The organism is Pseudomonas sp. stari2, from assembly GCF_040760005.1.
GTDB lineage: Bacteria > Pseudomonadota > Gammaproteobacteria > Pseudomonadales > Pseudomonadaceae > Aquipseudomonas.
In genome coordinates, this window is sequence record NZ_CP099760.1 from 1 (window position 1) to 55,294 (window position 55,294).

At 60.3% G+C, this 55,294-nt stretch carries 57 protein-coding genes and 1 pseudogene (1 of these 58 cut by a window edge); 28 read left to right on the plus strand and 30 right to left on the minus strand.

All coding sequences use genetic code 11. The annotated features are described in order from the left end of the window. Together rep and NH234_RS00010 are read left to right on the plus strand one after the other, a co-directional pair. Complete coding sequence (gene rep, locus NH234_RS00005; RefSeq protein ID WP_085731399.1) at positions 1–2,010, plus strand: DNA helicase Rep; 2,010 nt, start codon at positions 1–3, stop codon at positions 2,008–2,010. A gap of 57 nt (positions 2,011–2,067) precedes the next feature. Continuing rightward, entirely contained in the window at positions 2,068–2,640 is a 573-nt protein-coding gene (locus tag NH234_RS00010; RefSeq protein WP_007920398.1) for a xanthine phosphoribosyltransferase, read from the plus strand. 69 nt (positions 2,641–2,709) lie between these two features. Here NH234_RS00010 and NH234_RS00015 read toward each other — a convergent pair whose 3' ends face one another. From NH234_RS00015 to dadA, 6 genes are all read right to left on the minus strand, one after another. Continuing rightward, the gene (locus NH234_RS00015) at positions 2,710–4,632 is read right to left on the minus strand and encodes an acetyl-CoA hydrolase/transferase C-terminal domain-containing protein (RefSeq protein ID WP_367255208.1); all 1,923 of its coding nucleotides are present in this window, start codon (positions 4,630–4,632) and stop codon (positions 2,710–2,712) included. Positions 4,633–4,768: 136 nt separating this feature from the next. Then, positions 4,769–5,185: a c-type cytochrome gene (locus NH234_RS00020; protein ID WP_041071964.1), complete on the minus strand. Its 417-nt coding sequence runs from the start codon at positions 5,183–5,185 to the stop codon at positions 4,769–4,771. Between the two features lie 182 nt (positions 5,186–5,367). Further along, positions 5,368–5,916: a cupin domain-containing protein gene (locus NH234_RS00025; RefSeq protein ID WP_003229444.1), complete on the minus strand. Its 549-nt coding sequence runs from the start codon at positions 5,914–5,916 to the stop codon at positions 5,368–5,370. 89 nt (positions 5,917–6,005) lie between these two features. Beyond that, on the minus strand, positions 6,006–7,079 hold the full coding sequence (alr, locus tag NH234_RS00030; protein ID WP_367257261.1) for an alanine racemase: 1,074 nt from the start codon (positions 7,077–7,079) through the stop codon (positions 6,006–6,008). 96 nt (positions 7,080–7,175) lie between these two features. Continuing rightward, positions 7,176–7,529: a RidA family protein gene (locus NH234_RS00035; protein ID WP_039765240.1), complete on the minus strand. Its 354-nt coding sequence runs from the start codon at positions 7,527–7,529 to the stop codon at positions 7,176–7,178. Next, the gene (gene dadA / locus NH234_RS00040; RefSeq protein WP_367255211.1) at positions 7,501–8,805 is read right to left on the minus strand and encodes a D-amino acid dehydrogenase; all 1,305 of its coding nucleotides are present in this window, start codon (positions 8,803–8,805) and stop codon (positions 7,501–7,503) included. The genes NH234_RS00035 and dadA overlap by 29 nt, the downstream gene beginning before the upstream one ends. A 154-nt stretch (positions 8,806–8,959) precedes the next feature. Between dadA and NH234_RS00045 the strand changes: the two genes are divergently transcribed. Further along, entirely contained in the window at positions 8,960–9,448 is a 489-nt protein-coding gene (locus tag NH234_RS00045; protein WP_003177284.1) for an Lrp/AsnC ligand binding domain-containing protein, read from the plus strand. Positions 9,449–9,452: 4 nt separating this feature from the next. Here the strand turns inward: NH234_RS00045 and NH234_RS00050 are convergent, their stop codons facing one another. Then, a complete protein-coding gene (locus NH234_RS00050; RefSeq protein WP_007954485.1) occupies positions 9,453–9,806 on the minus strand; it encodes a YkgJ family cysteine cluster protein in 354 nt (117 codons plus the stop codon). A gap of 145 nt (positions 9,807–9,951) precedes the next feature. Between NH234_RS00050 and NH234_RS00055 the strand changes: the two genes are divergently transcribed. Beyond that, positions 9,952–11,262, plus strand: coding sequence for an NAD(P)/FAD-dependent oxidoreductase (locus NH234_RS00055; protein WP_367255214.1), 1,311 nt, complete (start codon positions 9,952–9,954; stop codon positions 11,260–11,262). Positions 11,263–11,318: 56 nt separating this feature from the next. Here the strand turns inward: NH234_RS00055 and NH234_RS00060 are convergent, their stop codons facing one another. Continuing rightward, positions 11,319–11,564 (minus strand): DUF1127 domain-containing protein, encoded by a 246-nt coding sequence (locus NH234_RS00060; protein WP_119426800.1) that lies wholly within the window; start codon positions 11,562–11,564, stop codon positions 11,319–11,321. A gap of 179 nt (positions 11,565–11,743) precedes the next feature. On the opposite strand from NH234_RS00060, the gene NH234_RS00065 reads away from it, so the two are divergent. Beyond that, on the plus strand, positions 11,744–13,171 hold the full coding sequence (locus tag NH234_RS00065) for a PLP-dependent aminotransferase family protein (protein WP_367255216.1): 1,428 nt from the start codon (positions 11,744–11,746) through the stop codon (positions 13,169–13,171). A 6-nt stretch (positions 13,172–13,177) separates the two neighbouring features. Here NH234_RS00065 and NH234_RS00070 read toward each other — a convergent pair whose 3' ends face one another. From NH234_RS00070 to NH234_RS00085, 4 genes are all read right to left on the minus strand, one after another. Beyond that, entirely contained in the window at positions 13,178–13,714 is a 537-nt protein-coding gene (locus tag NH234_RS00070) for a hypothetical protein (protein ID WP_085731392.1), read from the minus strand. Between the two features lie 14 nt (positions 13,715–13,728). After that, on the minus strand, positions 13,729–16,149 hold the full coding sequence (locus tag NH234_RS00075; RefSeq protein ID WP_367255219.1) for a fimbria/pilus outer membrane usher protein: 2,421 nt from the start codon (positions 16,147–16,149) through the stop codon (positions 13,729–13,731). Beyond that, positions 16,149–16,856, minus strand: a complete 708-nt coding sequence (locus tag NH234_RS00080) for a fimbria/pilus chaperone family protein (protein ID WP_085731390.1) — start codon at positions 16,854–16,856, stop codon at positions 16,149–16,151. Before NH234_RS00080 ends, NH234_RS00075 begins: the two co-directional genes overlap by 1 nt. A gap of 170 nt (positions 16,857–17,026) precedes the next feature. Next, complete coding sequence (locus NH234_RS00085; RefSeq protein ID WP_367255221.1) at positions 17,027–17,692, minus strand: DUF1120 domain-containing protein; 666 nt, start codon at positions 17,690–17,692, stop codon at positions 17,027–17,029. A 376-nt stretch (positions 17,693–18,068) separates the two neighbouring features. Here NH234_RS00085 and NH234_RS00090 point away from each other — a divergent pair, with 376 nt between their 5' ends. Beyond that, complete coding sequence (locus NH234_RS00090) at positions 18,069–19,604, plus strand: phospholipase D family protein (protein ID WP_367257262.1); 1,536 nt, start codon at positions 18,069–18,071, stop codon at positions 19,602–19,604. 21 nt (positions 19,605–19,625) lie between these two features. Here the strand turns inward: NH234_RS00090 and NH234_RS00095 are convergent, their stop codons facing one another. Beyond that, positions 19,626–20,771 carry an MFS transporter gene (locus NH234_RS00095; RefSeq protein WP_367255223.1) on the minus strand — a complete coding sequence of 382 codons (1,146 nt, stop codon included), beginning with the start codon at positions 20,769–20,771 and terminating at the stop codon, positions 19,626–19,628. Between the two features lie 184 nt (positions 20,772–20,955). Beyond that, positions 20,956–22,449, minus strand: coding sequence for an aldehyde dehydrogenase (locus NH234_RS00100; RefSeq protein WP_085708877.1), 1,494 nt, complete (start codon positions 22,447–22,449; stop codon positions 20,956–20,958). 236 nt (positions 22,450–22,685) lie between these two features. On the opposite strand from NH234_RS00100, the gene NH234_RS00105 reads away from it, so the two are divergent. Then, a complete protein-coding gene (locus tag NH234_RS00105) occupies positions 22,686–23,048 on the plus strand; it encodes a cupin domain-containing protein (protein WP_085708876.1) in 363 nt (120 codons plus the stop codon). Between the two features lie 73 nt (positions 23,049–23,121). Here the strand turns inward: NH234_RS00105 and rpmG are convergent, their stop codons facing one another. Together rpmG and rpmB are read right to left on the minus strand one after the other, a co-directional pair. Beyond that, positions 23,122–23,277 (minus strand): 50S ribosomal protein L33, encoded by a 156-nt coding sequence (gene rpmG / locus NH234_RS00110; protein ID WP_003177274.1) that lies wholly within the window; start codon positions 23,275–23,277, stop codon positions 23,122–23,124. An 11-nt stretch (positions 23,278–23,288) separates the two neighbouring features. Further along, on the minus strand, positions 23,289–23,522 hold the full coding sequence (gene rpmB / locus NH234_RS00115) for a 50S ribosomal protein L28 (RefSeq protein WP_003229474.1): 234 nt from the start codon (positions 23,520–23,522) through the stop codon (positions 23,289–23,291). 446 nt (positions 23,523–23,968) lie between these two features. Here rpmB and NH234_RS00120 point away from each other — a divergent pair, with 446 nt between their 5' ends. Beyond that, positions 23,969–25,555, plus strand: coding sequence for an ABC transporter substrate-binding protein (locus tag NH234_RS00120; protein WP_367255227.1), 1,587 nt, complete (start codon positions 23,969–23,971; stop codon positions 25,553–25,555). Between the two features lie 36 nt (positions 25,556–25,591). Here the strand turns inward: NH234_RS00120 and radC are convergent, their stop codons facing one another. Continuing rightward, positions 25,592–26,266: a DNA repair protein RadC gene (gene radC / locus NH234_RS00125; protein ID WP_367255230.1), complete on the minus strand. Its 675-nt coding sequence runs from the start codon at positions 26,264–26,266 to the stop codon at positions 25,592–25,594. Between the two features lie 135 nt (positions 26,267–26,401). On the opposite strand from radC, the gene coaBC reads away from it, so the two are divergent. The 4 genes and pseudogenes from coaBC (at position 26,402) to argB (ending at position 30,633) form a co-directional block, all read left to right on the plus strand. Then, complete coding sequence (gene coaBC / locus NH234_RS00130; protein WP_085708873.1) at positions 26,402–27,610, plus strand: bifunctional phosphopantothenoylcysteine decarboxylase/phosphopantothenate--cysteine ligase CoaBC; 1,209 nt, start codon at positions 26,402–26,404, stop codon at positions 27,608–27,610. A gap of 5 nt (positions 27,611–27,615) precedes the next feature. Next, complete coding sequence (dut, locus tag NH234_RS00135) at positions 27,616–28,071, plus strand: dUTP diphosphatase (RefSeq protein ID WP_007954445.1); 456 nt, start codon at positions 27,616–27,618, stop codon at positions 28,069–28,071. Positions 28,072–28,333: 262 nt separating this feature from the next. Further along, positions 28,334–29,710: pseudogene (locus NH234_RS00140) on the plus strand (phosphomannomutase/phosphoglucomutase); the annotation flags it as partial. A gap of 17 nt (positions 29,711–29,727) precedes the next feature. Next, on the plus strand, positions 29,728–30,633 hold the full coding sequence (gene argB / locus NH234_RS00145) for an acetylglutamate kinase (protein ID WP_065258175.1): 906 nt from the start codon (positions 29,728–29,730) through the stop codon (positions 30,631–30,633). 70 nt (positions 30,634–30,703) lie between these two features. Here argB and pyrE read toward each other — a convergent pair whose 3' ends face one another. Beyond that, complete coding sequence (gene pyrE / locus NH234_RS00150) at positions 30,704–31,348, minus strand: orotate phosphoribosyltransferase (RefSeq protein ID WP_011336558.1); 645 nt, start codon at positions 31,346–31,348, stop codon at positions 30,704–30,706. 82 nt (positions 31,349–31,430) lie between these two features. Between pyrE and NH234_RS00155 the strand changes: the two genes are divergently transcribed. Continuing rightward, entirely contained in the window at positions 31,431–32,210 is a 780-nt protein-coding gene (locus NH234_RS00155; protein WP_007920349.1) for an exodeoxyribonuclease III, read from the plus strand. 80 nt (positions 32,211–32,290) lie between these two features. Here NH234_RS00155 and gltS read toward each other — a convergent pair whose 3' ends face one another. The 3 genes from gltS to rph all read right to left on the minus strand — a co-directional run bounded on the left by gltS (position 32,291) and on the right by rph (position 35,005). After that, complete coding sequence (gene gltS / locus NH234_RS00160; protein WP_367255233.1) at positions 32,291–33,499, minus strand: sodium/glutamate symporter; 1,209 nt, start codon at positions 33,497–33,499, stop codon at positions 32,291–32,293. Between the two features lie 385 nt (positions 33,500–33,884). After that, positions 33,885–34,253 (minus strand): DUF4870 domain-containing protein, encoded by a 369-nt coding sequence (locus NH234_RS00165; protein WP_085731380.1) that lies wholly within the window; start codon positions 34,251–34,253, stop codon positions 33,885–33,887. A 29-nt stretch (positions 34,254–34,282) separates the two neighbouring features. Further along, complete coding sequence (gene rph / locus NH234_RS00170; protein ID WP_003229494.1) at positions 34,283–35,005, minus strand: ribonuclease PH; 723 nt, start codon at positions 35,003–35,005, stop codon at positions 34,283–34,285. Positions 35,006–35,273: 268 nt separating this feature from the next. Between rph and NH234_RS00175 the strand changes: the two genes are divergently transcribed. The 6 genes from NH234_RS00175 to NH234_RS00200 all read left to right on the plus strand — a co-directional run bounded on the left by NH234_RS00175 (position 35,274) and on the right by NH234_RS00200 (position 40,583). Further along, positions 35,274–36,137: a YicC/YloC family endoribonuclease gene (locus tag NH234_RS00175; RefSeq protein ID WP_085731378.1), complete on the plus strand. Its 864-nt coding sequence runs from the start codon at positions 35,274–35,276 to the stop codon at positions 36,135–36,137. A 12-nt stretch (positions 36,138–36,149) separates the two neighbouring features. Further along, positions 36,150–36,770, plus strand: coding sequence for a guanylate kinase (gmk, locus tag NH234_RS00180; protein ID WP_085731377.1), 621 nt, complete (start codon positions 36,150–36,152; stop codon positions 36,768–36,770). 168 nt (positions 36,771–36,938) lie between these two features. Continuing rightward, positions 36,939–37,202, plus strand: a complete 264-nt coding sequence (rpoZ, locus tag NH234_RS00185) for a DNA-directed RNA polymerase subunit omega (RefSeq protein ID WP_085731376.1) — start codon at positions 36,939–36,941, stop codon at positions 37,200–37,202. 57 nt (positions 37,203–37,259) lie between these two features. Then, a complete protein-coding gene (gene spoT / locus NH234_RS00190; protein WP_085731375.1) occupies positions 37,260–39,365 on the plus strand; it encodes a bifunctional GTP diphosphokinase/guanosine-3',5'-bis pyrophosphate 3'-pyrophosphohydrolase in 2,106 nt (701 codons plus the stop codon). Positions 39,366–39,389: 24 nt separating this feature from the next. Further along, positions 39,390–39,770 (plus strand): RidA family protein, encoded by a 381-nt coding sequence (locus tag NH234_RS00195; RefSeq protein ID WP_003229509.1) that lies wholly within the window; start codon positions 39,390–39,392, stop codon positions 39,768–39,770. Positions 39,771–39,842: 72 nt separating this feature from the next. Next, the gene (locus tag NH234_RS00200; RefSeq protein ID WP_367255238.1) at positions 39,843–40,583 is read left to right on the plus strand and encodes a hypothetical protein; all 741 of its coding nucleotides are present in this window, start codon (positions 39,843–39,845) and stop codon (positions 40,581–40,583) included. A gap of 73 nt (positions 40,584–40,656) precedes the next feature. On the opposite strand, the gene NH234_RS00205 is transcribed toward NH234_RS00200, so the two are convergent. Continuing rightward, a complete protein-coding gene (locus NH234_RS00205) occupies positions 40,657–41,514 on the minus strand; it encodes an SDR family oxidoreductase (protein WP_367255240.1) in 858 nt (285 codons plus the stop codon). Positions 41,515–41,702: 188 nt separating this feature from the next. Between NH234_RS00205 and exbB the strand changes: the two genes are divergently transcribed. The 8 genes from exbB (at position 41,703) to NH234_RS00245 (ending at position 49,660) form a co-directional block, all read left to right on the plus strand. Beyond that, complete coding sequence (exbB, locus tag NH234_RS00210; RefSeq protein ID WP_367255243.1) at positions 41,703–42,656, plus strand: tonB-system energizer ExbB; 954 nt, start codon at positions 41,703–41,705, stop codon at positions 42,654–42,656. Positions 42,657–42,662: 6 nt separating this feature from the next. After that, positions 42,663–43,091 carry a TonB system transport protein ExbD gene (exbD, locus tag NH234_RS00215; protein WP_085731371.1) on the plus strand — a complete coding sequence of 143 codons (429 nt, stop codon included), beginning with the start codon at positions 42,663–42,665 and terminating at the stop codon, positions 43,089–43,091. Further along, a complete protein-coding gene (locus NH234_RS00220) occupies positions 43,088–43,837 on the plus strand; it encodes an energy transducer TonB (protein WP_085731370.1) in 750 nt (249 codons plus the stop codon). The genes exbD and NH234_RS00220 overlap by 4 nt, the downstream gene beginning before the upstream one ends. Before the next feature lie 175 nt (positions 43,838–44,012). Next, complete coding sequence (locus NH234_RS00225; RefSeq protein WP_007954418.1) at positions 44,013–44,942, plus strand: hydrogen peroxide-inducible genes activator; 930 nt, start codon at positions 44,013–44,015, stop codon at positions 44,940–44,942. Positions 44,943–44,951: 9 nt separating this feature from the next. Next, entirely contained in the window at positions 44,952–47,027 is a 2,076-nt protein-coding gene (gene recG / locus NH234_RS00230; protein WP_011336566.1) for an ATP-dependent DNA helicase RecG, read from the plus strand. Positions 47,028–47,106: 79 nt separating this feature from the next. After that, positions 47,107–48,507, plus strand: coding sequence for an aminoacyl-tRNA deacylase and HDOD domain-containing protein (locus NH234_RS00235; protein ID WP_085696810.1), 1,401 nt, complete (start codon positions 47,107–47,109; stop codon positions 48,505–48,507). Positions 48,508–48,644: 137 nt separating this feature from the next. Next, positions 48,645–48,902: a hypothetical protein gene (locus NH234_RS00240; RefSeq protein ID WP_085731368.1), complete on the plus strand. Its 258-nt coding sequence runs from the start codon at positions 48,645–48,647 to the stop codon at positions 48,900–48,902. Further along, the gene (locus NH234_RS00245; protein ID WP_367255247.1) at positions 48,899–49,660 is read left to right on the plus strand and encodes a Fic/DOC family protein; all 762 of its coding nucleotides are present in this window, start codon (positions 48,899–48,901) and stop codon (positions 49,658–49,660) included. The genes NH234_RS00240 and NH234_RS00245 overlap by 4 nt, the downstream gene beginning before the upstream one ends. Positions 49,661–49,696: 36 nt before the next feature. Here NH234_RS00245 and NH234_RS00250 read toward each other — a convergent pair whose 3' ends face one another. Continuing rightward, the gene (locus NH234_RS00250) at positions 49,697–50,080 is read right to left on the minus strand and encodes an SCP2 sterol-binding domain-containing protein (RefSeq protein WP_367257263.1); all 384 of its coding nucleotides are present in this window, start codon (positions 50,078–50,080) and stop codon (positions 49,697–49,699) included. Positions 50,081–50,668: 588 nt separating this feature from the next. On the opposite strand from NH234_RS00250, the gene NH234_RS00255 reads away from it, so the two are divergent. Continuing rightward, entirely contained in the window at positions 50,669–51,037 is a 369-nt protein-coding gene (locus NH234_RS00255) for a DUF6124 family protein (RefSeq protein WP_367255250.1), read from the plus strand. Positions 51,038–51,093: 56 nt separating this feature from the next. Here NH234_RS00255 and NH234_RS00260 read toward each other — a convergent pair whose 3' ends face one another. From NH234_RS00260 to NH234_RS00290, 7 genes are all read right to left on the minus strand, one after another. Next, positions 51,094–51,534: a hypothetical protein gene (locus tag NH234_RS00260; protein ID WP_367255251.1), complete on the minus strand. Its 441-nt coding sequence runs from the start codon at positions 51,532–51,534 to the stop codon at positions 51,094–51,096. A gap of 100 nt (positions 51,535–51,634) precedes the next feature. After that, positions 51,635–52,138: a lysozyme inhibitor LprI family protein gene (locus tag NH234_RS00265; protein WP_367255253.1), complete on the minus strand. Its 504-nt coding sequence runs from the start codon at positions 52,136–52,138 to the stop codon at positions 51,635–51,637. Next, positions 52,135–52,944, minus strand: a complete 810-nt coding sequence (locus tag NH234_RS00270) for a lysozyme inhibitor LprI family protein (RefSeq protein ID WP_367257264.1) — start codon at positions 52,942–52,944, stop codon at positions 52,135–52,137. The genes NH234_RS00265 and NH234_RS00270 overlap by 4 nt, the downstream gene beginning before the upstream one ends. Positions 52,945–52,946: 2 nt before the next feature. Continuing rightward, positions 52,947–53,795, minus strand: a complete 849-nt coding sequence (locus tag NH234_RS00275) for a type IV pilus biogenesis/stability protein PilW (RefSeq protein ID WP_367255255.1) — start codon at positions 53,793–53,795, stop codon at positions 52,947–52,949. Beyond that, on the minus strand, positions 53,782–54,327 hold the full coding sequence (locus NH234_RS00280; protein WP_367255257.1) for a hypothetical protein: 546 nt from the start codon (positions 54,325–54,327) through the stop codon (positions 53,782–53,784). Before NH234_RS00280 ends, NH234_RS00275 begins: the two co-directional genes overlap by 14 nt. A 4-nt stretch (positions 54,328–54,331) precedes the next feature. Next, complete coding sequence (locus NH234_RS00285; protein ID WP_367257265.1) at positions 54,332–54,787, minus strand: hypothetical protein; 456 nt, start codon at positions 54,785–54,787, stop codon at positions 54,332–54,334. 86 nt (positions 54,788–54,873) lie between these two features. Continuing rightward, positions 54,874–55,294, minus strand: partial view of a hypothetical protein gene (locus NH234_RS00290; RefSeq protein ID WP_367255259.1) — the 3' portion only. The gene runs 89 nt beyond the window's last position; only the last 421 of its 510 coding nucleotides appear in the window; its start codon lies off the right edge, out of view; the stop codon is at positions 54,874–54,876.

The following is a 55,294-nucleotide window of genomic DNA, read 5'->3' on the forward strand; positions in this document are numbered from 1 at the left end:
ATGTCCCGACTCAATCCCCGGCAGCAAGAAGCCGTGAACTACGTCGGCGGCCCTCTATTGGTGCTCGCCGGTGCTGGCTCCGGCAAGACCAGCGTGATCACGCGCAAGATTGCGCACCTGATCCAGAACTGCGGCATCCGTGCCCAGTACATCGTCGCCATGACCTTCACCAACAAGGCCGCGCGCGAGATGAAGGAACGGGTCGGCACCCTGCTGCGTGCCGGCGAAGGTCGTGGCCTGACGGTCTGCACCTTCCACAACCTGGGCCTGAACATCATCCGCAAGGAACATGAACGGCTGGGCTACAAACCCGGTTTCTCGATCTTCGACGAAACCGACGTCAAGTCCCTGATGACTGACATCATGCAGAAGGAATACGCGGGCGACGACGGCGTCGACGAGATCAAGAACATGATCGGCGCCTGGAAAAACGACCTGATCCTGCCGGCTGAAGCCCTGGAAAACGCCCGCAATCCCAAGGAACAGACCGCTGCCATCGTCTACACCCACTACCAGCGCACGCTCAAGGCGTTCAACGCAGTGGACTTCGACGACCTGATCCTGCTGCCGGTGAAGCTCTTCGAAGAGCACGCCGACATCCTCGAGAAGTGGCAGAACAAGGTGCGTTACCTGCTGGTGGACGAATACCAGGACACCAACGCCAGCCAGTATCTGCTGGTGAAAATGCTCATCGGCAAACGCAACCAGTTCACCGTGGTGGGCGACGACGACCAGTCGATCTACGCCTGGCGCGGTGCGCGGCCGGAAAACCTGATGCTGCTCAAGGACGACTATCCGTCCCTGAAAGTGGTGATGCTGGAGCAGAACTACCGCTCCACCAGCCGCATCCTGCGCTGTGCAAACGTCCTGATTTCGAACAACCCCCACGAATTCGAAAAGCAGCTGTGGAGTGAGATGGGCCACGGTGACGAGATCCGCGTGATCCGCTGCCGCAACGAGGACGCCGAAGCCGAGCGCGTGGCCATGGAAATCCTCAGCCTGCACTTGCGCACCGACCGCCCGTACAGCGATTTCGCGATCCTCTATCGCGGCAACTACCAGGCCAAGCTGATCGAGCTGAAACTGCAGCACCACCAGGTGCCGTACCGTTTGAGCGGCGGCAACAGCTTCTTCGGGCGTCAGGAAGTCAAAGACCTGATGGCCTACTTCCGCCTGATCGTGAACCCGGACGACGACAACGCCTTCCTGCGCGTGATCAATGTGCCGCGCCGCGAAATCGGCTCGACGACCCTGGAAAAACTCGGCAACTACGCCACCGAACGCAAGATCTCGATGTACGCCGCCACCGATGAACTCGGCCTGGGCGAGCATCTGGACAGCCGCTTCACCGATCGCCTGTCGCGCTTCAAGCGTTTCATGGACAAGGTGCGCGAGCAGTGCGCCGGCGAAGACCCGATTTCGGCGCTGCGCAGCATGGTCATGGACATCGACTACGAGAACTGGCTGCGCACCAACAGCTCCAGCGACAAGGCCGCGGACTACCGGATGAGCAACGTCTGGTTCCTGATCGAAGCCTTGAAGAACACCCTGGAAAAAGACGAAGACGGCGAAATGACCGTCGAGGACGCCATCGGCAAACTCGTTCTGCGCGACATGCTCGAACGTCAGCAGGAAGAAGAGGACGGCGCCGAAGGCGTGCAGATGATGACTCTGCATGCGTCCAAGGGTCTGGAGTTCCCTTACGTGTTCATCATGGGCATGGAAGAGGAAATCCTCCCGCACCGCTCCAGCATCGAAGCCGACACCATCGAAGAAGAACGCCGCCTGGCCTACGTGGGCATTACCCGCGCGCGCCAGACCCTGGCATTTACCTTCGCCGCCAAGCGCAAACAGTACGGCGAGATCATCGACTGCGCGCCAAGTCGCTTCCTCGATGAGCTGCCGCCGGACGACCTGGCCTGGGAAGGCAACGACGACACACCGACCGAAGTCAAAGCCGTGCGGGGCAATAGCGCATTGGCTGATATACGCGCGATGTTAAAGCGCTAGAATTGACCACTTTTTACTAGACCTTCGGCGCACAAAGCGTCAAATGAGGACAGCTTCATGGAAGCATTGCACCAGAAAATCCGCGAACAAGGCATCGTGCTTTCCGACCAGGTCCTGAAGGTCGACGCCTTCCTGAACCACCAGATCGACCCGGCCCTGATGAAGCTGATCGGCGACGAATTCGCCTCGCTGTTCAAGGATTCCGGCATCACCAAGATCGTCACCATCGAAGCCTCGGGCATCGCCCCGGCGATCATGACCGGTCTGAATCTCGGCGTGCCGGTGATCTTCGCCCGCAAGCAACAGTCCCTGACCCTGACTGAAAACCTGCTGTCGGCGACCGTTTACTCGTTCACCAAGAAAACCGAAAGCACCGTGGCCATTTCCCCGCGTCACCTGACCAGCAGCGACCGCGTGCTGATCATCGACGACTTCCTGGCCAACGGTAAGGCGTCCCAGGCGCTGATTTCGATCATCAAGCAGGCCGGCGCCACCGTGGCGGGCCTGGGCATCGTGATCGAGAAGTCGTTCCAGGGCGGCCGTGCAGAGCTGGATTCCCAGGGTTACCGCGTCGAGTCGCTGGCTCGCGTGAAGTCGCTGAAGGATGGCGTGGTGACTTTCATCGAGTAACCCGCAACACCGCAGGACTTCTGTGGGAGCCAGTTTGCTGGCTCCCACAGTTGGTTTTGGGATGGACAGTTATTGCGCAGTGGCCTTCAGCCCAGTGAGCAGCAACCGCTGAAACAGGTCTTCCTTCAGACCTTCCGGATCAGTGAGCTGCATGCGCGCCAAGTGCTCCGGGTACAACACCGCATCCGGCGCATCCAGCGCGGCCTTGCCCAACTCCAGAATCTCCGTCAGCTTGAACTTGCTCTTCAGCCAGTTCAGCGCCCGCAGTAGATCCTTCTCGACCTCAGTGAAATCGCAGCCCAGCGGATACTCCGGAAACAGGTTCGGATGCCGTGCGGCAATCGCCTGCAAGCGGTGCGGGGTGTTGTCGGTAAAGCGCGGATCGAGACGGAAATCCTTCGGCAGCTTGCCGACCTTCTGCGCCTGCTCGATCAAGCCCTGCTGGAAGCGTGAGTCGCTGATATTGAGCAACGCTTCGATCACAACCGCATCCGACTTGCCGCGCAGATCGGCGATGCCGTACTCGGTGACCACGATGTCGCGCAGGTGCCGGGGAATCGTGCAATGGCCATATTCCCAGACAATGTTCGAACTGACATCGCCGCCGGATTCGCGCCAGCTGCGTAGCAGCAAAATCGATCGCGCATCGTGCAGCGCATGGCCCTGGGCGACGAAGTTGTATTGCCCGCCGACGCCGCTGAGCACCCGGCCATCCTGTAACTGATCGGACACCCCGGCCCCGAGCAGGGTCATGGTGAATGCGGTGTTGATGAATCGCGCATCAATGCGTTGCAGGCGTTTGAGTTCTTCCTGACCGTACAGCTCGTTGATGTAACTGATGCGAGTCATGTTGAATTCAAGGCGTTTACTGTGGGGCAGCTCACGCAGTCGCTCATAGAAACTGCGCGGCCCGAGGAAGAAGCCGCCGTGCACCGAAATACCGTCGGTTTGCGCCGCCTCGTCGAGGGTACCGGCATTGGCCTGTTCCTGGGTCTGCACGTCCGGGTAGACCTTGCGCCGGATGATCCCGGCGTCCGCCAGCACCAGCAGGCCGTTGACGAACATTTCGCTGCAACCGTAAAGCCCTTTGGCGAATGGCTCGACCCCGCCTTCGCGTTCGATCAGTTGCGCCCACTGGCTGAGGTTCACATCGGCCAGCAACTCACGGTAGCCGGCATTGTCGGCCTGCCGCGCCAGCAACGCAGCGGTCAGGGCATCGCCCATCGAGCCGATGCCGATCTGCAAGGTGCCGCCGTCGCGCACCAGCGTACTGGCGTGCAGACCGATGAAATGATCCTGAAAGCCGACGGGCATGTTCGGTGTGGAAAACAGCGTGCTGCTGTCCTTCTCGTCGATCAGCAGGTCGAAAGTATCGATGTCGACTTCGGCATCGCCCGGCATGTACGGCAGCTCGGTGTGCACCTGACCGACCAGCAGAATGGTCTCCCCCGCTGCCCGACGTTTGGCGATCATCGGGAACAGGTCGAGGGTGATGTCCGGGTTGCAGCTCAGGCTCACGCGATCGGGATGTTCGCTGCTGCTGGCGAGCAACTGCGCCACCAGGTTCAACCCGGCGGCGTTGATGTCGCGAGCGGCATGGCTGTAGTTGCTGCTGACGTAGTCCTGCTGAGCCGGCGCGCTGTTGAGCAGGCTGCCGGGCTGCATGAAGAACTGTTCGATGCGGATGTTGCCCGGCAGGCTGTCGCGGCGCAGGTCGGCGAGGAATTCCAGCTCCGGGTAATCACCGAACACCCGTTCGACGAAGGGCTCGATGAAGCGCTTCTGCAAACCGTCCCCCAACGCTGGACGGCCGAGACACAGCGCGGTGTAGATCGTCAGTTGCCGTTCGGGCAATCCGGCCAGCCGCCGGTACAGCGCGTTGACGAAGGGATTGGGTTTTCCCAGCCCCAGCGGCAAGCCCATGTGGATATGCGCCGGCAACCGCGCCAGTACGTCGTCCACTGCCTGTTCGATCGAACACAACTGCACCATCTGAAGCCTCCTGCCCGTTCCGTGAATAGGGGTACGACCGAGATTGCCGGTTGTTTGCTGCAATGAACAGCCTCGAGCCTGAATCGCAGGCACAAAAAAACCGTCCGAAGACGGTTTTTTTCGTCAGAAGCGCGGCTTATTTCAGGCCGGACATTTTCTGGATCGCACCCTTCAGCTCGTCATCCGAGCAGTCGGCGCAGGTGCCTTTCGGCGGCATGGAGTTGATACCGGTAATCGCCTTGGCGAGGATGCCGTCGAGGCCGCCCTGATGATCGGCGCGGTCTTTCCAGGCCGCTGTGTCACCGATTTTCGGCGCACCCAGCAGGCCGGTGCCGTGGCAAGCGTTGCAATGTTTGGCAATCACTTCGTCCGGCGTCTTGGCGCCACCACCGCCGCCTGCCGAAGCAGCGACTTCCATCCCCTTGCACTCTTGCCCTTGAACACACACCTGGCCGACAGGCTCGAGGCGTTTGGCAATGTCGTCATTCGTCGCAGCTTGAGCGCTGACAGCCCAGAGGGCCAGTACGGTTGCTGGTGCAGCCAGCATTTTCATAATTAGATTCACGCGTTCACCCTCAATGGTGGCTATTCACGCCTGCGGCCACGGTTCGCAGGCGGGCGCAAGTATAGCGGGTAGCCCGCCACACTGAAACAACCCCAAAGTTAAAGGGGTCTTGTTGCGCATCGGTCAAACAGTTCGGACACCTTTGCCGCAGTGGCCTGGCGTCTCTCGGTTTAAAAATTCGCCGGCGTGGCTGCGCTGATTAGTCGCGCCGGTGCGTCAAACGGATTACGGAATCGATGCGGCTTGGTACTTTCAAAGTAGTAGCTGTCGCCGGCTTCGAGAATAAAAGTTTCAAGGCCCACCACCAGTTCCAGACGCCCTTCCACCAGAATCCCGGTTTCCTCGCCTTCATGGGTGAGCATTTCTTCGCCAGTGTCGGCGCCCGGCGGATAGATTTCGTTGAGAAACGCGATGGCCCGACTCGGGTGGGCACGGCCGACCAGTTTCATGGTCACGGCGCCGTCGGAAATGTCGATCAGCTCGTTGGCCTTGTAGACGATCTGAGTCGGTTTTTCCTGGAGGATTTCTTCGGAAAAGAACTCGACCATGGACATGGGAATCCCGCCCAGCACTTTCCTCAACGAACTGATCGAAGGGCTGACGCTATTCTTTTCGATCATCGATATGGTGCTGTTGGTGACGCCCGCGCGCTTGGCGAGTTCACGCTGGGAAAGCCCTTTGAGCTTGCGGATCGATTGCAGTCGTTCACCGACGTCCAAGGCTTGGGCCTCCTGAGTGTTGTAGAAATATTGAGCGTTATCATGGCGACAGCGTTCAGTATTTACAACACTTGGGCCCGGCCCTGGCTTCAACCCTCGGAATAGAGCCTTGGCACCCGACGCAGGTTGCAGAAAATCTGGTACGGAATGGTGTCCGCCCACTTCGCCACGTCGCTGGCGAGGATGTTCTTGCCCCACAGCTCGACGGTCGAACCCAGACCTGCTTGCGGCACGTCGGTCAGGTCGATGCAGAGCATGTCCATCGACACGCGGCCAAGAATGCGGCTGCGTTTGCCGGCCACCAGCACCGGGGTGCCGGTCGGCGCCTGGCGCGGATAACCGTCGGCGTAACCCATGGCGACCACGCCGATGCGCATCGGTTTGTCGGTGATGAATTTTGCGCCGTAACCCACCGGTTCGCCGGCCGGCAGTTCGCGCACACTGATGACTTTCGATTCCAGGGTCATCACCGGTTGCAGGCGCTCGGCCACGGCGTTGGCTTCTTCGAACGGGGTGGCGCCGTAGAGCATGATGCCCGGGCGCACCCAGTCGCTGTGAATCTGCGGCCAGCCCAGCACCGCCGGCGAGTTGCGCAGGCTGACTTCGGCCGCCAGGCCCTGACGCGCAGCCTCGAATACGGCAACCTGATCGGCACTGCTCTGCTCATGCAGTTCATCGGCCCGGGCGAAGTGGCTCATCAGCACGACTTTCGCCACTTTGCCGCTGGCCAGCAAACGCTGGTAAGCCGCCGGATAATCCTTCGGATGCAAGCCAACGCGGTGCATGCCCGAATCAAGCTTCAGCCATACGGTGATCGGTTTACTCAGGGACGCCTGCTCGATCGCTTCGAGCTGCCACAGCGAATGCACCACGCACCAGAAATCATGCTCGACGATCAGCGCCAGCTCATCGGCCTCGAAAAAGCCTTCAAGCAACAGCACCGGCGCACGAATCCCGGCGGCACGCAACTCCAGGGCTTCTTCGATGCACGCTACAGCAAAGCCATCCGCTTCGACCTCCAACGCCTGGGCGCAGCGCACAGCGCCATGACCGTAGGCATCGGCCTTGATCACCGCCAGTGCCTTGGCACCGGTCACTTCACGGGCGAGACGGTAGTTGTGACGCAGGGCTTCTAGATCGATCAGGGCACGGGCAGGACGCATGGCAGCAGACTTCTTGGCGGTCATGGGAATAAAAACCGGCGCTGGCTGGCGGCGTGAACCGCCAACAGTACCGGGAGAGGGATCTTTACAACAAGGTTACGGCAGCGCGGCAACGATAGAGATTTCCACCAGAATGCTCGGCTTGGCCATCTTCGCTTCGACAGTGGCACGGGCCGGTGCTGCACCTTTGGGCAGCCACTGATCCCACACCGAATTCATGCCGGCAAAGTGCGCCTCGATGTCGTTCAGGTAGATCGTTGCCGACAGCAGATGCTGTTTATCGGTGCCGGCCAGGTCCAGCAGACGCTCGATATTGGCGAGTACGTCGCGGGTCTGTTGTTCGACCCCGGCGTTGAAGTCATCGCCGACCTGCCCGGACAGATACACCGTACCGTTGTGGCTGACGATCTGACTCATGCGCTCATTGGTGAGCTGGCGCTGGATTGCCATGCTTTGCGGACTCCTGGATCTTGTTGCCATAACGGGAAATATCGAGGCCTTCGGCGCTGATCTGCGGCTTTTTCTTCGCCATCAGGTCAGCCAGCAAGCGACCGGAACCGCATGCCATGGTCCACCCGAGCGTGCCGTGACCGGTGTTCAAAAACAGGTTCTTGAACGGGGTGGCGCCGACAATCGGAGTGCCGTCCGGCGTGGTTGGACGCAGGCCGGTCCAGAAACTCGCCTCGGCCAGATTACCGCCCTGAGGATAAAGGTCGTTGACGATCATCTCCAGGGTTTCGCGCCGACGCGGGTTCAGCGAGAGGTCAAAACCGGCGATCTCCGCCATGCCGCCGACGCGGATGCGGTTGTCGAAACGGGTGATCGCGACCTTGTAGGTCTCATCGAGAATGGTCGAAGTCGGGGCCATGGCCGGGTTGGTGATCGGCACGGTCAGCGAGTAACCCTTGAGCGGGTAAACCGGGGCCTTGATACCCAGCGGCTTGAGCAGTTGCGGCGAGTAGCTGCCGAGGGCCAGCACGTAGCGGTCGGCGGTTTCCAGCTTGCCGTCGATCCACACGCCGTTGATGCGGTCACCGGCGAAGTCGAGGCGCTGGATGTCCTGGCCGAAGCGGAATTCCACACCCAGATTCACGGCCATTTCGGCGAGGCGGGTGGTGAAGATCTGGCAGTCGCCGGTCTGGTCGTTCGGCAGACGCAGGGCACCGGCGAGGATATCGGTGACGCTGGCCAGGGCCGGCTCGACGCGGGCAATACCGGCGCGGTCAAGCACTTCGAACGGCACACCGGATTCTTTCAGGACGGCGATGTCCTTGGCGGCGCCATCAAGCTGGGCCTGAGTGCGGAACAGCTGGGTGGTGCCCAGGCTGCGGCCTTCGTAGGCAATGCCGGTTTCGGCGCGCAATTCGTCGAGGCAGTCGCGGCTGTACTCGGACAGACGCACCATGCGCTCCTTGTTCACCGCGTAACGGTTGGCGGTGCAGTTGCGCAGCATCTGCGCCATCCACAGGTATTGGTCGATGTCGGCGGTGGCCTTGATCGCCAGCGGCGCGTGGCGTTGCAGCAGCCATTTGATGGCCTTGAGGGGAACGCCCGGCGCAGCCCACGGCGAGGCATAGCCCGGCGAGACCTGGCCTGCGTTGGCGAAGCTGGTCTCCATGGCCGCGGCTGGCTGCCGATCGACCACCACCACTTCAAACCCGGCACGGGCCAGATAGTAAGCACTGGCGGTACCGATGACGCCGCTACCCAAGACCATAACGCGCATTTTTGTATCCCTCTCGCGGCGTGCCGCGTACGTCTGTTGTTAGAGCAATGATGCGCGCAGTGTAAAAAAGATTCGCCAGTGCTTTTCACTGTATAAGCGCCTATATTTGGCGACAATTCTCGGCAAAAACCCTTTTCACGGAGGCGCATCCCCTATGCGTACCAACACTCAGACCAAACGTGAGCTGGACAAGATCGACCGCAACATCTTGCGGATCCTGCAGGCGGACGGGCGGATTTCATTCACTGAACTGGGCGAGAAGGTCGGGCTCTCCACCACACCGTGCACCGAGCGGGTGCGACGCCTGGAGCGTGAGGGGATCATCATGGGCTACAACGCCCGCCTGAATCCGCAGCACTTGAAGGGTAGTCTGCTGGTGTTCGTCGAGATCAGTCTCGACTACAAATCCGGCGATACTTTCGAAGAGTTCCGACGTGCGGTGCTGAAATTGCCCCACGTGCTGGAATGCCACCTGGTGTCAGGGGATTTCGACTATCTGGTGAAGGCGCGGATTTCCGAGATGGCCTCGTACCGCAAGCTGCTGGGCGACATCCTGCTGAAGCTGCCCCACGTGCGCGAATCCAAGAGCTACATCGTGATGGAAGAAGTGAAAGAGAGCCTGAGCCTGCCGATTCCGGACTGAGCGCTCAGACCAGCACCTGTCGGTTTTCCGCCATGTACTCGAACACCTGCTTCTCGACCCTCGGGTGAATCAGCTCCACCGGCCGCCGGCCGTTGGGGCACGGCAGGGTCTGGGTGGTGCCGAACAACCGACATATCAGTGGCCGCTCGTCATACACCGTGCAGCCGTTCGGCCCCAGGTGCACACAGTTGAGCTCTTCCATGGCCGCGTCCTGTTCGGCGCGGGTCTTGCGCGGGAGGCGGGACATTTCCTCGGGTGAGGTGGTCACCGGCCCGCAACAGTCATGGCAGCCCGGCACGCACTCGAACGTGGGAATCTGCTGACGCAGGGTGCGGATTTTCTGACTGTTGCAGCTCATTGCAGCATTAACCGGGGCGAAATAGGCGGCAATTGTGCCGCAAAAGCCGTGTTCCAGACACCACGGGCCGACCAATGTTGCCCGGCCTCGGGCCTGCGGCTTATGCTCCGTCAAATTTTCTCGACACCCGCTCAGGATGACGCCCATGAATGCCCGCGCCCACACCTCCGCGAGCCAGCACCACGTTGCCTCTTACTACGCCGCCAGCAGCCTGCCGCAACCCGACCATCCGGTGCTGCAAGGTGAACTGATCGCCGACGTGTGCGTGGTCGGTGGCGGTTTTTCCGGGCTGAACACCGCGCTGGAATTGGCTGAACGGGGTTTGGGCGTGGTGCTGCTGGAAGCCCACCGGATCGGTTGGGGCGCCAGCGGCCGCAACGGCGGACAACTGATTCGCGGGGTCGGTCACGGCCTCGATCAGTTCGCCAACGTGATCGGCGCCGACGGCGTGCGGCAGATGAAACTTATGGGCCTGGAAGCGGTGGAAATCGTCCGCCGACGCGTCGAGAAATTTCAGATCCCCTGCGACCTGACCTGGGGTTACTGCGACCTCGCCAACAAACCCTCCGACCTGGAAGGTTTTGCCGAAGACGCCGAAGAGCTGCGCAGCCTCGGTTATCGCCATGAAACACGTCTGTTGCAGGCGAACGAGATGCACACCGTGGTCGGCTCCAGACGCTACGTCGGCGGCCTGATCGACATGGGTTCCGGTCATTTGCACCCGCTGAACCTGGCACTCGGCGAAGCCGCCGCGGCGCAGCAATCGGGGGTGAAGCTGTTCGAGCAATCGGCGGTGACCCGCATCGATTACGGCCCCGAAGTCCGCGTGCACACCGCGCAAGGCTCGGTGCGGGCGAAAACCCTGGTACTTGGCTGCAATGCCTATCTCAACAATCTGAATCCACAACTCAGCGGCAAGGTGCTGCCGGCCGGCAGCTACATCATCGCCACCGAACCACTGAGCGAAGAACAGGCCCACGCCCTGTTGCCGCAGAACATGGCGGTCTGCGACCAGCGGGTGGCGCTGGATTACTATCGTCTCTCGGCGGACCGTCGCCTGTTGTTCGGCGGCGCCTGTCATTACTCGGGGCGTGACCCGAAGGACATCGGCGCCTACATGCGGCCGAAGATGCTGGAAGTGTTCCCGCAGCTCGCGTCAGTGAAAATCGATTATCAGTGGGGCGGGATGATCGGCATCGGTGCCAACCGTCTGCCGCAGATCGGCCGGCTCGCCGACCAGCCGAACGTGTATTACGCCCAGGCCTATTCCGGTCACGGCGTGAATGCCACGCACCTCGCGGGCAAGTTGCTGGCCGAGGCCATCAGCGGCCAGCACAGCGGTGGCTTCGACCTGTTCGCCAAAGTGCCACACATCACCTTCCCCGGCGGCAAGCATTTGCGCTCGCCATTACTGGCGTTGGGGATGTTGTGGCATCGCCTTAAAGAGCTGGTCTGAGATTTCGCTGTGAGATCGTTCCCACGCTCTGCGTGGGAACGATCCTGATACAGATCTCAGATCCGCCAGAACGGCTTCAATCCCTCCTCCAGCGCCTGTTCCCGGGTCAGCCCGACATCCTTGAGCTGCTCCGGCGTCAGCCCCAGCAACGCCTTGCGCGTGTGCAGACGATGCCAGAACAGGCCCCAGCGACTCAGGCCGGACGGCGCGTTGCGCAGCATCTCGTTGCGCGCCCTGTCCTGTTGCCCTGCCTCCAGTTCCTGACTGTGTAACGTCAGCCGCACATCGCTCAAGCCGTTCATTTTTGTCGCTCCTGTTTACTTGGGTAGCCAGAGATTCCATGATGCGCGGGCCGACAAAAGCATTACAGATTCAACACATCTGTATTATTTCCATACAGATTTGCTGTCTCCGGGACTGAATTGTCGATTTACGCCGCATCTGTACTGGTTTTTCGAATCACCTGCATCGAGGCAGTGCCATGACCCTGTATGTGAACCTCGCCGAGTTGCTCGGCACCCGCATCGAACAAGGCTTCTACCGTCCTGGTGATCGCCTGCCGTCGGTGCGCGCCTTGAGCGTAGAACATGGGGTCAGCCTCAGCACGGTGCAGCAGGCCTATCGAATGCTGGAAGACAGCGGCCTGGCCACGCCAAAGCCTAAATCCGGGTACTTCGTGCCGGTCGGTCGTGAGTTGCCGGAATTGCCGGCGGTCGGGCGCCCGGCCCAGCGTCCGGTGGAGATTTCCCAGTGGGATCAGGTGCTGGAACTGATTCGTGCGGTGCCGCGCAAGGACGTGGTGCAGCTCGGTCGCGGTATGCCGGACATCTCGTCGCCGACGATGAAACCGCTGCTGCGCGGGCTGGCCCGTATCAGCCGCCGTCAGGACATGCCCGGTCTGTATTACGACAACATTCACGGCACCCTCGAACTACGCGAACAGATCGCCCGGCTGATGCTCGATTCCGGCTGCCAGTTGAGCGCCAGCGATCTGGTAGTCACCACCGGTTGCCATGAAGCGCTGTCCACCAGCATTCACGCGATCTGCGAGCCCGGCGATATCGTCGCGGTGGACTCGCCAAGCTTTCACGGCGCCATGCAGACCCTCAAGGGGCTGGGCATGAAAGCCCTGGAAATCCCCACCGACCCGCTCACCGGCATCAGCCTCGAAGCCCTGGAACTGGCGCTGGAGCAATGGCCGATCAAGGTCATCCAGCTCACGCCCAACTGCAACAACCCCCTCGGCTACATCATGCCGGAGTCGCGCAAACGCGCGCTGTTGACGCTGGCGCAGCGCTTCGACGTGGCGATCATCGAGGACGACGTGTATGGCGAACTGGCCTACACCTATCCGCGTCCGCGCACGATCAAATCCTTCGACGAGGATGGCCGCGTCTTACTGTGCAGTTCGTTTTCCAAGACCCTCGCGCCGGGGCTACGTATAGGTTGGGTCGCGCCGGGCCGATACCTCGAGCGGGTGCTGCACATGAAATACATCAGCACCGGCTCTACCGCACCGCAACCGCAGATCGCCATCGCCGAGTTTCTGAAAGCCGGGCACTTCGAACCGCATTTGCGGCGGATGCGCACTCAATATCAGCGTAATCGCGACGTGATGATCGATTGGGTGACGCGATACTTCCCGGCCGGTACCCGCGCCAGCCGCCCGCAGGGCAGCTTCATGCTTTGGGTCGAATTGCCGGAAGGTTTCGATACCCTGAAACTGAATCGTGCGCTGCACGATCAGGGCGTACAGATTGCCGTCGGCAGCATCTTTTCGGCCTCGGGCAAGTACCGCAATTGCCTGCGCATGAACTACGCGGCCAAACCGACGCCGCAGATCGAAGACGCGGTGCGCAAGGTCGGCGCGACGGCAATCAGGCTTCTGGCTGAAAGCCACGACCTCTGACGTCTCTCAACGCATACGAAACCCCAGCTCGGTCTCGAGTCGAGTCAGGTCGCTGACCCGGCTCGCAGCTGATGGAATTCGAGCGTCCAGTTCGAGCTCGACTTCCATGTTCAGGCCCTCAATACCTACGCCTGCGAGCGCAGGTATCAGGCGGACTCCCGGGCGCAGGAGATGCGCATCCGGTCCGTCTCCCTCGCTGAGCCATTGCGCCGGTTTTCCGTCCACCCGCACCGCCACTACGCGCACTTTGAGAGTGCCAGGACCGAAGCGGTATTGCGCGGCATCGGCTGCCGGCCCGATCAGCTCCAGTCGTAACGGACCGAGTCGCTCGCATTGGACATTGACCTGCACTCGACGCAGACCAAGACTCAATGCATCCCCCGGCGCTGACTGCGCCAACAATTGCCCGCGCGTGGCCGCGCCAAAATCGATGGCGGACGGACCAAGCCTGACAGCGCATCCGGAGTTCGCCTGCGCCGGCTCCATGAAGCTCATTGTGCTCAACAACCACCCGCATAACGTTCCCGGTTTCAATCCATGCATGATGTTTTCCTTGTTCAAACGGTTCGACAGGTGGCCTGCGCAGCTTCGTACAACGCGTCGAGGTCGCGCTCCTCGCTCAGGGCGAACTCCAGACGACAGCGCTGACCGTCCGGCATCAACACGTGCAATTGAAGGTCGGGCTGAACGTCTGACAGAAAAATCCGCCCGTCCTCCAGCACGCTGGTGATATACCGGCCCTGTGCGTCGAACACACCGACGCCTTTGCGCAGCAAACCATTGTCCGCCGTGTGAGCCTGCAACAGCACACGCCGGGTGGTCACGATGTCGAAGGCCAGTTGCGGTACGGCGTTTCGTCCGGCTTCGACCTCTTGATAAGCGTTGTGCACATCGACATTGCGCGCAAGACTCACGGTGTCGAGCTCCACCCGCCCCTTGCTGTAGGCCGGCAAACTGGCCGCCACGGCACGGCCTGCGAAGTCGGTCCATACAGGGCCGCGCGGTGTGTTGAGTTTTATCCCCGCACTGTCGCCCGCCTTGAGCAAGGCAAAAGTGTCGCGCAATGGATAGGGCGAGAAGGTCACGCCTTCAGCATGCAGCAACGCACCGCCACGCAGACCGACGTCATAGCTCTGGTCGCCGGCACCGCTACGCGAGTAACCCGTGTCCAGCTGACTGTAACGAGGCAACAGATTGACCCGCCCGTTATACCCGGCCACCCCGCCATCGGAACGCTCGGTGCCGACGCTGTAGGCCAGGGTATCGCTGAGCTGTTCATTGAATTGCAGACCGCTGCGAGTGCCACTGATCGAGTCATTACGCACATCACCGCGCAACGTGCGACGCGCGCCCAACGGCACGCCGACACTCAAATAGACCGCCGTACCGCGAGCGTCATCCTCGTAACCGGCAACGTCGCGCTCCAGGGTCAACGTCAGATTGGCCCGGCGCACATTCTGCGACCAGGCGAAAGCGACCCGTGAAGTCGCGATGCCCTCAAACATGGAGTACCGCGAGTAGCTGGCGGAAAAACCGCCCAGTGTCGGGCTACTGGCGCTGAGGCTCGCCGCCAATTGATTGCGCACCCGCCGGTAAGGCTGATCGTTGCGCGAATCCCAAGTGGTATCCGAAAGCGTCCGGAAACCCTGTGTCTGCTGTGTCAGCGTCAGACTGGCCGACAGCCCTTCATCGAGCAACCCGTTGGCCGTCCACTGCAACTGTGTACCGGACAGCGCGTGATCCTGCGCCCGGGAAATGACCTGACGACCACCCAGTACCAGTCGATCACCGACGGCCCCTTGCATCGCCCACCCCAGCGACTGATAGCCCGTGCCGAGCATTGCGCCGCCCGTAGCCTGCCAGCGCGGGCCAAGCCGCCAGTCCCTGCTGGCAGCGGCAAACGACGGCGCATCCCGTTCATCCCCGGTGTATCGCCGCACCCTGCCCGCCGCCAGTGCATAGCCGGGAGTCCGGCCAGGCATCGCACCGCGCAACCGGGACGCAGGCACAAGAAAGCGCCGCTGCTGGCCATCTTCTTCGTGCACCGTTACCTCCAGATCCACGCTCTGACTGAGCAGCGGCAAACCCACCAGAGTGAAGGGGCCGGCAGGCACCACCGTCGTATAGATCAACGCGCCGTTCTGGGCCACTTCGATCCGCGCGGAGGAATAGGCGATACCCTCGACTCTGGCACTGGAACTGTCCTCGTCCAGTTCCATCAGTGCCAATTCTGGCTGTACCTGGAAACCATTGAAGGCCTCACCGGAGAAAAGTGGTGAAACCATGTTCAACTGCCCCAACTGCAGATTGGCCCGATAGTGTTCGGATGTGTGCGAAGCGTAGGCATACAAGTGATCGACGCGCCCCTGTCCATCGAAACCGGTGTAGGCCTGGCGAGTACGAAAAGACCAGTCCACCGCGTTCAAGCCGACTTCCGTGTTAAGGCTGCGATACTGCGAGGAGTGCCCGGCATAACGACTACCGAGCAACAACGCGTCGTAATTGAACAGCCCTGCCGTACCACCGTTGACGAAGCTGTGCCGGGGCGGACTGTCGGGCAGCAGCGCGGCGGTGGGCACCAGCAGCGCGATGAGTTCACGGGACGGGTCGGCTTGTACCACGGAGTCCGGAAAACGCCGGGCGAACAACTCGCATCCCGGCTCTGCGTAAGACTCGACGTGCTCCTGGTCTCTGATGCCGCCACGCTCGAGCAGCGACGGTGTAAAACACAATTCACCCTCAGCATCGAACGTCACCTGTAACCGCCCCTTCGCCACGCCGTTGACCGATAGCGTTACCGCCTGCGCACCCTCGCGAAAACGCGGCGCCAGACTGAAATACTCAGCCAGGCGCGGATCCAGCCCACGCGACTTGAGCACATCCTGATTGAATTCCACCCTGACCGGCTCTGCGCCATGGCTTGACGAATAGCCAAGGGTGCCCATCAACAAGAGACCGCCATACCAAAGCGCAAACATCAATCCCGCCCCAGCGGGGCATCAAAATGCGCGATCGCAAAACCGTAGGTGGTCACCGGAAACAGCCGCACTTGTGTCGCCGGGGGTGCCCCTTCAGCGGTCCCGCTCAGCGTGAGTGTTTCGCCGGGCAGCAGATAAGTGCGCCCCAGATCCAGCTCCCGCTGCACCGGCAGTAACATCACAGAGTGACCCAACCGTACGACGTACGGACTGGGGTTGCGCACCTGCACTTCGACGCCTTTTTGCGTCCATCGCAAATGCCTCCACGGCTCGCGGTCAATCGGCAAGTTCGCCGGGCGCAGAATCGCCGGAATATTCTGGCGCACGCTCAGACTGACCTGAGCCTGGCCTGACGAGTCCTGTGGCGCGATGCCTTCGAATACCACGCGCTTGAGACGCTCGGTTTTCAATGGCTCGGCGCTACGCAGGATGAACCGCACACGCTGGGTTGCACCGGCTTCGACCCGACTGACCGGCGGCGTCAGCAACAGCAATGACTCGGTATCCTGCGGCACATCTTCGATAGTGGTGTGCAACAGCGCCGGATGCGGCTCGCTATTGAGTACATTGATCCCCGCTTCACCCACCGCTTCGTCCAGTACCACGACCGGCGTCTCTGGAACCATTCCCGTCGCTCGGGCAAGGACGGGCATCCAAGAACCGACCAGCCACACACCGACAATGGCATTGCGCACAAAGGCATTCATATTGTTGTCCACAGGCGAGCGCGCAGCCGGCACTCACGCCAGACCGCGAGCCAGCCGATTGTTTTGATTGGAAAATGACAGGCTTCGCAAGAAGCCGAAGCCTGTCGAATGTCCCTGCGCAGGAGTGCAACACTGTCTGCCCTGCCTTGAGGGCAGCCGTGCAATCCTCCTCAGAGGTAGAGCAACTCGAACGTCGCCGACCCTTTTAGAGGTATGTAATTGCTGAGATCCAGGTTCTGCGAAGGGCCGACGACCGGAACCAGAGTCATGGGAAATGTATGCACGACCCCTGGCATCGGCCCTGCTGCCAGCGACGCCCCCCATGAGTAGCGCAGGTTGCCACCCTCCACGTTTTTCCCGACCAGGGTTGCCGTATCCGGACTATCCCAGTTGGGCATGCTCCCTTGCTTGTACATCACCATGGAAGGCTGACCATCGACCGTAGGTGTCCCGAAGCGCAGCCCGTAGCCACCGATTTTTTTGGCGCCGGGCGCCAAGCCGATTCCGTAGATGTACATCGACCAGTCCGTTCCATCGACAACGATGCCCGGCAGTTGAGTATGAGCCTGATTGTCATGCACCTTGATCGCCATGGGCGCGGACGCCGAGCAGGTCACGTTCAAGGATATGGTGTGATTGGTCAGCTCGGTCTGACGGTCGGGGTTCAGAGAGGCAGCAGAAATATTCCCCAGATTGACCGTGTTACCGCCGGTGAATGCAGGCTTGCATGAGGTCGGCACGATGGTGCCGGTGATGTTCAGATCCCCACCAGCAGCCATGACCAATGACGGACACAGGGCACCTGCTATAGCTATTGCACGATAGGTCTTGCGCATGAAAATTCTCACTCCATAAGAATCGAAAGATGACAGCCAGCTGCGCTTCTTCTGCTGAAAAACAGGAAACTTCCTGCCTCAGAATCGGCGTTGTCATTATTCCGATTGCTTCCCGGTAGCGATGTAAGGCAAGGGTGTATTGCGCGCTGGAAAAATCGCTGCAAGACGTAGCTGATGTGAGCCGGAAAAATCTTCAATTCGTTTAAGAACTCTCGCCCTTCCGACAGTCATAAGCTACAAGCCGCTCTGGTTCAGGGGTCGGATTGCATGACCTTCGAACAGATAACACGCCACAAATGCCGTGCCATACTCCTGACCTCGCCCACACCCGGAACGATCTGACTTGAGCTCCCGACACACCCTGCCATTCGCACTGATGTTCGTCCTGCTGCTCGCCGGGTGCGCCTCACTGGATGCTCCACGAGAACCCAGCCAGGTCCTGCCAGCCAACGGATCGGTATTCGGTCGCTCGATCCAGGCCCAGGCCGCGCCGTACAAAGGCCAGTCCGGCTTTCGCCTGCTGTCCAACAGCACCGAAGCCTTCACCGCTCGCGCCGAGTTGATCCGCAACGCCCAGAGCAGCCTCGATTTGCAGTACTACATCGTCCACGACGGCATCAGTACGCGGATGCTGGTGGAAGAAGTGTTGAAGGCTGCCGACCGTGGTGTGCGGGTGCGCATTCTGTTGGACGACACCACCAGCGACGGCCTAGACCTGATCATCGCCACGCTGGCGGCGCATCCGAATATCCAGATCCGCCTGTTCAATCCACTACACCTGGGCCGCAGCACCGGCGTGACCCGGGCCGCGGGTAGGCTGTTCAACCTGTCGCAGCAACACCGGCGGATGCACAACAAGCTGTGGCTGGCGGACAACAGCGCCGCCATCGTCGGCGGGCGCAATCTGGGCGATGAATACTTCGATGCCGAACCCAACCTGAACTTCACCGACATCGACATGCTCAGCATCGGGCCGGTCGCCGAACAGCTCGGACACAGTTTCGATCAGTACTGGAACAGCGCCCTGAGCAAACCGATCGACGAATTTCTCACCAGCAAGCCCTCGGCCAAAGACCTGCAGAACACCCGCACACGCCTGGAAGAGTCCCTGGAAGAAACCCGCAAACAGAATCACGCGCTGTATCAGCAACTGATGACCTTCACCACCCACCCGCGCATGGACATCTGGCGCCGGGAGCTGATCTGGGCCTGGAACCAGGCGCTGTGGGATGCACCGAGCAAGGTGCTGGCGGACGGTAAACCTGATCCTCAGTTGTTGCTGACCACACAACTGGCACCGGAGCTGCGGGGCGTCAGCAAGGAACTGATGATGATTTCCGCCTACTTCGTGCCGGGCCAGCCGGGGCTGGTTTACCTGACTGGCCGTGCCGATGCGGGTGTGTCGGTGAGTCTGCTGACCAACTCGCTGGAAGCCACCGACGTACCAGCGGTGCACGGCGGTTATGCGCCGTATCGCAAGGCACTGCTGGAACATGGCGTGAAGTTGTTTGAGCTGCGGCGCCAGCCTGGGGATAACTTCGGCAGTGGCCCGCATCTGTTTTACAGCAAGTCGTTTCGCGGCTCGGATTCCAGCCTGCACAGCAAGGCGATGATCTTCGACGGGAAAAAAGCGTTCATTGGCTCGTTCAATTTCGACCCGCGCTCGGTGCTGTGGAACACCGAAGTCGGGGTGCTGGTGGACAGCCCCGAGCTGGCTGCCCATATACGGGAACTGGCTTTGCAGGGCATGGCGCCGGCGTTGAGTTACGAGGCGAAATTGCAGGACGGGAAAGTCGTCTGGGTTACCGAGGACAACGGTCAGATGCACACGCTGACCAAGGAGCCCGGCAGCTGGTGGCGGCGCTTCAATGCATGGTTCAGCACCACGGTGGGGCTGGAGCGGATGCTGTAGCAGCCCGCCCCGTTCGGATCATCAGGCCGGCTCCGGCACCTTGCCGAACGCCCCTTGCCGCGACAGCAGAATCACCAGCCCGAACGCCCCGGCCGCCATGAACCACGGCAACGCGTGCCCGCTGATCCATTGACTGCCCGCCCCCGCCGCCAACGGCCCGATCAGACAACCCACGCCCCACAGCTGCGCAACATGCGCATTGGCGCGCACCAGCGCGTCGTCACGGTAGCGCTCGCCGATCAGGATCAGCGACAGGGTGAACAGGCCACCGGCACTGGCGCCGAACAGCACCCACAGCGGCCAGATCAGCAGGGTGTCGATCAGCATCGGGATCGCCAGACTCGACAGCATCAGCACCACGGCGCAACCGGCGAACAAGGTGCGCCGCGACAGGTAGTCGGCCAGCGCACCGATGGGCAGTTGCAGCAGTGCATCGCCCACCACTACGGTGCTGACCATCGCCAGCGCAATTTCCGCCGTGAAACCCTGTTGCAGGCAGTACACAGGCAACAGGGTCAGGATCATCGCCTCAAACGCGGCGAACAACGACACCGCCCAGGCAATCGCCGGCAATTCGCGACTGAAGCCCCACAGATCGCCGAAGGTCACGCTGCTGGCCTCGCTGCTCGGCGCCCCGCTGCGACCCAGCAACAACAACGGCGAGGCAATCAGTAGAGCGACGCCCACCCAGAAACCGTAATCATGCTCGGTGCCGAGCGCACCCAGCAGCAACGGGCCCGACAGTTGGCTGAGCGCATAACTGCTGCCATACAGAGCAACCAGTCGCCCGCGCCACTGCTCGACCACCAGTTGATTGATCCAGCTTTCGCCGAGGATGAAGACGATGGTCAGGATCACCCCGATCATCAGCCGCAGCACCAGCCAGATCGGATAACTCGGCAGCAGCGCCAGCAAACCGATTGACAATGCCCCGGCCCAGAGGCAAAGACGCATCAGGTTTGCCGTACCGAAGCGCGCCGCCAGATGACTGGAGATCTTCGCCCCCAGCAACACGCCAATGGCCGGCATCGCCGCCATCACGCCGATGGCGAACGAGCCGTAGCCCCAGCCCTCCAGGCGCAACGACACCAGCGGCATGCTGACGCCAAGGGCCAGCCCAACACTCAAGACAGACGCCAACACGGCGAAATACGTCGCCCAACGCATGGTCCACGCTCCTGTGGATAATTTTTATGTGCACCACAAAACACTGTGGGAGCGAGCTTGCTCGCGATAACGGTTTCACATTCAGCAAATGTGCTGACTGATACACCGCTTTCGCGAGCAAGCTCGCTCCCACAGGGATCTTTGTATCGTTCGAGAGCCTGCCTGAGCAGGCTCCCTCAACGGTTTACAGCTTGATCCAGGTCGCCTTCAGCTCGGTGTATTTGTCGAACGCGTGCAGCGATTTGTCGCGACCGTTGCCCGATTGCTTGAAGCCGCCGAACGGTGCGGTCATGTCACCGCCGTCGTACTGGTTGACCCACACACTACCGGCACGCAGTGCCTTGGCGGTCAGGTGTGCCTTGGAGATGTCCTGCGTCCAGACCGCCGCCGCCAGGCCGTAAGGCGTGTCGTTGGCGATGTTGATCGCTTCCTCGGCCGTGTCGAAGGCGATGACCGACAGCACCGGGCCGAAGATCTCTTCCTGGGCAATCTTCATCGCATTGCTCACGCCGTCGAAAATCGTCGGCTCGACGTAGGTGCCACCTGTTTCCTGAAGGATGCGCTTGCCGCCGGCTACCAGTTTGGCGCCGTCGGTGTGGCCCGACTCGATGTAGGACAGCACGGTGTTCATTTGTTGAGTGTCGACCAGCGCACCCACGTTGGTGGCCGGGTCCAGCGGGTTGCCCGGTTTCCAGGCTTTCAGCGCCTCGATCACCATCGGCAGGAATTTGTCCTTGATCGAACGCTCGACCAGCAGACGGGAACCTGCGGTGCAGACCTCGCCCTGGTTGAAGGCGATGGCGCTGGCAGCGGATTCAGCGGCCGCTTGCAAGTCCGGCGCATCGGCGAACACGATGTTCGGGCTCTTGCCGCCGGCTTCCAGCCAGACGCGTTTCATGTTCGATTCGCCGGAATAGATCATCAGTTGCTTGGCGATCTTGGTCGAACCGGTGAACACCAGGGTGTCGACGTCGTTATGCAGAGCGAGCGCCTTGCCGACGGTGTGGCCGTAGCCCGGCAGCACGTTCAGCACGCCTTTCGGAATGCCGGCCTCGACCGCCAGTTCGGCGATGCGGATGGCGGTCAGCGGGGATTTTTCCGACGGTTTGAGGATCACCGAGTTACCGGTCGACAGGGCCGGTCCGAGTTTCCAGCAAGCCATCATCAACGGGAAGTTCCACGGCACGATGGCACCCACCACGCCCACCGGCTCACGGGTTACCAGACCCAGTTGATCGTGCGGGGTGGCGGCGACTTCGTCGTAGATCTTGTCGATCGCTTCACCGCTCCAGCTCAGGGCTTGCGCGGCACCCGGTACGTCGATGTACAGCGAATCGCTGATCGGCTTGCCCATGTCGAGGGTTTCGAGCAGGGCCAGTTCTTCGGCGTGCTGCTTGAGCAGGCCGGCGAAACGGATCATGGTGGCTTTGCGTTTGGTCGGTGCCAGGCGCGACCAGACACCGGAATTGAAGGTGGCGCGGGCGTTTTCCACGGCGCGCTGAGCGTCGGCGGCGTCACAGCTGGCAATCTTGCCCAGCAGACGGCCATCGACCGGGCTGATGCACTCGAAGGTCTCGCCGGAGACGGCATCGGTGTACTCGCCATTGAGATAGGCGCGGCCTTCGATCTTCAGGTCGCGGGCGCGTTGTTCCCAGTCGGCACGAGTCAGGGTGGTCATTCGAGTGTCCTCCTCTTGTTGAATACGAGCGCCGCGCGATCTTCGCCGGCGTTCTCAGGAATTCTGCCCGGCCAGCCTGTTTTCGGCCCAAGGCACCCGCCACCCTAAACCAGCGGCCGGGGTTGTTTCAATATATTTGACATAAGCCGGTCATACGGCCTTGCGGCGTTCAATTTAATCAACATAGACTTTGGCCCTTTCAAGCCACCGCGCCGTCATCACGGGAGAAAACAACAATGAACATCCAGAACGTCGTCGACATCAGCCTGACCATGGACCAGGCCGAACGCTACCGCCCGGACCCGGCCAAAGTACTCAAGGGCGATCCCGAGCAGGCGGTGTTCAATCAATACGACAGCCCATGCGGGCAGATGGGTGTCGGCGTGTGGGAAGGTGCCGTTGGGCAGTGGACGGTGAATTACACCGAGCACGAATACTGCGAAATCCTGCAAGGCGTTTCGGTGCTGCGTGACGGCGAAGGCAATGCCAAGACCTTGCGTGTGGGTGACCGCTTCGTGATTCCGGCCGGATTCCGTGGCACTTGGGAAGTGCTGGAGGCGTGCCGCAAGGTCTATGTGATCTTCGAACAAAAGGCCTGAGGCCTTTCGCGAGACAACAAAAAAAGCCCGTATCGTGAGATACGGGCCTTTTTCGTAAGTCGGGAAAAATCAATTACTTGATTTTGCCTTCCTTGTAGATCACGTGCTTGCGGACAACCGGATCATATTTCTTGATCTCGATTTTGTCCGGGGTAGTACGCTTGTTCTTGTCGGTAGTGTAGAAGTGACCAGTACCGGCGCTCGAGATCAAACGAATCAATTCACGCATGATTAGCTCCCTTAAATCTTGCCGTCGCGACGCAGCTCGGCCAGCACAACGCTGATGCCACGCTTGTCGATGATACGCATGCCTTTGGCGGAAACGCGCAGGCGTACGAAACGTTTCTCTTCTTCAACCCAGAAGCGGTGATGCTGCAGGTTCGGCAGGAAACGACGACGGGTTTTGTTGTTTGCGTGGGAAATGTTATTCCCGGTTACCGGACCCTTACCGGTAACTTGACATACTCTAGACATGCCTCAGCCCTCTAAAACCACATGCCCAACCCGGCATGGGTTGGCCGCTTAATCTCTAGTCATTGTGGCGCCAGGCGCCGCGATTCTTTAGAGGTCTTACCGGCTACACCTACAAGCGAAGGAACCGGGCCCCTAGAAAAGAGCGCTGCTTTATACCAGAAAGACCACGGAGCAACAACTTTCCGTGTGCAAAGAATGGCTAAAAAGCCGCTTTTCCTGCCTGCAAGCGCCTTGGGTAAAGGCTGCCGGCAATTTTTACCATTCGTCGAAGAAAATCGATCATACCCGCTGTCGAGACTTTTCCTGCCGTCTCTTCCGACAAATCGTCAGCCGCGCAGCCCCGAAAATGCGAAAAGGGGATAGTCATTTGCAATCGCGACCACTAGGGTAGGCCTTTTCCAGACTGCACTTGCAGATGGGCCTTCGATCTGTAAAGGAAGCCGACCATGCGCCTCGCTGCCCTCCCCCTGCTCTTCGCCCCGCTGTTACTGAGTCCACTGGCCCAGGCCGCCGCCCTGAGCGTCTGCACCGAGGCCAGCCCTGAAGGGTTCGACGTGGTGCAGTACAACTCGCTGACCACCACCAACGCCTCGGCCGACGTGCTGATGAATCGCTTGGTGGACTTCGACACCACCAGCGGCAAAGTGGTCCCGAGCCTGGCCGACAGCTGGGAAGTCAGCACCGACGGCCTGACTTATATATTCAAACTGCACCCGCAGGTGAAGTTCCACTCCACCGAGTACTTCAAGCCGACCCGCGAACTGACCGCCGAAGACGTCAAGTTCAGCTTCGACCGCATGCTCGACCCGGCCAACCCGTGGCACAAGGTTGCCCAGAGCGGCTTCCCGCACGCCCAGTCGATGCAGCTGCCGAGCCTGATCAAGAAGATCGACGCACTCGACCCGCTGACCGTGCGCTTCACCCTCGACCACCCGGACTCAACGTTCCTGGCAACCCTGAGCATGGGTTTCGCCTCGATCTACTCCGCCGAATACGCCGACAAGCTGCTGAGGGCCAACGCGACCGACAAGCTCAACAGCCAACCCATCGGCACCGGTCCGTTCGTCTTCACCCGCTTCCAGAAAGACGCCTCGATCCGCTACAAGGCCAACCCGGACTACTTCGGCGGCAAGCCTGCGGTGGACCCGCTGATTTTCGCCATCACCCCGGACGCCAACGTGCGCCTGCAAAAGCTGCGGCGTAACGAATGCCAGATTGCCCTGTCGCCAAAACCACTGGACGTACAGGCGGCGAAGCAGGAGCCGACGCTGAAAGTCGAAAAGACTGACGCGTTCATGACCGCGTTCGTCGGCATCAACAGCCAGCATCCGCCATTGGACAAACCGGAAGTTCGTCAGGCGATCAACCTCGCTTTCGACAAGGCCAACTACCTGAAAGCTGTGTTCGAAGACACCGCCGAAGCTGCCAGCGGCCCGTACCCGCCGAACACCTGGAGCTACGCGAAGAGCCTGCCGGGCTACCCGCACGACGTGGAAAAAGCCAAGGCCTTGCTGGCCAAGGCCGGCCTGAAGGACGGTTTCCAGACCACAATCTGGACGCGTCCGTCCGGCAGCCTGCTCAACCCGAACCCGAGCCTCGGTGCACAGTTGCTGCAATCGGATCTGGCGGAAATCGGCATTCAGGCGGAAATCCGCGTGATCGAATGGGGCGAACTGATACGTCGTGCCAAGGCTGGCGAGCATGACCTGCTGTTCATGGGTTGGGCCGGCGACAACGGCGACCCGGACAACTTCCTCACCCCACAGTTTTCCTGCGCGGCGGTGAAGTCCGGCACCAACTTCGCCCGCTACTGCAACGCCGATCTGGACAAGCTGATCAGCGCCGGCAAAACCACCAGCGAACAAGGCGTACGCACCAAACTCTACGAACAGGCTCAGGCGCAGATCCAGCAGCAGGCGTTGTGGCTGCCACTGGCGCATCCGACGGCGTATGCGCTGACGCGCAAAGACGTGCAGGGTTATTCGGTGAGCCCCTTCGGTCGGCAGGATTACTCCAAGGTCACCCTCAAATAATCCGCCCCGGCTTGCAGCGACTGCAGTCGCTGCAAGCTACATCCAGCCACACTCCGCCATCGACAGCGGCTCCCCATCACCGACGATGAAATGATCGAGCACCCGCACGTCGATCAGCTCCAAAGTCTTCTGCAAGCGCTTGGTCAATAATCGATCAGCCTGGCTGGGATCGGTGTTTCCCGACGGGTGGTTGTGGCACAGGATCACCGCCGCCGCGTTGTTGGCCAGGGCACGTTTCACCACCTCACGGGGATGCACGGCGGTGTTGTCGATCGAGCCTCGAAACAGAGCCTCGAAGGTGAGCACTTGATGCTTGGAATCCAGAAACAGGCAACCGAAGACCTCATGCGGCTCGTGGCGCAGCATGGCTTTGAGGTAATCACGAACCACTTGTGGGTTTTCAAGCGCTGTTTTTTGCCGTGAACGTTCGGCCAGATGTCGTTTGCTCATTTCTTGAGCAGCTTGCAGCTGGGCAAACTTTGCAGGGCCGAGACCCAATTGCTTGCTGAATGCTTCCTGATCGGCCTCAAGCAACAATCTCAGACTGCCAAACTGATTCAATAGATGCCGCGCCAGATCGACTGCACTTTTTCCCGGCACACCGGTCCGCAGGAAAATCGCCAGCAGTTCAGCATCCGAAAGGCTCGCAGAGCCCTGTTCCAACAACCTTTCCCGCGGCCTTTCCGCCGCCGGCCAATCGCGAATACTCATACACGTTCCTTGTCTGTGGGCGCCGCTGTTCCATAGCGGTCGCTGTGATATCGTAGCCCATCTTTTTTGCGGGCGAATTCACCCTGGGGAGGGGGTTTCGCCACGCATGTCACCAACGAAATGAAAGGCAGACCTATGCAGCGGCTGTATCGGAAACGCATCGTTCTGGGCGTCGGCGGCGGCATTGCTGCCTACAAGAGCGCCGACCTTGTGCGCCGCCTGATCGATCAGGGCGCCGAAGTGCGCGTGGTCATGACCCGTGGCGGCAGCGAATTCATCACCCCGCTGACCATGCAGGCCCTGTCCGGCCACCCGGTTCACCTGGATCTGCTCGACCCGGCCGCCGAAGCAGCGATGGGCCACATCGAACTGGCCAAGTGGGCCGATCTGGTGCTGATCGCCCCGGCAACCGCCGACCTGCTCGCCCGTCTGGCCCAAGGCATTGCCAACGATTTGCTGACCACGCTGGTGCTGGCCACCGACGCCATCGTCGCAGTCGCTCCAGCCATGAACCAGGCCATGTGGCGCGACCCGGCGACCCAGGCCAACCTGCAACTCCTTGAAAGCCGTGGCCTGAAGACCTTCGGCCCGGCCTCCGGCAGCCAGGCCTGCGGAGACGTCGGCATGGGCCGCATGATGGAAGCCACCGATCTGGCCCAGCTCGCGGCGGACTGCTTCCAGCGTCAGGCACTGACCGGCAAGCACGTGGTGATCACCGCCGGCCCGACCCAGGAAAACATCGACCCGGTGCGCTACATCACCAACCACAGCTCCGGCAAAATGGGCTTCGCCCTGGCTGAAGCCGCGGTGGAAGCCGGCGCCCGCGTCACGCTGATCAGCGGCCCGGTGCACCTGCCGACGCCAGATCGCGTCACCCGCATCGACGTCGTCAGTGCCCGCGATATGCTCGCCGCCTGTGAAGCCGCGATCCCCTGCGACATCTTCATCGCCTCGGCGGCGGTCGCGGACTACCGTCCGGAAGTCGTCGCCCCGCAAAAATTGAAGAAAGACCCTACGAGCGGCGACGGCTTCGTCCTGCAAATGGTGCGCAACCCGGACATCCTGGCCACCATCGCGACCCGTCCCGACCGTCCGTTCAGTGTCGGCTTCGCCGCCGAGACCGAACACCTGCTCGACTACGCTGCACGCAAGCTGAAGGACAAGAATCTCGATCTGATCGTCGCCAACGACGTCGCCAACCCGAGCATCGGTTTCAACAGTGAAGAAAACGCCTGCAGCGTCATCGACCGTGGGCTGCACGCCACTGTTTTCGCCCAGACCAGCAAGAGCAAGATCGCTCGCCAGCTCGTCACTTTTATCGCCGAACGTCTGAACCAGGTTTAATTTACATGCACGCTTTGCAAGCCAAGATCCTCGACCCACGCATCGGCACCGAATTCCCGCTGCCGCAATACGCCACACCGGGCTCCGCCGGCCTCGACCTGCGCGCCATGCTGCAAGAGGACATCGTGATCAAACCGGGTGAAACCGTGCTGATCCCTACCGGGCTGTCGGTGTACATCGGCGACCCTAACCTCGCCGCGTTGATCCTGCCGCGCTCGGGCATGGGCCATAAGCACGGCATCGTGCTGGGCAATCTAGTCGGCCTGATCGACTCCGATTACCAGGGCCCGCTGATGGTCTCCTGCTGGAACCGTGGCCAGACCGAATTCACCATGCCGGTCGGCGAGCGTCTGGCGCAACTGGTGCTGGTACCGGTGGTGCAGGCGCACTTCGAAATGGTCGAAGAGTTCGTCGAAACCGAGCGTGGCGCTGGCGGTTTCGGCCATTCCGGTACCAAGTGATCGGTTAGAAATCCATCGTGGCGAGTGCGTGTTGCTTGCCACGAAATTCAAAATGTCATCTGCAAGGTTTAGCGCCGAAAATCAAGGCATTGGCAGGCCAAAGCCACGCCGTACAAGGCGTCATGGCCCTTTCACACCACGAACTCTCTGTGAAAACCGCCGTCATACCCTTCAGTTTGAGCTTGCCGTCGAATGAGTCGTCGGTGTGTCCAGCCACTTTCGAGATGGAGCATTTTCGCAGATGAGCACCCCCGCCCAAGTCGCCCCGAAGCTTCCCGACAGCATCTTCCGCGCCTATGACATTCGCGGCACCGTGCCGGAATTCCTCAATGGCGAAACCGCCTACTGGATCGGTCGCGCCATCGGCTCCCAGAGCCTGGCCCAGGGCGAACCGAACGTGTCTGTCGGCCGAGACGGCCGTCTGTCCGGCCCGGAACTGGTCGCAGAGCTGATTCGCGGCATCGCCGAAAGCGGCTGCCACGTCAGCGACGTCGGCCTGGTGCCGACGCCGGCGCTGTACTACGCCGCCAACGTGCTGGCCGGCAAATCCGGTGTGATGCTCACCGGCAGCCACAACCCGTCGAACTACAACGGCTTCAAGATCGTGATCGCCGGCGACACCCTCGCCAACGAACAGATCCAGGTTCTGCACGAGCGTATCAAGAGCGGCAACCTGAGCAGCGGCCAGGGCAGCGTGACCCAGGTCGAGATCCTCGACCGCTACACCACCGAAATCGTCCAGGACATCAAACTGGCCCGGCGCCTGAAAGTCGTGGTCGACTGCGGTAACGGCGCGGCCGGCGTAATCGCCCCGCAACTGATCGAAGCACTGAACTGCGAAGTCATCCCGCTGTTCTGCGAAGTCGACGGTAACTTCCCGAACCATCACCCGGACCCGGGCAAGCCTGAGAACCTCGTCGACCTGATTGCCAAGGTCAAGGAAACCAAGGCTGACATCGGCCTGGCCTTCGACGGCGACGGCGACCGCGTCGGCGTGGTGACCAACACCGGCACCATCGTGTTCCCGGATCGTCTGCTGATGCTGTTTGCCCGCGATGTGCTGGCCCGCAACCCGGGCGCGGAAATCATCTTCGACGTCAAATGCACCCGTCGCCTGATTTCGTTGATCAAGGAATACGGTGGCCAGTCGCTAATGTGGAAGACCGGTCACTCGTTGATCAAAAAGAAAATGAAGCAGTCCGGCGCGTTGCTCGCCGGAGAAATGAGTGGGCACATCTTCTTCAAGGAACGCTGGTTCGGTTTCGACGACGGCATTTACAGCGCCGCGCGGCTGCTGGAAATCCTCAGCAAGGAAAAATCCGACGCGGAAACGCTGTTCGCGACCTTCCCGAACGATATTTCCACGCCGGAAATCAATATCCATGTGACCGAAGAGAGCAAATTCAGCATCATTGATGCACTGCACGATGCGCAGTGGGGTCCAGGCGCCGACCTGACCACCATTGACGGCGTGCGGGTCGATTACGCCAAAGGCTGGGGCCTGGTGCGCGCCTCCAACACCACACCGGTGCTGGTGCTGCGCTTCGAGGCCGATGACGAGGCTGAATTGCAGCGCATCAAGGCTGTGTTCCATGCCCAGTTGAAACGCGTTGCACCTGATCTCCAACTACCGTTCTGATTCACCCGGAGCCCTGAATGACCCTCGAACGCGAAGCCGCCGCCCAAACCGCCAAGGTCCTGTCCGAAGCGTTGCCTTACATCCGACGTTATGTCGGCAAGACCCTGGTGATCAAATACGGCGGCAACGCGATGGAAAGCGAGGAGCTGAAAACCGGCTTCGCCCGCGACATCGTCTTGATGAAAGCCGTCGGCATCAACCCGGTTGTGGTTCACGGCGGCGGCCCGCAGATCGGTGATCTGCTCAAGCGCCTGTCGATCGAAAGCCACTTCGTCGACGGCATGCGCGTGACCGACGCGGCGACCATGGACGTGGTGGAAATGGTCCTTGGCGGCCAGGTCAACAAAAGCATCGTCAACCTGATCAACCGTCACGGCGGCAGCGCCATCGGCCTGACCGGTAAAGACGCCGGGCTGATTCGTGCGAAGAAGCTCACCGTCACCCGCCAGACCCCGGAGATGACCCAGCCTGAAATCATCGACATCGGTCAGGTGGGCGAAGTGGTCGGGATCAACACCGAACTGCTGAACCTGCTGGTCAAGGGCAACTTCATCCCGGTGATCGCGCCGATTGGCGTGGGCGAGAACGGCGAGTCGTACAACATCAACGCCGACCTGGTGGCCGGCAAGGTTGCCGAAGCACTGAAAGCCGAGAAGCTGATGTTGCTGACCAACATCGCCGGCCTGATGGACAAGTCGGGCAAGGTCCTGACCGGCCTGAGCACCCAGCAGGTCGACGACCTGATCGCCGACGGCACCATCTACGGCGGCATGCTGCCGAAGATCCGCTGTGCACTGGAAGCGGTTCAGGGCGGCGTGGGCAGCTCGCTGATCATCGACGGCCGCGTACCGAACGCGATCCTGCTGGAAATCTTCACCGACACCGGTGTGGGCACACTGATCAGCAATCGCAAGCGTCCTTAAGCGGTAGCGCAAACAAAGAGACCCCGCTCAGCCTGGCTGAGCGGGGTCTTTTTTTACCCGGAAGAAGCGATCAGACGCCGAACTGGGCGCGATAAGCTTCAACGGCTGGCAGGTGCTGCTTGAGCTGCGGGTCGTCTGCCAGGAATTCCAGCACCTGGTTCAGCGACACGATGCTGATGACCGGGATGCCGAAATCACGCTCGACTTCCTGGATTGCCGACAGCTCGCCGTTGCCGCGCTCCTGACGGTTCAGGGCGATCAGCACGCCAGCAGCCTTGGCGCCGTCCTGGGAAGCGATGATCTGCATCACTTCACGGATCGCGGTGCCGGCGGTGATCACGTCGTCGATGATCAGCACGTCGCCAGTCAGCGGCGCGCCAACGAGGCTACCGCCTTCGCCGTGGGCCTTGGCTTCCTTGCGGTTGAAGCACCATGGCAGGTCACGGTTGTGGTGCTCGGCCAGTGCCACGGCAGTGGTTGCCGCCAGCGGGATGCCTTTGTAGGCCGGGCCGAACAGCACATCGAACGGAATACCGCTCTCGGCGATGGCTGCGGCATAGAAACGACCCAGCTGCGCCAGCGCGGAACCCGAGTTGAACAGGCCGGCATTGAAGAAGTAAGGACTGGTGCGCCCGGACTTCAGGGTGAACTCACCGAAGCGCAAAACGCCGCGATCGATGGCAAAACGAATGAAATCGCGCTGATACGCTTGCATGAAAAAAACCCCAAATACCACGGATTTAGCTAATTAGCTTGACGCCGTGTATCATACACGCACGCGATTTTTGGGGCCATTTATGCGGATCATCAGTGTGAACGTCAATGGTATTCAGGCTGCAGTCGAGCGCGGTTTGCTCAGTTGGCTGCAGGCACAGAATGCCGACGTCATCTGCCTGCAGGACACCCGTGCCTCCGCCTTTGAACTGGATGACCCAGCCTTCCAACTGGACGGCTACTTCCTTTATGCCTGCGATGCTGAAGTCCCTGCCCAAGGCGGCGTGGCTTTGTATTCGCGGTTGCAACCGAAGGCTGTCATCAGCGGTCTCGGTTTCGAGACGGCCGACCGCTACGGGCGCTACCTGCAAGCAGATTTCGACAAAGTCAGTATTGCCACCTTGCTGCTCCCTTCGGGGATGAACGGCGATGAGGACTTGAACCAGAAGTTCAAGCTCATGGACGACTTCGGCAAGTACCTGGATAAACAGCGGCGCAAACGTCGCGAGTACATTTATTGTGGCTCGCTGTACGTCGCGCAGCAGAAGCTCGACATCAAGAACTGGCGCGACAGCCAGCAATCTCCGGGCTTCCTGGCGCCAGAACGCGCCTGGATGGACGAGATTGTCGGCAACATGGGCTACGTCGATGCCCTGCGCGAAGTCAGCCGCGAAGGCGACCAGTACAGCTGGTGGCCGGACAACGAACAGGCCGAGATGCTGAATCTGGGCTGGCGTTTCGACTACCAGATCCTGACCCCGGGCCTGCGGCGCTTCGTGCGCAGTGCACGCCTGCCGCGTCAGCCACGGTTCTCGCAGCACGCGCCGCTGATCGTCGACTACGACTGGACGCTGACTATCTAAGCGTCGTTTCGCAGTAGAAAAAATGCCCGTATCGCAGGATACGGGCATTTTTTTGGGTCAGTCTCAGGCTGGAATATGCTTTAGACAGCAGCGAAGAACGGCAGCGCCAGGTACAACTTGATCACGATGACATTGATGATATCGATGAAAAATGCACCCACCATCGGTACGACCAGAAACGCGATCTGCGAAGGCCCGTAACGCTGCGTCACCGCTTGCATGTTGGCGATGGCGGTAGGCGTCGCACCAAGGCCGAAACCGCAATGCCCGGCCGCCAGCACTGCCGCATCGTAATTGCGGCCCATCACCCTGAACGTCACGAATACCGCGAACAGCGCCATGACCAGCGTCTGCACGGCCAGAATAATGAAAATCGGCAACGCCAACGCTGCCAGGTCCCATAGTTTGAGCGACATCAGCGCAATCGCCAGAAACAGCGACAGGCTGACGTTGCCCAGCACCGAAACTTCACGCTCGAATACCTGATACACGCCAAACGCCGAGAGGCCGTTGCGCAGCACGACACCCACGAACAAGACACAAACGAATGTCGGCAATTCGAACGCCGTGCCATGCAACAGCCCGCTCAGGAGATTGCCCATCAGCAGGCTGACCGCGATCAGTGCAAGGGTTTCGATGAACGAGAAAGGCGTGATCGAGCGCTCCTTGTTCGGCTGCTCAAACCCCTTTGGTAGACGCGGCGTCTCCTGCACATGACAACCAGGCACCTCGACACGCTTGATAAGTAGACGGGCAACCGGCCCACCGATCAGACCACCCAGCACCAGACCGAATGTCGCCGAGGCTATCGCCAACTCGGAGGCAGAGGCCAGACCGTATTTCTCGCTGAATACCGTTCCCCATGCAGCACCGGTTCCATGACCACCGGCCAGCGTGATCGAGCCCGTCAACAGCCCCATCAGCGGGTCGAGCCCCAGCATTGTGGCAAGTCCGATGCCCATGGCGTTCTGCAGGATCAGGAGGCCGGTAACCGCCAATAGAAATATACCTACTACGCGACCACCCCTCTTGAGACTGGCGAAGTCTGCACTCAGACCGATAGTGGCAAAAAACGCCAGCATCAGCGGCGCCTGCAACGAGGTATCGAACCGGACTTCCATATCGAGCGCTCGCAAAACCAGAAGCACCAGAGCAACCAACAGGCCACCCGCAACAGGTTCGGGAATATTGAAATTGCGCAGTACACCAACACGGGTAACAAGACCACGCCCCAACAGAAGTACAAGGGAAGCGGCCACGAGCGTGCCGTAAAAATCGAGCTGAATCATCTGGATTATTCTTGGCTATATATTCAGAGGCGAACTTTCCCTGGATACGCCTCATGAACCGGTGAACTGTTCAGCACCGGAAACACTGGGATTCAAAAGCCTTCGATGGCTTGAACATATCGAAATATTTCTGAAGGAATATTACGTGCGACAACCTTAACAAGCACAAACTCATGCTGCCAATGACCTTTGGCAACACCAAGGCATTACAGTTGTGACTAAAAATGTAAGATGGATGAATATATAAAATATCTTCTACCACTCATCGCAGACAGAATACTCCTACAAACAAAGCAGGTTTATTTAGTTGCAAAAAAGCCCTGACAAGTCAGGGCTTTTAAACATGCAAAATTATTTATGCCAACACCCATCTTTCGACAAGATGCTATTTGATCAACCGCCAGGTGAACGGATAGCGGTAGGGGAAACCTTCGTTGGCTTTCACCCCACCGATGATCGTCAGCACCAACGCCGCAATCGCCAGCAGGCCGAACAATACGAACCCGATGATCAACAGCATCAGCACAAAGCAGATCATCGAAGCGATCGCCACGGTGATCTGGAAATTCAGCGCTTCCTTGCCCTGGGCGTCGATGAACGGATCGGTCTCGCGCTTCATCTGCCACAGGACCAGCGGCCCGATCAGCGTACCGAACGGAATCCAGATCCCCAGCAAGGCGGACAAATGACAAAACATGGCCCATTGGCGAACCTCCTGGCTCGGCTTGGGCAGCAACTCTTGCTCATCACTCATCGCGTCCTCCTTGCGGGTTACGAACCTGCTCAGTCGGCCAGTGCAGCCTTTTGCAGTTCGAAAATCTCGTTCATGCCTTTCTTGGCCAGCTCCAGCATCGCGTTCAGCTCTTCAGGCTGGAACGGCGCGCCTTCGGCGGTACCCTGCACTTCGATGAAACCACCGGTGCTGGTCATTACCACGTTGAGGTCGGTCTCGGCGGCGGAATCTTCAAGATAGTCCAGATCCAGCACCGGCTCGCCCTGGTACATGCCCACGGAGACAGCACCGATCATTTGCTTGAGCGGGTCGCCGCCTTTCAGGCCGCCGCGCTTCTTGATCACTTTCAGTGCATCGACCAGCGCAACCATGGCGCCGGTGATCGACGCGGTACGGGTGCCGCCATCGGCCTGGATCACGTCGCAGTCGACGTACAGGGTGACATCGCCCAGCTTGGACATGTCCAGCGCGGCGCGCAGGGAACGGCCGATCAGGCGCTGTATTTCCAGGGTGCGACCGCCCTGCTTGCCACGGCTCGCTTCACGCTGGTTACGCTCGCCGGTGGCGCGCGGCAGCATGCCGTACTCGGCGGTCAGCCAGCCCTGGCCCTGGCCTTTCAGGAAACGCGGCACGCCGTTTTCGACGCTGACGGTGCAGATGACTTTGGTATCACCGAATTCGACCAGTACCGATCCCTCGGCGTGCTTGGTGTAGTTGCGGGTAATGCGGATCGAGCGGAGCTGATCGGCAGCGCGACCACTTGGACGTTTCATAGGAGATACCTGTACTGGGGACGGAAAACTGCGGAGCATTATAGAGCCGCGCACCGCGACTGGGCACTGCTTAAAAATCCCGGCCGTCGAACAAGGGCCCTGAAACGCGCTTCGCCGACGGCCTGCAGCCCTTTGTCACACCGTGTGTTTGGGCGCATCTGCCGCACTGCGCTACAATCCTGCGCCTTTGCTGCCAGCCGGCTTAAATTCATTGATATCGAGCTGCGGAGCTTCAATCCGCGCCGATCTGTATCGCGAGGTCACCGCCATGGTGCACAGCATGACCGCCTTCGCCCGCGTCGAGAAAGCCGGCGTTCAGGGCACCCTGAGCTGGGAACTGCGCTCGGTCAACAGCCGCTATCTGGAACCCCATCTGCGCTTGCCGGAGTCGTTTCGCGACCTCGAAGGCGCCGTCCGCGAAGCCCTGCGCCAGGGCCTGTCGCGCGGCAAACTGGAATGCACCCTGCGTTTCACCGAGGAAAGCACCGGCAAGCCACTGCAAGTGGATCGCGAGCGCGCCGCGCAACTGGTCGCCGCGGCCGAAACCGTCGCCGGCCTGATCAAGAACCCGGCCGCGCTGAATCCGCTGGAAGTGCTGGCCTGGCCCGGCGTACTGGTCGCCGACGCCACCGACCCGCAGGCGTTGAACGCCGAGGCGCTGACCCTGTTCAATCAAGGCCTGAAAGACCTCAAGGCAGGTCGCGAGCGCGAAGGCGCAGAGCTGGCCCGCCTGATCAACGACCGTCTGACCTCCATCGAAGAAGACGTGGTGACCCTGCGCGAACTGGTCCCGCAGATGCTCGCCACCCAGCGCCAGAAAGTCCTCGACCGCTTCGCCGACATGAAGGCCGAGATGGATCCGCAGCGCCTGGAACAGGAAATGGTCATGCTCGCGCAAAAGAGCGACGTGGCCGAAGAACTGGATCGCCTGAGCACCCACATCATCGAAGTTCGCCGGGTGCTGAAATCCGGCGGTGCCGCCGGTCGGCGCCTGGACTTCCTGATGCAGGAACTCAACCGCGAAGCCAACACACTGGGCTCCAAGGCCTTCGACCCGCGCAGCACCCAGGCGGCGGTCAACCTCAAGGTGTTGATCGAGCAGATGCGCGAACAAGTGCAGAATATTGAGTAAGGCTACCCCGACATGACCCACAGCACCGGCACCCTGTACATCATTTCCGCCCCTTCGGGCGCGGGCAAGAGCAGTCTGGTCAAGGCCCTGACCGACACCAACCCGGAGATTCGCGTTTCGATTTCCCACACCACCCGCGCCATGCGCCCGGGCGAAGTGGACGGCGTGAACTATCACTTCGTGACCCGCGAAGAGTTCGTGAAGATGGGTGAGCACGGCGACTTCCTGGAACGCGCCGAAGTCTTCGGCAACTTCTACGGCACCTCGCAAAGCCGCCTGCAGCAGACCCTGGACGAAGGTCACGACCTGATTCTGGAAATCGACTGGCAAGGCGCCGAGCAAGTGCGCAAGCTGATGCCGCAGGCCCGTTCGATCTTCATCCTGCCGCCATCGGCGCAGGCCCTGCACCAGCGTCTGACCAACCGTGGCCAGGACAGCGACGAGATCATCGACGGCCGCATGCGTGAAGCGGTCAGCGAGATGAGCCACTATGTCGACTACGACTACCTGATCATCAACGACGATTTCGCTCACGCGCTGGACGATCTGAAAGCAATTTTCCGCGCCAATCAGCTACAACAGAAACGCCAACAAGTGCGTTTCGGCAAATTGCTGGCTGAATTGCTGGGCTGAAACAGCACTTCCCAAAACCGCTGCAAGGGCTTTACATTGGCACTTGCAGCGCGTTGAAGAGTCTGGTCAAAAAATCAGCGCTTCCCTAATCGCTGGTGATTTTTTAAACTGTTGAGTCCGCTCGCCCAACCGGGCAGCGCGCATATTGCATTCGCTCCGAGGAATACCATGGCCCGCGTAACCGTTGAAGACTGCCTAGAACACGTGGAAAACCGCTTTGAGCTGGTCATGCTCTCTACCAAGCGTGCCCGTCAACTGGCCACCGGCGGCAAAGAGCCCCTGGTTCAGTGGGAAAACGACAAACCGACCGTAGTTGCGCTGCGTGAAATCGCTGAAGGCCTGATGAGCTACGAGTTCATCGCCGAGCAGGATATCGTCCACGAAGACCCGGTCTTCGCTGCGTTCGAGGACGAGTCCAACGAGGCCGTCTAAGCCTATGCCTGGTCGACGTAGCACGGCGCGGGATCACAGCTTGCGGCAGGAGTCATCATGCCGAGCATAGACGCCCTCGCCGATCGCTTATCGGCCTACCTTGGCAAGGATCAGGTCAACCTGGTCCGCCGAGCGTATTTCTACGCCGAACAAGCCCACGACGGCCAACGCCGCCGCAGCGGCGAGGCGTACGTCACGCATCCTCTTGCGGTGGCGAACATTCTTGCCGACATGCACATGGACCATCAGAGCCTGATGGCTGCGATGCTGCATGACGTGATCGAAGACACCGGGATTGCCAAAGAAGCGCTGCAAGCGCAGTTCGGTGAAACCGTGGCCGAACTGGTCGACGGGGTCAGCAAACTGACCCAGATGAACTTCGAGACCAAGGCCGAAGCCCAGGCTGAAAACTTCCAGAAAATGGCCATGGCCATGGCACGCGACATTCGCGTGATCCTGGTCAAACTCGCCGACCGCCTGCACAACATGCGCACGCTGGAAGTGCTGTCCGGCGAAAAACGCCGGCGCATCGCCAAGGAAACCCTAGAGATCTACGCACCCATCGCCAACCGTTTGGGCATGCACGCGATCCGCATCGAGTTCGAAGACCTCGGTTTCAAGGCCATGCACCCGATGCGTTCCGCGCGGATCTACCAGGCCGTCAAACGCGCCCGGGGCAATCGCAAGGAAATCGTCAACAAGATCGAAGAATCCCTTGGCCATTGCCTCGCCATCGACGGCATTCAGGGCGAAGTCAGCGGTCGCCAGAAACACCTCTACGGCATCTACAAGAAAATGCGCGGCAAGCGTCGGGCCTTCAACGAGATCATGGACGTCTACGCGTTCCGGATCATCGTCGACAAGGTCGATACCTGCTACCGCGTGCTGGGTGCTGTGCACAATTTGTACAAACCGTTGCCGGGACGCTTCAAGGATTACATCGCGATCCCCAAGGCCAACGGCTATCAGTCGCTGCACACCACTCTTTTCGGCATGCACGGTGTTCCGATCGAGATCCAGATCCGCACGCGCGAAATGGAAGAGATGGCCAACAACGGCATCGCCGCTCACTGGCTGTATAAGTCCAGCGGTGACGAACAGCCGAAAGGCACCCATGCCCGCGCCCGTCAGTGGGTCAAGGGCGTGCTGGAAATGCAGCAACGTGCCGGCAACTCGCTGGAATTCATCGAGAGCGTGAAGATCGACCTGTTCCCGGACGAGGTCTACGTGTTCACGCCCAAAGGCCGGATCATGGAGCTGCCGAAAGGCTCCACGGCGGTCGACTTTGCCTACGCGGTGCACACCGACGTCGGCAACAGCTGCATCGCCTGCCGGATCAACCGTCGTCTCGCGCCGCTGTCCGAACCGCTGCAAAGCGGCTCCACGGTCGAGATCGTCAGCGCTCCCGGCGCGCGGCCGAACCCGGCCTGGCTCAACTTCGTGGTCACCGGCAAGGCGCGAACCCACATCCGCCATGCGCTGAAACTGCAACGCCGCTCCGAATCCATCAGCCTCGGCGAACGCCTGCTGAACAAGGTGCTCAACGGTTTCGACAGCGCGCTGGAACAGATTCCGGCCGAGCGCGTGAAGGCGATGCTCACCGAGTACCGCCTCGAACTGATCGAGGACTTGCTGGAAGACATCGGCCTGGGCAACCGCATGGCCTACGTTGTGGCTCGCCGACTGCTCGGCGAAGGCGAGCAATTGCCAAGTCCGGAAGGTCCTCTGGCGATTCGCGGCACCGAAGGTCTGGTTCTCAGCTACGCCAAATGTTGCACGCCGATCCCGGGTGACCCGATTGTCGGTCACCTGTCGGCAGGCAAAGGCATGGTCGTGCACCTGGACAACTGCCGCAACATCAGCGAAATCCGCCACAACCCGGAAAAATGCATCCAGCTCTCGTGGGCCAAAGATGTCACCGGCGAATTCAACGTCGAACTGCGCGTCGAGCTGGAGCACCAGCGCGGCCTGATCGCGCTGCTGGCCAGCAGCGTCAACGCAGCCGACGGCAATATCGAGAAAATCAGCATGGACGAACGCGATGGCCGCATCAGCGTCGTCCAACTGGTGGTCAGCGTCCACGACCGTGTGCACCTGGCCCGCGTGATCAAGAAACTGCGCGCCCTGACCGGGGTGATCCGCATCACCCGCATGCGTGCATAACTCAAACATTACAAGGAGTCATACATGACCAAGACCGTTATCACCAGCGACAAGGCCCCGGCCGCCATTGGCACTTACTCCCAGGCGATCAAGGCTGGCAACACTGTCTACATGTCGGGCCAGATCCCGCTGGACCCGAAAACCATGGAACTGGTCGAAGGCTTCGAAGCCCAGACCGTCCAGGTGTTCGAGAACCTGAAAGCCGTGGCCGAAGCTGCCGGCGGTTCGTTCAAGGACATCGTCAAGCTGAACATCTTCCTCACCGACCTGAGCCACTTCGCCAAGGTCAACGAGATCATGGGCAAGTACTTCGACCAGCCGTACCCAGCGCGCGCCGCCATCGGCGTTGCTGCCCTGCCAAAGGGTTCGCAGGTTGAAATGGATGCCATTCTGGTCATCGAGTAATGCGTACGGCGCGGCCCTTCAGGTCGCGCCGACTGCTCTGCGGTAAAGAAAAGGTTTTGAAAGGATTCCACCATGCGCAAAGCGCTTGCTCTCTCGCTGCTCGCCATTTTCCTCGGCGGTTGCGCCAGCAACCCTGCCGACCGTGACATCAGCGGCACCTGGATCAATCAGGTCGCCATCGATGCCGCCGCCAAGGGCGGCCCCCTGCGTGAAGCGCTTCAGGCCTATGGCCCGAACCTGGAATGGGACATCAACACCAAGGCCGGACAGGCCCGCTATACCAACGGTTTCGAGAACGTCGAAGGACGGCTGCAGGGCGAACAGTCCGGCGCCTGGAAAGTCGACTTCTACGGCAGCTCCGGCAGCGAGCTGAAACGCGACGGCGGCCAGTTGCATCAGGCTGCCAGCGAAAACGAACCTCAGCAGCTCTTCGATCGCGCGCAGATTCCGGTGCCGGAAGGCGCACCGATCGGCGCCAGCTTCGAACGTGCGCTGTACGCGGCCTACCTGGGCGGTAACTGGAAGATCGCCAGCGGCCAGGGCGAAGGCGCCACTGTGCAATTCCAGGCCGACGGACAAGTCTCGGGCCTGCCTGGTGCCGACCGTTATGCCTTGTGTCTGGCGGGCGACTGCGCATCGATGAGCAGCGGCAACGACAGCATGTGGCTGCAACAGAACGGTCAGGGCAATAACTGGATCTTCGTTCGCAAGGGCAAGGAACTGGAAATCCTGCAGGCCGTGAACACGGCCCTGGCGGACGAACAACCGCAATTCAGCCCCGGCGAACGCAAGTGGTTGCTCGAGAAGCAGTGATCTGCGCTTGAAATAGAAACAAAAGCGGCGGGAGCAAACATTTGCTCCCGCCGTCGTTTTCAGCGTTCGAAAGTCAGCAACGCCCCTCAAGAATCGCGGCATACCCCTCGCGATAACTCGGATACGTCGGCACCCAGCCCACTGCCTTCGCCCGGGCATTGCTGCAACGTTTGCTGCCGGTTCGACGCACGCTCTCGTCTTCCGACCATTCGGTGACACCCAGATACTCGCGCAACCACGCCACCACTTCGGCCAGCGGTGCCGGCGCATCGTCCACGCCGATGTAGACGTCATCCAGCGCCACACCCTTGCGATCCGCCTCCAGCAGAAACGCCATCAGGCCCGCCGCGTCATCGGCATGGATGCGATTGCCATACAGCGGCGGATCGACCGCCACGCGATAACCCCGACGTACCTGGGTCAGCAGCCACTCACGGCCGGGGCCGTAAATGCCGGTCAGGCGCACGATACTCGCCGGGATGCCGCTGTTCAGCGCGATTTGCTCGGCCTCCAGCATCAATCGACCGGAATACCCCGCAGCCACGGTTTCGGAGGTTTCATCCACCCATTCTCCGTCCTGCTGCCCGTAAACACTGCTGCTGGAAACGAACAGCAGTCGATCCGGCACCTGTCCGTAATCGTCCAGCCATCCCAGCACATGCTGCAAACCCTGCACATAAGCCGCGCGGTAACCGGCTTCATCGTGCTCGGTCGCAGCCGCGCAATACACCAGGTAATCCACGGCACCAACCGGCCAGGTCTCGGGGCAATCTTCATTGAACAAGTCACCGGCCACACCGATGACGCCTTCCGGCAAACGCGAAACATCCCGGCGCAGGCCATACACCTGAAAGCCTGCGGCCAGTAATTGCCTGGCCAGTCGGCTGCCGACATCACCGCAACCGGCGATCAAAACAGAGGGCGCGGACATCAAAAATCTCCCATCGGAAAGCGACAGACTAGCCTCGGCAAGGGACGAGCGGCTAGCAATGAAGGAAAAAAAGCAACTCTATTACTTTTGTTAACAAGAATTACTTGCAATAATGCACGCCACTTTTGTTCTCGGCCTCACGAGGCCTGGAAGAGCATTACCGTTTTTCTATCTCAGGTCCGGCCAGCATGACACGCAATCAAATCCCCGCTTCGCCAACCAAACGACCTCGCGCCTGGAGCGCCGTGGCTGCCCTGCTGCTCAGCCTGATGCTGGCGCCAGTCGCCGCATTCGCTGACGCACAAGCCCCGGCCGCGCCAGCCGCCACTGAGCAAAGCGCTCCAGCCGCCGCACCTGCTGCGACCGACCCGGTGCAGGCCGTAGACGCCAGCGCCGCCGATGCGCCGGAAGTCCTCGAAGCCGACAACACCCTGGGCATGGCCCACGACCTGTCGCCATGGGGCATGTACCAGAACGCCGACGTCATCGTTAAAGCCGTGATGATCGGCCTGGCCATCGCCTCGATCATCACCTGGACCATCTGGATCGCCAAGGGCTTCGAGTTGATGGGCGCCAAACGCCGTCTGCGTGGCGAAATCGCTGCCCTGAAGAAAGCCGCGACCCTTAAAGAAGCCAGCGCCACCGCGGCGAAGGAAGGCACCCTCGCCAACCTGCTGGTCCACGACGCCCTCGAAGAGATGCGCCTGTCGGTCAACTCCCGCGAGAAAGAAGGTATCAAGGAACGCGTCAGCTTCCGCCTCGAGCGTCTGGTAGCTGCCTGTGGCCGCAACATGAGCAGCGGCACCGGCGTACTCGCCACCATCGGTTCCACCGCGCCGTTCGTCGGCCTGTTCGGTACCGTGTGGGGCATCATGAACAGCTTCATCGGCATCGCCAAAACCCAGACCACCAACCTCGCCGTCGTGGCGCCAGGCATCGCAGAAGCGCTGCTGGCCACCGCACTGGGTCTGGTCGCTGCGATCCCGGCGGTTGTGATCTACAACGTGTTCGCCCGCTCCATCGCCGGTTACAAGGCTCAGGTGTCCGATGCGTCGGCAGAAGTCCTGCTGCTGGTCAGCCGCGACCTCGACCACCAGCCTGAGCGCAGCAGCTCGCAACCGCACATGGTGAAAGTGGGGTAATCGGCCATGGGCCTGCATTTGAAAGAAGGCGCAGACGACGATCTGGCCGAGAACCACGAAATCAACGTCACGCCGTTCATCGACGTGATGCTGGTGCTGTTGATCATCTTCATGGTGGCCGCTCCGCTGGCCACCGTGGACATCAAGGTCGACCTGCCTGCCTCGACCGCCAAACCGGCGCCGCGGCCAGAGAAACCGGTGTTCCTCAGCGTGAAGGCTGATCAGCGCCTGTACATCGGTGACGACGAAGTCAAAGCCGAAACCCTCGGCGCCGTGCTCGACGCCAGGACCCATGGCAAGAAAGACACCACCATCTTCTTCCAGGCCGACAAAGGCGTCGACTACGGCGACCTGATGAGCGTGATGGACAACCTGCGCAGCGCCGGTTACCTGAAGGTTGGTCTGGTCGGGCTCGAGAGCGCAGTCAAGAAATGATCACGACGCGCCATAAGCTGACGCGTTACAGCGGTAGCCTGGCCGTGGTGCTGGGCGTTCATGCGCTGGCCATCGCGCTGGCGCTGAACTGGACCGCTCGCCCGCCCATCGAATTGCCGCCGCAGGCAATGATGGTCGAGCTGGCACCGGTTCCGGCCCCGCCACCGCCTGCACCGCCGAAAGTCGTCACGCCACCGCAGCCACCGGCTCCGGTCGAAGAACTGCCGATCCCGAAACTGGCCGAAGCCCCAAAGGCAGAGATTGCCGTACCCAAGCCGAAGCCAAAACCCAAGCCAAAGCCGCAACCGCCAAAACCGGTTGAGAAGAAACCGGAGCCAGTGAAGGAAAAACCTTCCGAGGAAAAACCGGCGGAACCTCAGCAGACCCAGGCACCGACGGAGAAATCCGCCCAGCCGGCACCGGGCCCGTCGCCAGCACAAATGGCGGCCAAGGCCAGCTGGCAAGGCACCCTGCTTGCGCATTTGCAGAAGTACAAGAAGTACCCGGCAAGCGCACAGGCACGGGGCAAGGAAGGCTTGAACCGGCTGCGTTTCGTGGTGGACGGCGAAGGCAATGTGCTGTCGTTCGAACTGGTGGGCCGCTCCGGCAACGCCGATCTGGACCGGGCCACCCTGGACATGATCCGCCGCGCCCAACCGCTGCCCAAGCCACCGGCCGACATGTTGACCAATGGCTCGATCGAAATTGTTGCGCCGTTTGTTTACTCGCTGGAACGTCGCCGCTGATCTGCACCGGCAGAACACGGCTCGATCCCGCCAGAAAGGCACCGAAAGGTGCCTTTCTCATATCTGCCAACGGCAAACCGGCATTGCCCGGTGTCGCATTCATCACTCAGTCTGATAACGTGCGTCTATCGATTGCAGCCGGTATGCTTGGCCCGCATCTTCATGGACGCTTGCTATGACTCTCACAGAATTACGCTACATCGTTACCCTCGCCCAAGAGCAGCATTTCGGCCACGCGGCCGAGCGTTGCCACGTCAGCCAGCCGACCCTGTCGGTGGGCGTGAAAAAGCTTGAAGACGAACTCGGTGTGCTGATTTTCGAGCGCAGCAAAAGCGCCGTGCGCCTGACCCCGGTCGGCGAAGGCATCGTCGCCCAGGCGCAGAAAGTGCTGGAGCAGGCCCAAGGCATCCGCGAACTGGCCCAGGCTGGCAAGAACCAGCTGACCGCCCCGCTGAAAGTCGGCGCGATCTACACCGTCGGCCCGTACCTGTTCCCGCACCTGATTCCACAACTGCACCGGGTCGCCCCGCAGATGCCGTTGTACATCGAAGAAAACTTCACCCACGTGCTGCGCGACAAACTGCGCAACGGCGAGCTGGACGCGATCATCATCGCCCTGCCCTTCAACGAAGCCGACGTGCTGACCCTGCAACTCTACGACGAACCGTTCTACGTCCTGATGCCGGCCCAGCACCCGTGGACGCAAAAAGAATCCATCGACGCCGCCCTGCTCAACGACAAGAGCCTGCTGCTGCTCGGCGAGGGTCACTGCTTCCGCGATCAGGTGCTGGAAGCCTGCCCGACCCTGACCAAGGGCAACGACGGCGCCAAGCACACCACGGTCGAATCCAGCTCGCTGGAAACCATTCGCCACATGGTCGCGTCCGGCCTGGGCATCTCGATCCTGCCACTGTCGGCGGTGGACAGCCATCACTACGCTCCGGGCGTGATCGAAGTGCGTCCGTTGTCGGCACCGGTGCCATTCCGCACCGTGGCCATCGCCTGGCGCGCCAGCTTCCCGCGGCCGAAAGCCATCGAGATCCTCGCCGACTCCATTCGCCTGTGCTCGGTCGCCAAACCCGCCGCGCCGGTCACGGCCGGTTAAGCCAGCGTCATGACGGAGCTGTCGCAGGTCTCGGTCACCGCACTCAAGGGTGTCGGTGAAGCCATGGCCGAAAAACTGGCCAAGGTCGGCCTGGAAAACCTCCAGGACGTGCTGTTCCACCTGCCGCTGCGTTATCAGGATCGCACCCGCGTGGTGCCGATCGGCGCGTTGCGGCCGGGACAGGACGCCGTGGTCGAAGGCACCGTCAGCGGCGCCGACGTGGTCATGGGCCGACGCCGCAGCCTCGTCGTGCGCTTGCAGGACGGCACCGGCGGACTGAGCCTGCGCTTCTACCACTTCAGCAACGCGCAGAAAGAAGGCCTCAAGCGTGGTACGCGGATTCGCTGCTACGGCGAGGCCCGGCCCGGCGCCTCGGGACTTGAGATCTACCATCCGGAATACCGCGCCATCAACGGTGACGAACCGCCGCCGGTGGATGAAACCCTGACCCCAGTCTACCCGCTGACCGAAGGCCTGACCCAGGCCCGTCTGCGCCAGTTGTGCATGCAGACCCTGACCCTGCTCAAACCAGCCACCCTGCCCGACTGGCTGCCGACCGAACTGGCCCGCGACTATCAACTGGCGCCGCTGGCCGACGCGATCCGCTACCTGCACAACCCGCCCGCCGATGCCGACGTCGACGAACTCGCCCTCGGCCATCACTGGGCCCAGCATCGCCTCGCTTTCGAAGAACTGCTGACTCACCAGCTATCTCAGCAGCGCCTGCGCGAAAGCATGCGTTCCCTGCGTGCGCCGGCGATGCCGAAAGCCACGAAGCTGCCAGCGAAATACCTGGCCAACCTCGGCTTCAACCCGACCGGCGCTCAGCAACGAGTCGGCAACGAAATCGCCTACGACCTCAGCCAGCACGAACCGATGCTGCGGCTGATTCAGGGTGACGTTGGCGCGGGCAAAACCGTGGTCGCCGCCCTCGCAGCGCTGCAAGCACTGGAAGCGGGTTATCAGGTCGCACTGATGGCGCCGACCGAGATCCTTGCCGAGCAACACTTCATCACCTTCAAGCGCTGGCTCGAGCCGCTGGGCATCGACGTGGCATGGCTGGCCGGCAAGCTCAAGGGCAAGAACCGCGTGGCCGCGCTGGAACAGATCGCCAGCGGCACGCCGATGGTGGTCGGCACCCACGCGCTGTTCCAGGACGAAGTGCAGTTCAAGAATCTGGCGCTGGTGATCATCGACGAACAACACCGCTTCGGCGTACAGCAACGTCTGGCGCTGCGGCAGAAAGGCGTCGGCGGGCGCATGTGTCCGCATCAACTGATCATGACCGCCACGCCGATTCCGCGGACGCTGGCGATGAGCGCCTACGCCGACCTCGACACCTCGATCCTCGACGAACTGCCGCCCGGCCGAACCCCGGTCAACACCGTGCTGGTCACCGACACCCGTCGCGTCGAAGTCATCGAACGGGTGCGCAGCGCCTGCGCCGAGGGCCGTCAGGCCTATTGGGTGTGCACGCTGATCGAAGAGTCCGAAGAGCTGACCTGCCAGGCCGCCGAAACCACTTTCGAGGACCTCACCGCCGCCCTCGGCGAGCTGAAGGTCGGGCTGATCCACGGCCGCATGAAGCCTGCCGAGAAAGCCGCCGTCATGGCCGAGTTCAAGGCCGGCAACCTGCAACTGCTGGTCGCCACCACCGTGATCGAAGTCGGCGTCGACGTACCCAACGCCAGCCTGATGATCATCGAAAACCCCGAGCGCCTCGGCCTTGCGCAACTGCACCAGTTGCGTGGCCGTGTCGGCCGGGGCAGCGCGGTCAGCCATTGCGTGCTGCTCTACCATCCGCCGCTGTCACAGATCGGCCGTCAGCGCCTGGGCATCATGCGCGAGACCAACGACGGTTTCGTCATCGCCGAAAAAGACCTCGAACTGCGCGGCCCCGGCGAAATGCTCGGCACCCGCCAGACCGGCCTGCTGCAATTCAAGGTCGCCGACCTGATGCGCGACGCCGATCTGCTGCCCGCCGTGCGCGATGCCGCCCAGGCCTTGCTCGAACGCTGGCCCACCCATGTCAGCCCGTTGCTCGACCGCTGGCTGCGACACGGGCAGCAATACGGCCAAGTGTGAGCACTGTCGCAGTTTCTCAAAGCTCGTTCCAACCAAGCTGGTTATACTCCAGCAATTGTTTCAAAAACGGATACAGACCATGACCGAAGCTGCTCTCGCCCCCGAATCCCCGCACGCTCCGTCTGTTATTCGGCTGCTGCTCAACAAGCTGGGCGTCGCCTACGAAGAAGTGCTCGACCACCACGGCCTCAACGCCTCGCGCAAAGTGCAGGCCGTGTTGCTGGACGACGCGGTCGGTGCGCTGATGGTGCTGTTTCCACAGAGCCAGTTGCTGGATCTCAACCGCCTCGCCGAGCTGACAGGCCGTCGCCTGACCGCCGTGTCCACCGAGCGCCTGGAAAAGATGCTCGGCAAACACAGCCTGAGCCTGCTGCCAGGCCTGCCGGCGCTGACCAGCTCGCCGTGCCTCTACGAAGAAAGCCTGCTGCGCGAGCCGAAGTTGCTGATCAACTCCGGCGAGCCGGGCCTGCTGCTGGAAATCGCCAGCGAAGATTTCAAGACCATGCTGACCAAGGCCAGCGCCGCCAACTTCGGCGAAGCCCTGAGCAGCATCCGCCCGAACCTCGACCGCCCGGACGATGACCGCGAGGAAATCACCCAGGCCGTGCAGGCGTTCACCGCGCGGCGCATCCAGCAACGTCTGGAAGCGACCATCGAGATTCCGCCGCTGGCCGAAACCGCACAAAAAATCATCAAGCTGCGCGTCGACCCGAACGCCACCATCGACGACATTACCGGCGTGGTCGAAACCGACCCGGCGCTGGCCGCACAAGTGGTGAGCTGGGCGGCGTCGCCGTACTACGCCTCGCCGGGCAAGATCCGTTCGGTGGAAGACGCGATCGTCCGCGTGCTGGGCTTCGATCTTGTGATCAACCTGGCGCTGGGCCTGGCCCTCGGCAAAACCCTGAGCCTGCCCAAGGATCACCCGCAACACACCACGCCGTACTGGCAGCAGTCGATCTACACCGCCGCCGTCATCGAAGGCCTGACCCGCGCCATGCCGCGCGCCCAGCGTCCGGAATCCGGCCTGACCTACCTCGCCGGCCTGCTGCACAACTTCGGCTACCTGCTGCTGGCCCACGTGTTCCCGCCGCACTTCTCGCTGATCTGCCGCCACCTGGAGGTCAACCCGCACCTGTGCCACAGCTACGTCGAGCAACACCTGCTGGGCATCAGCCGCGAACAGATCGGCTCCTGGCTGATGCGCTACTGGGACATGCCGGACGAACTGGCCACCGCCCTGCGCTTCCAGCACGACCCGAACTACGACGGCGCCTACGCCGAATACCCGAACCTCGTCTGCCTGGCCGTGCGCCTGCTGCGCAGTCGCGGGATTGGTTCCGGCCCGGATGAAGACATTCCGGATGCGTTGCTGGAGCGCGTGGGCCTGACTCGCGACAAGGCTAATGACGTCGTGAGCAAAGTGCTTGAGGCGGAAGTGCTGTTGCGTGAACTGGCTTCGCAGTTCAGCCAGGCTTAAAGCAATCTTCGGAACGTCAACCAGGGCCTTTTTTGATTGCAGATATGGCCCTGGCTCCACAGATTTCGGTCAGTTTGCCAGCAACGACAGCAAACAAGCGCCCTGCTATGATTTGACGGCAAACAGAGGGATTTCCGATGACCCAAACAGATGCTGTCAGCGTTGCTAGCGAAGTCCGCAAGCTCGCCAAAGACAACAAGGTTACGGCCAGACGTGACGGCATGAGTCGTATGGCTGTGGGGATTACCCGCTTGGCTGGCGATGTCGTCGAGCTGGATGGCATCGAACAGTTGCTCGTCAATCTCAAGCGGAAAGGTGTTCTGAGCAAGTCTGAAATCCTGGCGCTCCAAGGGCGTTATCTTCAGGAAAGGCGCGCACAGAAACGTAGCGCATGACTTTCGATCCGTTCGGCGACTTCGAAACGGCTGGATATCTTCAAAACTCGCTGCAACTGAAAGATCCCGTTGAAGTAAAAGAGTCAGAACATCTTTCGTTCGAATTGAGTATCGAAGAGGCGCTTGCCTATCTGGCCAAGAAAAAGCCGATCGATTACCAGAGTGTACTCAAGGTTCACGAGATCCTGTTCTCAGGCTTCTATCACTGGGCAGGAAAAGACCGGAACGAGCTCGTCCCCCATCTGGCAGTCTTCAAGGGCTCTCTCGACGACCCTCGTAGCACAGTCTTCGAGCGCCCGGCCTCCATCAAAATGTCTGTCGACTATGCGCTCAAGCTCGCAGCAGACAAGAAACGCTTCAGGGACCATCCCGGCGGAGTGATGGGCCAACTGGCTTTCGCACACCCCTTCCTGGACGGCAATGGACGCGCGATTCTATTGGTCTTCATGGAGCTCTGTTATCGAGCCGGGTTCGCCATCGACTGGTCAAGAACAAGCAAAGACGACTACTTGCGGGCACTCAGCGACGAGATCCGAGAGCCGCGCGAAAGGCATCTCGATAACTACCTCAACCCGTTCGTAGTCGATATATCCAGTCGTGACGAATGGCCAGAGACCATCAGTGGCATCAGAGGCCTGGATGGCCTGGACAAGGAAGACATCACTTACGAGAACCTGGACAACCCCCAAGTCCAGCAGATCTACAAGACATACCGGGCCCAGCCCCTGGACGCCGAGCCTCCCGAGCCCGAAAGCTGAAGAGGCAGGCCTGTCCCGACAAGCTCCCTGAAAGCCCTATGCCTTCGGCTTGGCCTTCCGCGGCTTCAAATACTTCATCAACCCCTGAAACCACATCACCAGCGCCGGGTTGCCCTTGAGCTGGATCGACTTGTCCTGAATCCCCTGCATGAACGCCAGCTGCTTGTTCTTCGCCTGCATCGTGGCAAACCCGAACGCCGCGTCTTTAAAGGCAATCGCAAACGCCGGCTCCGCCACCACCCCGGACTTGCTGGTAATGCGCTGGCCCTTCACCACAAAATGCCGCGCCACTTTCCCGTCCAGAGTCTGCAGCTGAAAAACCAGATCCTTGTCACCCAACTGCTGCTGGAACTCAGGATTTGTCCGACTGGCCTTACCCATCAACAGACCCAGCATCCACAGAAGAAAACGAAATTTCATGCGCACAGCCTCAAAAGGAAAATGAACGGCTGGGGGAGTGTAAGGGATTCGGACGGATTCGCCACTATCTTGGATTGATAGAAGACGATGCATGTCTTTTCCTGAAAGATGACTACCAAGTCACGACTTCGCTCTCAGGACTTGATCGTTCCCACGCTCCGCGTGGGAATGCCTCCCCTGACGCTCCGCGTCAAACCATCCCCTCGTCCTACACCTGGAGAAACACATTTCCTGTAGGAGCTGCCGATAGCAGTGGTTTCTTGTTCCTCTACCCCGCAATTCCTTGGGAAATGTCCTTCAAACTGCGGTGCTGTCCATGAACTAGGCGAACTTGAGCATCATCGATAGCCTCTGTGTGTCACCGCAAAATCGGTGACTCGGACGTGCAAGTCCGGTTCAGGTGCACAATCGCAATGGCATTTCGCCGAGCCTTTTCCTATGCTCGCGGATCGTTATGGCGGCTGTGCGTCGGAGACCTTCGGGTCTGCCGGGCACCTGGACCGGTCTTGCACACCAACGCACAGCTGCCACCTATTTCGAAGTGCAAAGCGAAACGGTGTCAGCGTCTTAACTCCAGGGATGACATCCATGATCAAACCAACACCCAATCCACCCGAAACGCCAGAAACCTCCCCCTACGAATCCCCCGATTCAAAGAAACTCCACGAAGCCGCCGAACGCGCCCTAGACCACCATTTCAAACCCACCGCTCCACGGCCAAAACGCCTCGGTGGCCTGTTCGCCCTCTGCCCCAACACCGACGCCGAAGCCCTCATGGCCAACGCGTCCGAAGACCTCTTGTCAATCAGCGCCTTCGCCGCCAACCTGGCCGACGACCTCGACGGCCCCCGCCGCTCGATGGCACTGGGCCTGAGCAGAATGGCGGACGGCGTGCGGTTGATGGTGGAAGGCACGCTCGATCACATTGAGTTTCGGGAGTATCAAGCCAAGCCGTAGCTGAATCGCGTGCGGAAAAAAGGGGACGTTGAGTCCCCTTTCGAAACTATCCGTTCTTACCATTGGCAACCGGTCTCAGGTGTCGCCTCCATGGTGATGTCCTGATCGAACGAGTACTGCTTGCCCGATTTGTAATTCCTGTAGTACATCGAATTCACCCTCGCACCCTGAGTTGCCATCTCATATTCTCCAGTCACCACACCATCAGAAACTTCTACCCACGTCGTCGTGAACTGATGAGGGCCTTCCTCAGTCATGACCTCGTCCTCGGTGTTCCGATAGACAAGGGGGATAGCTTTCTTCGACTTGCTATACCTGACACCTGCGCCGCCCCATTTGGTGACAGTGTCGAAATAGGTTCTGAATTCAAAGTTGATGTTTTTTCTATCAAGTGAGCGAAAGCAAGAAACCCGCGTTGAGACTTCGCTATGGGCGGCAAGCGGAGAAAGACACAGCAACGCAACAAAGAACATCGAGGCAGTTTTCAAACCGTTCATTCCTTCAACGATTAAGAGGTAATTGAAAGCGCATTCGCACTGCGCAGTTAGCGATGTCTTCCTGGAACACACGCTCACTCATTTCGCAGTGCCCATCGACTTACTGCCGCCACAACGGATCGTCGAAGTTGTCACCCCCCAATCGCTCCATGGAAGCCGTCAGACCTTTTTCTCGATCTTGCCCCGCCATGGCCGATGCAGCTTTATAAAAACCGTCCAGGGGTAGTCCTGTCTGCAGGGCGATTAACTCCCCCAACCGGGCATTGGTGGTTTGCACCAGGCACCCAAGCTTTTCGATGGGCGCCTCTGCACCGGGCAATGCCGACTGATAGATATCCTCGCAATACGCCTCTTTGAAGCGCACCCACTTCTTTTGCACATCAGTCAGTTTCTTCTTGTCGGTCGGCGCCAAACCGACCAGCGCTTTCTTGTATTGCTCATTCAGCACTGCATCGACTTTCTCGAAAGACTGCTGACCGCAAATGATCAAATCGGGATTGGAAAAGCTGTCGGGATTGCAGGTTTCCTGGGAATGTGCAGGAACCAGCAAAGCAGCCAAAGAAACACCCGCGACCAGCTCTAAGAGCGCCTTGAGTTTGATCATGATCCGGATACTCCGGCGCTGCGTTCAGCTACCCGTCCAGATACCTTCGAGGCACCGAGCTCGGAGGCGCCGCACTTCAGCTCTTTGATCTGCTCGTTCTGAATCGGAATGACACAGGCCAGGCGCTTTTCGCCGATAGGACGAAGCTCTGTCAGGCTAAGTGTCACGTGCAAACCGTCGTTCGCAAATACGTGCCCCTCAAATCCCGCGTCGGCATAACCCGACCAAAACGACTTGCCATCAAAACTGCAAAAACGCTTTGAAGAAAGCACTCTCCAACCGCCGTTAGGCGCCAGAATCTGAACCGTCAAACAAGGACTGCCAAAGGTGCTGACATAACGCGCCACGACATCGCCAAAGCGCTGGGAGCCGGACAGAAACACCTTGTTGAGATCAACCACATTCCCCGGCTCATCAGCGATGATCGTGTCCAGATAAGCCGCACGCTCCAGGCTCATTCTTGCCATGCAGTTATTGATGGTCGTGACATGCGCTGCCATCCCAGGCTCAATTTCCGTGGCTTCGAGCGGGCACGTGGTGTCGCGCAGTTTGATCCAGGCACGCTGGGATTCTCTGGCCATGGCAACAAGTGCCTTGCCCTGCTCCGGGTCGGTCCGTTGCTGAGACTCAAATCGTGCCAGCAGTTTCTTGTAGCTGGCATTGAGCTGTGAATCGGCTTCCTTGCGGACCGCCTCCACGCAGCGATCCACCTGTGAGCTCACGGAAATCTCTTTGCAGTCGTCATCGGCAATTGCGAAAGAGGCAAACAGGCATCCAAAGGACAACGCAATAAAACGCACAAACATGTTCAATTCTTCATTCCCTGAAGGACGGATCGCTCAACTACGCGTTGAGGTATTTTCTGCGCCTTGCCGTCGGCGCTCATCGCGTCACGGTACTGGCTGTAATAGCGCTGCGCTTCGTCTTTGCGATCAAGGCGCCAGAGAGAATCGGCGATGTTCAACATCAGCACTGTGCGTTTTCCTACGGCCTCAACGCCGCGATAAAACTTCAGTGCAAGTTCATCGCTACCGCCCTCGGCCAAGTAGAAGGCCAAGTCGTTGAGAGCTTGAACATTGCGCGCCGGTGGGTGACAAGCCATATAGGCGTCTGGACTTATAGTGCGAAGATTGAATTCGAGTTCTTCCACGCGAGATTGCGGTATCTCAATACTTGAGACTCGATTCAACAAATCCTTTGGAGATGGTGTCGTCAAGGCAAGGTCAAGAACTTCCCCTTCACCGTAGGTCCATCGATTGCCCTCCCACTTGCCGTAGCAAAACGTGGCTGCGTGCTGACTCAGTACGCAACCGTTCTCCATCGAAACGACACCGCAACCAGTCTCCTCTGTTGGAATTTCTTCACCCTCTTGACCAATGACAACGCCATACAGAGTCTGAAGAAGCAGCACTGTTTTTTTGTCAGGGCTTAGCCAACTGTCATACGTTTCGGTACCAACGTCGGAAACATAGAGTGGGAAAGTCTTGCCATTCGCGGTAAACGAGGCGATCGCCAACTCCGCAGCAGGCCTGCTCCATTTCTTATCCTTCAGCGTCAACATGTGCCCGCCAACCCCGACGATCTGAATGTTCTCAGCCAAGGCATAGGCAGAAACGAACAGGCTCATGACTATCATCACCCATTTAAGGCTGCCCATAGTCGATCCTTTTCACTGACGGACTTTCCGACTGCAACTGCCTCTTCGTCACGCCGTAAGCCTTGATCAGTTCTTCCCAGGAACCCTTCGAACCAAATGAGCGCTGGGTATTATCGAAGCTGTATTGCTCCAATCGCCCCGCCGTCGAGTAATAACCGCGCCATTCAGGACAGGCACCGCAACCGCCGTAGCCACCTATCGAAACAAGACTGCCCTTGGTGCCTTTCACACAATCCATCGCCACGACAACGTTACTCAGCATCTTCGCTTTCTTACCGTCAGAAGTGAGCTGTGAAACCTTGTCGATATTGCGGCGCAACACTTTGCCGCCAATGTTGATCGTCTGGTCGGAGCAAACCGGGATGAGGTGGGTTTCCGCGTCATCCACCGTCACGGATCGGCAGGACGACACCATCACCACTTCAACACCGCCACATTGCATGACATCGCGCTGGGTGTAGGCGTCCTTGGGAGCGGCGAAAGCTGGAAGCGAGAGCAACAGCGAAAGGCTGCCCGCGAGTAGTCGGTTCATCCACTCATTCCTCATCAATCGACGGCGATTCCACGTCGGTCATGCCAAGCAGCCGGAACTCGTTGTTCACGAATTCGTAGTACCGATCCCGGTTACGGTTTTCCAGAGGATTTCCTTGGGCGTCTTCTTCGCCATCGAGCGTGACGCCGGAAATGATGATCAAGCGACTATCGGGCAGGTACGTCGTGTCGAAAGTGCTGCCGTCGTAGGCATTCGGAAGACCGCCAACGACATCACCGGTCTGGGCGTCCAGCACTTCGCCGCAAATGGCGCCGCCGCCACAGCCGAACCTGTACAGGATGTAATGGCCGGCGAAGTTGACCTTGCCTTGCAGGATCTTCGCCCGGGTGCTGTCCATGACCGGGTTGCTTTGTTCCTGCGGCACCGGTTCATGGTTGGGGTCGCTGAAAACGGGGGTGACGGCGTAATCCTTGAAGTCGGGACCGGCGGCGAATGCCATGGAAGTGGCAGCTGACAGCAAGCTGCCGAGAACAGTCGAAAATCCTTTCAAGTACTAACTCCATAACTGCAGTGAAAACCGTTGGCTTACTCAGACTGACCTTCATAACGCTGTGTCTGCGGGTTGAATTGCCACAGATGTGGCCGGGTCATGCCCTCTTCGCCCTTGTAGCGAATCCGCCCTCGCTTGTCCCTGATGTAGGAGTAGATCTCGATGTCCTTGAATTCACCGCCTCCTTTGGGCGGACCGTCCAGAACTTTGACCCCGGCGAAGTAATCGCCACCCGAATACTTCAAGTAACCACGGCACTGGATCAGGAAGGCGAATGTGCTGTCCATCGAAGAGCCAATGCCTACGCGGGAATTGAAGATGAAGTCTTCGATACCATCGCCGTTTAGGTCGCCACGGAAGACTACGTGGCCTGGATCGATAGAGAATTCTTTTCCATCGAGACTGGAAAGTATGTATTCCGGATCTGCGCCGCTCTCCGGCCATTGCGATAAGAAA

Bases quoted from the DNA above. Each gene is read 5' to 3' on its own strand.
- rep (WP_085731399.1), top strand. From the start codon at position 1: ATGTCCCGACTCAATCCCCGGCAGCAAGAAGCCGTGAACTACGTCGGC.
- NH234_RS00010 (WP_007920398.1), top strand. From the start codon at position 2,068: ATGGAAGCATTGCACCAGAAAATCCGCGAACAAGGCATCGTGCTTTCC.
- NH234_RS00015 (WP_367255208.1), bottom strand. From the start codon at position 4,632: ATGGTGCAGTTGTGTTCGATCGAACAGGCAGTGGACGACGTACTGGCG.
- NH234_RS00020 (WP_041071964.1), bottom strand. From the start codon at position 5,185: ATGAAAATGCTGGCTGCACCAGCAACCGTACTGGCCCTCTGGGCTGTC.
- alr (WP_367257261.1), bottom strand. From the start codon at position 7,079: ATGCGTCCTGCCCGTGCCCTGATCGATCTAGAAGCCCTGCGTCACAAC.
- NH234_RS00035 (WP_039765240.1), bottom strand. From the start codon at position 7,529: ATGGCAATCCAGCGCCAGCTCACCAATGAGCGCATGAGTCAGATCGTC.
- dadA (WP_367255211.1), bottom strand. From the start codon at position 8,805: ATGCGCGTTATGGTCTTGGGTAGCGGCGTCATCGGTACCGCCAGTGCT.
- NH234_RS00045 (WP_003177284.1), top strand. From the start codon at position 8,960: ATGCGTACCAACACTCAGACCAAACGTGAGCTGGACAAGATCGACCGC.
- NH234_RS00050 (WP_007954485.1), bottom strand. From the start codon at position 9,806: ATGAGCTGCAACAGTCAGAAAATCCGCACCCTGCGTCAGCAGATTCCC.
- NH234_RS00055 (WP_367255214.1), top strand. From the start codon at position 9,952: ATGAATGCCCGCGCCCACACCTCCGCGAGCCAGCACCACGTTGCCTCT.
- NH234_RS00060 (WP_119426800.1), bottom strand. From the start codon at position 11,564: ATGAACGGCTTGAGCGATGTGCGGCTGACGTTACACAGTCAGGAACTG.
- NH234_RS00065 (WP_367255216.1), top strand. From the start codon at position 11,744: ATGACCCTGTATGTGAACCTCGCCGAGTTGCTCGGCACCCGCATCGAA.
- NH234_RS00070 (WP_085731392.1), bottom strand. From the start codon at position 13,714: ATGCATGGATTGAAACCGGGAACGTTATGCGGGTGGTTGTTGAGCACA.
- NH234_RS00075 (WP_367255219.1), bottom strand. From the start codon at position 16,149: ATGTTTGCGCTTTGGTATGGCGGTCTCTTGTTGATGGGCACCCTTGGC.
- NH234_RS00080 (WP_085731390.1), bottom strand. From the start codon at position 16,856: ATGAATGCCTTTGTGCGCAATGCCATTGTCGGTGTGTGGCTGGTCGGT.
- NH234_RS00085 (WP_367255221.1), bottom strand. From the start codon at position 17,692: ATGCGCAAGACCTATCGTGCAATAGCTATAGCAGGTGCCCTGTGTCCG.
- NH234_RS00090 (WP_367257262.1), top strand. From the start codon at position 18,069: ATGTTCGTCCTGCTGCTCGCCGGGTGCGCCTCACTGGATGCTCCACGA.
- NH234_RS00095 (WP_367255223.1), bottom strand. From the start codon at position 20,771: ATGCGTTGGGCGACGTATTTCGCCGTGTTGGCGTCTGTCTTGAGTGTT.
- NH234_RS00100 (WP_085708877.1), bottom strand. From the start codon at position 22,449: ATGACCACCCTGACTCGTGCCGACTGGGAACAACGCGCCCGCGACCTG.
- NH234_RS00105 (WP_085708876.1), top strand. From the start codon at position 22,686: ATGAACATCCAGAACGTCGTCGACATCAGCCTGACCATGGACCAGGCC.
- rpmG (WP_003177274.1), bottom strand. From the start codon at position 23,277: ATGCGTGAATTGATTCGTTTGATCTCGAGCGCCGGTACTGGTCACTTC.
- rpmB (WP_003229474.1), bottom strand. From the start codon at position 23,522: ATGTCTAGAGTATGTCAAGTTACCGGTAAGGGTCCGGTAACCGGGAAT.
- NH234_RS00120 (WP_367255227.1), top strand. From the start codon at position 23,969: ATGCGCCTCGCTGCCCTCCCCCTGCTCTTCGCCCCGCTGTTACTGAGT.
- radC (WP_367255230.1), bottom strand. From the start codon at position 26,266: ATGAGTATTCGCGATTGGCCGGCGGCGGAAAGGCCGCGGGAAAGGTTG.
- coaBC (WP_085708873.1), top strand. From the start codon at position 26,402: ATGCAGCGGCTGTATCGGAAACGCATCGTTCTGGGCGTCGGCGGCGGC.
- dut (WP_007954445.1), top strand. From the start codon at position 27,616: ATGCACGCTTTGCAAGCCAAGATCCTCGACCCACGCATCGGCACCGAA.
- argB (WP_065258175.1), top strand. From the start codon at position 29,728: ATGACCCTCGAACGCGAAGCCGCCGCCCAAACCGCCAAGGTCCTGTCC.
- pyrE (WP_011336558.1), bottom strand. From the start codon at position 31,348: ATGCAAGCGTATCAGCGCGATTTCATTCGTTTTGCCATCGATCGCGGC.
- NH234_RS00155 (WP_007920349.1), top strand. From the start codon at position 31,431: ATGCGGATCATCAGTGTGAACGTCAATGGTATTCAGGCTGCAGTCGAG.
- gltS (WP_367255233.1), bottom strand. From the start codon at position 33,499: ATGATTCAGCTCGATTTTTACGGCACGCTCGTGGCCGCTTCCCTTGTA.
- NH234_RS00165 (WP_085731380.1), bottom strand. From the start codon at position 34,253: ATGAGTGATGAGCAAGAGTTGCTGCCCAAGCCGAGCCAGGAGGTTCGC.
- rph (WP_003229494.1), bottom strand. From the start codon at position 35,005: ATGAAACGTCCAAGTGGTCGCGCTGCCGATCAGCTCCGCTCGATCCGC.
- NH234_RS00175 (WP_085731378.1), top strand. From the start codon at position 35,274: ATGGTGCACAGCATGACCGCCTTCGCCCGCGTCGAGAAAGCCGGCGTT.
- gmk (WP_085731377.1), top strand. From the start codon at position 36,150: ATGACCCACAGCACCGGCACCCTGTACATCATTTCCGCCCCTTCGGGC.
- rpoZ (WP_085731376.1), top strand. From the start codon at position 36,939: ATGGCCCGCGTAACCGTTGAAGACTGCCTAGAACACGTGGAAAACCGC.
- spoT (WP_085731375.1), top strand. From the start codon at position 37,260: ATGCCGAGCATAGACGCCCTCGCCGATCGCTTATCGGCCTACCTTGGC.
- NH234_RS00195 (WP_003229509.1), top strand. From the start codon at position 39,390: ATGACCAAGACCGTTATCACCAGCGACAAGGCCCCGGCCGCCATTGGC.
- NH234_RS00200 (WP_367255238.1), top strand. From the start codon at position 39,843: ATGCGCAAAGCGCTTGCTCTCTCGCTGCTCGCCATTTTCCTCGGCGGT.
- NH234_RS00205 (WP_367255240.1), bottom strand. From the start codon at position 41,514: ATGTCCGCGCCCTCTGTTTTGATCGCCGGTTGCGGTGATGTCGGCAGC.
- exbB (WP_367255243.1), top strand. From the start codon at position 41,703: ATGACACGCAATCAAATCCCCGCTTCGCCAACCAAACGACCTCGCGCC.
- exbD (WP_085731371.1), top strand. From the start codon at position 42,663: ATGGGCCTGCATTTGAAAGAAGGCGCAGACGACGATCTGGCCGAGAAC.
- NH234_RS00220 (WP_085731370.1), top strand. From the start codon at position 43,088: ATGATCACGACGCGCCATAAGCTGACGCGTTACAGCGGTAGCCTGGCC.
- NH234_RS00225 (WP_007954418.1), top strand. From the start codon at position 44,013: ATGACTCTCACAGAATTACGCTACATCGTTACCCTCGCCCAAGAGCAG.
- recG (WP_011336566.1), top strand. From the start codon at position 44,952: ATGACGGAGCTGTCGCAGGTCTCGGTCACCGCACTCAAGGGTGTCGGT.
- NH234_RS00235 (WP_085696810.1), top strand. From the start codon at position 47,107: ATGACCGAAGCTGCTCTCGCCCCCGAATCCCCGCACGCTCCGTCTGTT.
- NH234_RS00240 (WP_085731368.1), top strand. From the start codon at position 48,645: ATGACCCAAACAGATGCTGTCAGCGTTGCTAGCGAAGTCCGCAAGCTC.
- NH234_RS00245 (WP_367255247.1), top strand. From the start codon at position 48,899: ATGACTTTCGATCCGTTCGGCGACTTCGAAACGGCTGGATATCTTCAA.
- NH234_RS00250 (WP_367257263.1), bottom strand. From the start codon at position 50,080: ATGAAATTTCGTTTTCTTCTGTGGATGCTGGGTCTGTTGATGGGTAAG.
- NH234_RS00255 (WP_367255250.1), top strand. From the start codon at position 50,669: ATGATCAAACCAACACCCAATCCACCCGAAACGCCAGAAACCTCCCCC.
- NH234_RS00260 (WP_367255251.1), bottom strand. From the start codon at position 51,534: ATGAACGGTTTGAAAACTGCCTCGATGTTCTTTGTTGCGTTGCTGTGT.
- NH234_RS00265 (WP_367255253.1), bottom strand. From the start codon at position 52,138: ATGATCAAACTCAAGGCGCTCTTAGAGCTGGTCGCGGGTGTTTCTTTG.
- NH234_RS00270 (WP_367257264.1), bottom strand. From the start codon at position 52,944: ATGTTTGTGCGTTTTATTGCGTTGTCCTTTGGATGCCTGTTTGCCTCT.
- NH234_RS00275 (WP_367255255.1), bottom strand. From the start codon at position 53,795: ATGGGCAGCCTTAAATGGGTGATGATAGTCATGAGCCTGTTCGTTTCT.
- NH234_RS00280 (WP_367255257.1), bottom strand. From the start codon at position 54,327: ATGAACCGACTACTCGCGGGCAGCCTTTCGCTGTTGCTCTCGCTTCCA.
- NH234_RS00285 (WP_367257265.1), bottom strand. From the start codon at position 54,787: ATGGCATTCGCCGCCGGTCCCGACTTCAAGGATTACGCCGTCACCCCC.